This is a genomic window from Mycobacterium sp. VKM Ac-1816D (assembly GCF_000416385.1).
GTDB lineage: Bacteria > Actinomycetota > Actinomycetes > Mycobacteriales > Mycobacteriaceae > Mycobacterium > Mycobacterium neoaurum_A.
This window is the reverse complement of the sequence record NZ_AOHQ01000144.1, coordinates 229837-286998: the sequence shown is the minus strand read 5'-3', so window position 1 is coordinate 286998 and position 57162 is coordinate 229837. Positions and strand designations below refer to the sequence as shown.

The following is a 57162-nucleotide window of genomic DNA, read 5'->3' as shown; positions in this document are numbered from 1 at the left end:
AAGATCGGCATCCGGAACATGGTCATACCGGGGGCACGCATGCAGACCACGGTGGTGATCATGTTGACGGCACCGAGGATGGTGCCCAGACCACCGACGGCCAAGCCCATGATCCACAGGTCGCCACCGGCGCCCGGGGAGTGGATGGCGTCGGTCAGCGGGGAGTACGCGGTCCAGCCGAAGTCGGCGGCACCGCCGGGGGTGATGAAACCACCCATGGCGATCAGCGCGCCGAACAGGAACAACCAGAACGAGAAGGCGTTCAGCCGCGGGAAGGCGACGTCCGGCGCGCCGATCTGCAGCGGCAGCACCAGGTTCGCGAAACCGAACACAATCGGGGTTGCGTAGAACAGCAGCATCACCGTGCCGTGCATGGTGAACAGCTGGTTGAACTGCTCATTCGAGAGGAACTGCAGGCCCGGCATGGCGAGCTCGGTACGCATCAGCAGGGCCATCAGGCCGCCGACGAAGAAGAACATGAAGCAGACGACGCAGTACATCATGCCGATCAACTTGTGATCGGTCGTCGTGATCAGCTTGTAGATCAGGTTGCCCTTGGGCCCCATGCGCTCCGGGAACGGACGCCGTGCCTCGAGTTCTCCGATTGGGGGCGCTTCGGCTACCAACAGATCCTCCATAAAAAGTCGACGGGTCAGATCCCGGCACTGTTCTGTGGGTGATCTTATCCTCATCCCGGTCGGCTGCGACATGGGTGTCCTACAAAGTGTCGTATTCGCTTGTCGGAACCCTCCGAGCGCGGGATCCGCCGGACCCGTCGCCGACATTGATACCGTCGGCGGCGTGCTGTTCCCCTCTGCGCGCACAGGCCTGCTCGCCGCGGGTGCCGCCGCCACATTGGTCCTGCTGACCGGCTGCGGAGGCACCGAGCCCGCCCGCACCCCCGGCCCGGACGCCCCCATCACGAGCACGACGCGGATCGCCAGTGCCGGCGTACTCGGTAACCAACGCAAGCCGGACGAATCCTGCGCCGCCGAACCGGCCGGCACCGGACCCGGCGCCGTCGATGCCGCCCGCCCGGTGCGCAACGCCCCGCCGCAAGACGCCACGGCCCCGGCCGTACCGGCGGTCACCGAAGTGCGCGGGGATCCGCAACGGCTCCTCGCGCTCGCTCCGGGTCAGCTCGACGCGTTGTGCGCGCTCGGGCTGCAGGGCCGTGTGGTCGGCACCGCCGCGCCCCAGCCGTCCTATCTGGGTACCGTCCTGCACAACGCACCTGTCATCACCGACATGCAGGCCGCCCGCGCCGCCAACCCCGATCTGATCCTCGCCTCGGCCGGCCACAGCCTCGAAGGGTTCGACGCGCTCGGCGCGATCGCGCCGACGGTGTTCACCGGCACCGCGGCGGACTGGCAGGAGACCCTGCGGACGGTCGCCGCGGCATCAGGACGTTCCGGGGCCGCCGATGCGATCCTCGGCGAGTTCCGACGCACGGCCGAGGAGGCGGGCCGACGCATCGACGCCGGCCACTTCCAGGCCTCGATCGTGCAGTTCACCGAGAACACCGTGCGCGTCTATGGGGCCGCCAACTTCCCCGCCTCGGTGCTGGCCGCCGTGGGCGTCGACCGCCCTGCCGCACAACGATTCACCGACCGCCCGTACGTCGAGATCGATATCAGCGACCTCTCCGACGACACCGATCTGTCGGCCGCCGACGGCGATATCGTCTACCTGTCCTTCGACTCCGCGGCCGCTAAGGACGCGGCTCCGCGGGTACTCGACAGCGCCGCGTGGCGCAAGCTGTCGGCCAACCGGGACGACCGGGTGTTCGCGGTCAACAACGAGGTGTGGCAGACCGGGCAGGGTGTCGTCGCCGCGCGCGGCATCATCGACGACCTGCGCTGGCTCAATGCCCCCATCAACTAGTCTTGGCGACGTGTTCCACGTCCTCAACATCACCTATCTGAAACCGCTCGACGTCATCGACCAGAGCCGTCCGGCCCACCTGGAATGGTTGAAGGGCGAGGTCGAGGCAGGCCGGATTCTGCTGGCCGGCCGGCTGGAATCGCAGGACGGCGCGGTGCTCGTCGCCGCGGACATGTCGGCCGAGGAGGCCGACGCCATCGCCGCCGCCGACCCCTACACCCTGGCCGGCGTGGCCCGCTACGAGCGGGTCAGTTTCAACGCCGGATTCCGGGCACCCGGACTCTGACCGGATTCTTTTACCGAATTCACAGCCGGCGGCGGGACTAGACACGGCACCTGAGTCGTTGTGATTTTGCGAGGGCACTTCTCGGTGCCCGCTTGTGCTGAGTTCACTACTGTCGGGTGAAGATGCACGAATTCGCACGTGACCATACGAAAAGACGCATGTGAAGAGGATTATTCGATGACCACAACCGTTTCCGCCTACGCCGCCACCTCCGCGACAGATCCGCTGGCCAAGACCACCATCGAGCGCCGTGACGTCGGCCCGCACGATGTGGCCTTCGACATCAAGTTCGCCGGCATCTGTCACAGCGACATCCACACCGCCAAGGCCGAGTGGGGCACCCCCAGCTACCCGCTCGTCGTCGGTCACGAGATCGCCGGCGTCGTCACCGAGGTCGGCTCGGAGGTCACCAAGTACAAGGTCGGCGACCACGTCGGCGTCGGCTGCATGGTGAACTCCTGCCAGAACTGCGAGAACTGCGCGGCGGGCCTGGAGCAGTACTGCCTGGGCACCGGCATGATCGGCACCTACGGCGCCACCGACCGGGACGGCACCATCACCCAGGGTGGGTACAGCCAGGCCATCGTCGTCGACGAAAAGTTCGTCCTGCGCATCCCGGACAGCATTCCGCTGGACAAGGCCGCTCCCCTGCTGTGCGCGGGCATCACGCTGTTCTCCCCGCTGAAGCACTGGAACGCCGGCCCCGGCAAGGAGGTCGCAATCGTCGGACTCGGCGGCCTCGGCCACATGGGCGTCAAGCTGGCCCACGCGATGGGCGCCAAGGTGACCGTTCTCAGCCAGTCGCTCAAGAAGATGGAAGACGGCCTGCGACTCGGCGCCGACGAGTACTACGCGACCAGCGATCCCGACACCTTCAGCAAGCTGGCCGGCAAGTTCGATCTGATCCTGAACACCGTATCGGCCAATCTCGATCTCGGTCAGTACCTCTCGCTGCTCAAGATCGATGGCACGCTGGTCGAGCTGGGAGCGCCCGAGCATCCGCTCGAGGTGCCCTTCTTCCCGCTGGCAGGTGGCCGACGCAGCATCTCCGGCTCGATGATCGGCGGTATCCCGGAGACCCAGGAGATGCTCGATTTCTGCGCCGAACACGGCGTCACCCCGGAGATCGAGGTCATCGAGGCGTCCTACGTCAACGAGGCCTGGGACCGCGTGCTCTCCAGCGATGTGCGGTACCGGTTCGTGATCGACACCGCCACGATCTAGCACTCCCCCGAGCCGCCCCGCCGATGTCGTCATCGGCGGGGCGCTCGCTGTCTCCAGCGCGGTCCGGCCGCGCGAAATCACATGCTCAACATCAGGTTCCGGCCCGCCGGCCAGCGTGTCGCGACGGTCGCCGTCACGGGGACCGGCTGGAACTCCGCCGTTCGCACCGGCACGGCGGAGCCGATCACCGAACCGCGTGTCGGCCCGGCCGAGGTCTCCAGATCCAGGATCTGGCCCGGATCGCCGTAGATGCCGGCACACTCCGCGCCGCTGCATCGGCCGGTCAGCGGGTCGATCCGGCCGTCGAGGATGTCCTTCGCCCAGCCGTCGACGATCACCTGCGCCGCCGCCTGGTTCTGGGCCGTCGGGAAGCCCTGGTAGAGATGCGAGATGAACTGGATCAGCCAGGTGCCGCCATCCATCGAATCCAGGTGCTTGCCGTTCTCCAGCACGATGCCGTTGAACGTTCCGGGCCGGTGCGTGTTCAGGGCCTCGTCCACCCGGCGGGGCTCCTTGGGGGCACCGAGTTCCAAGACGGGGACATAGCTGCCGATGCTGTCCAGTTTGACCAGCGCATCGGAGAGCACACTGCCCTGCGGTGCCGCGTCGAGCAGGATCACCCCGGCCAGGTTACTGGTGTGCCCGCCGGCGGTGACGGCGTCGGCGTAGTAACCCGCGGCGCCCGCCACCAGATTGCCGCCGAGCGAGTGCCCCACCAAGGCGAACCGGTCCGGCAGGGCTGTCCCGGCACCATATCGCTCGGCAAACCCGGCGGCAATTGCACTGGCGGTCAAGGCTTCCCGGTCACCGAGAAACAGTGCGGCCGTGGCCCGCAGCGCCACGTCGCTGCCCAACCAGAATCCGTCCTCGACGTAGCGGTTCGAGGTCAATGTCGGCACCACGACGATGCTGTTGGTGCTCTCGGCCAAGTTCGCCGCCGTGTAGCTGTACATCGCACCGACACCGAGAAAGCCATGCTGCAGGTAGATGATCCGTTCCGGCGGCACATCACCCGCGGGGTAGTACCAGTGGGCGGGCACGGTGTGCTGGCCGTCGATCGCCAACGTCGAGGTCTTCACCGTGACCGTGCTGCCGCGCGGTGCGACCGGCGGTCCGGCGATGAATGTCACGGCCGCCCCGACGAAGTCGAAGACGAACGACGCGATGATGTCCAGTAGGGACCGCTGCGGTACCGCCGCTGCCGAACTCACCGTCGCGGAGGTGATGGCCGCCGCCGTCGATGCCGCCGCCGGCACCACGTTCGGGGTCCACACCTTCGCTGCGGGATCGGTGCCGTCACCATCGGATCGCACGACCGCGGATTCCACCACGACCGATTCGCCGGTGCCGGACCCTTCGGTGACCGCGGACGGGCCGTGCCCGACCTCGGAAGCGGCCGGGCTTTCCACGTCGACGTCGACGTCCGCGGGCTCCCCGGAGTCGATGACTCTGCCGCCCGCCCCCGATGGCTCGTACCCGCTCACGTTGTCGTCCACCAGGGCGTCGTCCACCAGGGCGTGGTCGTCCACCAGGGCGTCGTCGTCCACCAGGGCGTCGTCGTCCACCAGGGGATCGTCCTCGGCGTCGACGGCCGCGTCGTTGTCCAGCTCGCCATCGAGGTCGGCATCGCTATCGGTGCCGTCACCGGAATCGGTGTCGGTGTCCGATGCCTTCTCGGACGCGTCGCTGCCGGATACCGCTCGCGTACCACCCGCAGGTGTCCGGTCACCATCGGAGGAACTCGCAGACGAGTCCGACGAGGCGTCGCTTCCGGTGTCTGCGCTGGCCACGTCTGCTCCGGCGATCATTGCGGCGGACACCCCCGCTGCGACCACACCAGCACCCATCCACGCCGAAATGTGCGACATACTGCCTCCAAGAATGACTAGCTGGACACCCGTCAAGCTAGCCCTTTTTGACACCTGTGTAGACACTTCGCCGAAACTGTTCGCCCACGGTCGACGGTTCCCTCTCCGCCTCGATAGCCAGTCCCACCGAGCCGCCGTTTCGTCGCGCGCGTGCGACGATTTTCGGCGTGAACCGCGTCGTGCACCTGGTGTCCATGCTCGGGGTGATCGCGGTGCCCGTGTTCGGGTGGTTCACCCAGGACTGGTCCGGTGCGACGACGCTGGCGGTGTACTGGTTCGAGACGGTAGCCGCCACACTGTTCATCCTCGGCCGGATCGCACTGCACCAACGCTGGTCACCCAAGCGCGGTCACTTCGACTACAACGCACCCGGCAACGAGGACGGTCGTTACCGCTACACCGTCAACGGGCGGCGACGCAGGGGCCAACCGTTGTCGACCTACATGTCCAGCTTCGCGGTCATCAGCCTGAGCTTCTCCGCGGTGCACGGTGTCTTCCTGGGCGCGGTGCTGTTGCTGCTGAACCACAACGGTGTCGGGCACCTGGTACAGGTCGATTGGCGCAGCGTCGGTCTCGGCTGCCTGTCCGTGTTCGCCTTCATGGCGGTCGATTTCCTGGTGGATCTGACCCAGCTGCGCACCTGGCCGTTCCGACAGCTTGAGCAGATCGGCAGCCAAGTTCTCGGTCGCGTCATGGTCGTGCACATGACCCTGTTGATCGGGTTCGTCGCCATCGCCGTCACCGATGCACCGACCGCCTTCTTCGGGGTGTTCGTCGTCCTGAAGACCATGGCACAGTTGAGTGACGCACTGCCGCAGTGGAAACCCGCACGGCCACCCGCATGGCTCGGCAACATCCTCAATCGTCTCCCGAATGTGCACCCCGGCAAGAAGTTCGAGGACTTCTGGGCCGAGGAACAGACCGAGGAACGGCAGCGGGTCGCGGGTAACGAACGCCCGTGGCACCCGCACTCGTGACACGCCTGTTGCGAAGGTGCAGTGGAGCTTTGACTACGGCGAGAACAGCCGGCCACGCACGGCGGTCCGGAGAACGTCAGGGCGTCGAAGGACTCTGGCTGAAATCCGCCAGTGGCCAGCCCGCTGCTGCCAGTCGCGCCGCCACCCGCGCGACGTTCTCGGGCCCGGGGTCGTGATGGGTCTTCTGGGCGATGAACGCCTCGATCTCCTCGCGGGTGATCGGGTCGTCGTTATCGGCGGGCGCGGCAACCTCGGCGATGTTGCATACCACCTCTTTGATCTCGTCATCGGTCAGTGGTGTGCTGCGCAGCAATGCGAGTAGCGGCACGCGATCGGGGCCGGGAACGCCGTCGGGATAACCGGCGCGCAACCAGTTCAGCACTGACGCCATCAGCGATGAGACGCTCATTCGTCGAGTGTATCGGTGGCCCGTCGCAATGCCCGCACGACGCTGTTGCGGGCCAGTCCGATCTTGAACCCGTTCTGCGCCAGCGGCTCAGCACCGGCAATGAGCGCATCGGCCGCCGCACCGAAAGCGGTATCCGACGGCGATGTGCCGATCAGCTGTTGCTCGGCACCGGCCACGCGCCACGGTGCGGCGGCGACCCCGCCGAGCACCACGGCGGCCGCGGTGATCTTCCCTTCGACAAGATGCACTCCGGCGGCCACCGACACCAGGGCAAACGCGTAGCTGTGCCGGTCGCGCACCTTCAGGTACCAACTGTGCCGGGCATATGGCGACGGCGGGAGCTCCACACCGATGATCAATTCGCCTGCGCACACGACGTTGTCGCGTTCGGGGTGTTCCCCTGGCAGCAGGAAGAAGTCGGCGATCGCGATGGCCCGCCGGCCGTCGGTTCCCTGCACGTGCACCCGCGCATCGAGTGCCGCGAGCGCGACCGCCATATCGGAGGGGTGCACGGCCACGCACGCTGCGCTGGCCCCGAAGAGTGCATGCTCTCGGTTGAAACCCGTCCGCGCCGCGCACCCGCTGCCGGCAATCCGCTTGTTGCACTGGGTGAATGTCGCGTCCATGAAGTAAGGGCAGCGGGTACGTTGCATCAGATTGCCACCGACGGTGGCCATATTGCGGATCTGGGTGGTGGCGCCGGAGAGGATGGCCTGGGCGAGCATCGGATACGAACGCCGGATGAGCTGATGGTTGGCCACCGCACTGTTGGTCGCCCCGGCACCGATCAGCACGCCACCGGCCGCCGTGGAGGTGATCGAACGCAGATCCAGCCGGCCGATGTCGATCAGCAGCGGCGGTGACTCCACACCGAGTTTCATCAGATCGAGCAGGTTGGTGCCACCGGCGTAGTACCGGCCACCGTCGGCGCCCCGGCGCACCGCGTCGTCGACGGCGGTGGCGTGGGCAAAGTCGAAGGTCTTCACCGGGCAGCCTCCTTGATGGCGGCGAGAATGTTGGCGTAGGCACCACAGCGACAGATGTTGCCTGCCATCCGCTCCCGAATCTCGTCGTCGGACAGTTCTTTCGGCCCCTCGGCGAGGTTGCATCGGGCACCGGTGAAACTGGCCGCGGACAGATCCCCGCGCGCATGCTCACGCAGCAATGCACGCGCCGAGGTGATCTGGCCGGGCGTGCAGTAGCCGCATTGAAAGCCGTCATGGGTGATGAATGCCTGCTGCACACAATCCAATTCGTCGCCGGATTCGATGGTCTCGACGGTTGATCCGTCGATGGACACCGCAAGGGTAAGGCAGCTCAACACCCGCTCACCGTCGACGGTCACCGTGCAGGCACCGCACAGTCCGTGATCGCATCCCTTCTTGGTCCCGGTCAGACCCAAGTTCTCCCGCAACAGATCGAGCAGAGTGGTGCGGATATCGACGCACAGCTGCCGTGGCGTTCCATTGATCGTCAGGTCGAGCTCGGTCATGGCTGTGCCTCCAGGAGCGATTCCACCGTGATCGGCAGGTCGTGTATCCGTTTACCGGTGGCGTGATAGATGGCGTTGGCAATCGCGGCGGGTACCCCGCAGGTCCCGATCTCGCCGATTCCGCGCACCCCGACCGGATCGAGGCCGTAGTCCGGGGTGTCGATGAAGGTGATGTCGAAGTCCGGGATATCGGCGTGGGTCGGCACGTAGTACTCACCGAGCGGAACGCCCGAATTCTCGTCGAAGGGCACCTGCTCCAGCAGTGCCATGCCCAGGCCGAAGATGATGCCGCCCATCACCTGATTGGTCGCCAGCTTCGGATTGAGCACCCGCCCACAGTCCATCACGGCGGTCCATCGGGTGACGCTCGCTCGCCCGATCTCCTCGTCGACCTCGACCTCGCAGAAGTGCGCACCGAACGACTGGGACAGCGGACCCGTGTCGGCCGGTCCATCGCTGACGGCCGTGAAGCTCAGTCGGTCGGCCAGTCCCGGCGTGGCCGCGAGAACATCACGCAACTCGGCGGCGGACGTGACCGGACACCCGAGTCGCTGCCGCCACTGCCGCCCGGCGAGATCGACCGCGGAGCCGACGGTCGCGGTCGTCTGCGATGCTCCGCTGTAGGGGGCATCGGCGAAGGCCGAATCCCCTGACTCGAAACTCAGCGCATCCAGCGGCAACCCAGTCGCATCGGCAGCAATCTGCGTCATCACCGTACGCACCCCGGTACCGATCTCGTGAGTGGCGACCGCGAACCGGACCCGACCATCGTCGGTGGTCGTGACCCGGCAACCGGCAGGCATCCGCCGTCCCGGATAGCTTGCCGTAGCCATTCCCCAGCCGACCTGAACACCGTTGCGCCGCATCGCCCTTGGGACCGATGGCCTGTCCGCCCAGCCGAAGCGTTCCGCGCCCTGCAGATAGCAGTCGCGGAGATGTTTGCCCGACCACGGGCGACCGGTCGGCTGATCGGTGTCCGGGTCGTTGGACATCCGCAACGCCACCGGATCGACGCCGAGCTCGTCCGCCAGTTCGTCCATTGCGACTTCCAGCGCGAACAGGCCGGGCGCCTCCCCCGGTCCGCGCATGAAACACGGTGTCGGAGCGTTGATCCTGGCCACGGTATGCGAGACCGCCATGCGCGGTGAATGGTAGAGGAAACGCGCCGACAGACCGACGGGCTCGCAGAAGTGGGCCACCGTGGATGTCTCGGTGACCGTGTGCTGTTCGGTGCTCAGCAGCGTGCCGTCATCATCGGCCACCAGCGCCACGTGCTGTTCGGTGCGCGGGCGATGACCGGTGGAGGTGAACATCTGTCCGCGGGTCAGGACCAGCTTCACCGGGCGACCCACCTCCTTGGCGGCCACGGCACACAACACGACATGCATCCACAGAAAGCTCTTCGAACCGAACGCTCCGCCGACCAGCGGTGAGAGGATGCGGACCCGGTCTTCGTCGATGCCCAGATAGGCCGCCAGCGCCCGCCGCTCACCGGTGATCCACCGAGTGGCGTCGTACACGGTCAGGTCCTCGCCGTCCCACGACGCGATGGTGGCGGCGAGCTCTATCGGATAGTGGGTGTTGACCGGCGTGGTGAACCTTCCCGCCACCCGCACGCCGGAAGGTTCCACGGCCGACCCGCGGTGATCCTGCAGCTTCTCCTCGTCGAGTTTGACGAAGTGGTCGGGACGATATGTGCCGTGCCGGATCTGGCCGTCCTTCTGGTCGGGGGGCACCGGCTGCGCCATCACCGCGGCGGCGCTGAGCTGGGCCGGGGCGTCGCGATAGGTGAACTCCATCAGATCCGCGGCCGCGACGGCGTCTTGCATGGTTTCGGCCACCACGACCGCAAGATGCTGACCCACGTGTTGGACGGTGAGATCCGACAGCGGCGGACGCCGTTCCAGCGGCAGGTCCCAGGTGAGGTCCTCGGGCAGCACGTGCAGTGGCGGACAGTTCAGCGGTGTCAGGACGTACAGCACGCCGGGCGCCGCGGCCGCGCGGGCCGTGGCGGCCGCCACCGACTCGGCCGTCACGGTCGCGTGCGCCACCTCCGATTGCACCAGTACGGCGTACGCCAGATCGGAAACCGGGTGATCTGCGGTGTAACGCGCTGCCCCGGTGACCTTTTCGCGCCCCTCGACCCGGTCGATGGGGCGGCCGATCTGCGCGGTCACCGGTCCAGCGGATTGCTGCGCGGCACGATCAGCGGGTCGGCGGTCGTTCGGGGAAAGTCCGGCAGGTCGTCGATGTGGGTGTCGAACGCGGCGGCCAGCACCGAACGCGAATACGCGCTCACCGACGCCTTGTACCCGATATCTGCGGGGAACGGCTGATCGAAGAAGATCAGGAAGTGCCACTCATCGGCACCGATGTTCTCGATGTGGTGCGGGTACGCGCGCGGGATGAAGTAAACGTCACCGGCCGCCAGGTTCCAGGTGTCCAGTGTCCCATCGGGATTCATGATGGTCATCCGGGCCTCGCCACTCTGCACATAGCCCATCTCGGCGGTCACGGGATGCCAGTGCGGCTCGCGCATGCCATCCTCGCCGACGCGGAGCGAATACATCGAGATGTCCTTGAGCGCGGGCCAGAACTGGTCTCTGGCGAACCGGGCGTTGCCGTAGGCGTAGGTCAGCCCGGGTGGCTGAGCCTCGATGTCGAATCGGTGCGGATCCTTGAAGTAGGCACTCGGCGGAACATCGGGCTCCCCTGCCACTGCGGCGAGGGTGCGGTCCCGGGTGTCGCGATGGATCTTGGCGATATCTGCGGTCGGCAGATCGTAGGTGTTGCCCAGCACGGCATCGCTGAAGGCGCCCATGGTGGCCCCGAACCCGAAGTCCTCCGGTCGCTCGTTGCGGAAGGCGATGATGAACTCGCACGGCTCGGTGCCGATGTTTTCGATGTGATGCAGTGCGCCGGAATCGATGTGGAACATCTGTCCGGCCGTGACCACGAAACTGGCGAATCGGCTGCCGTTGTCCAGCACGGACACCAGCGCGGTACCGGCAACACAGTAGGTCAGTTCGTTGGCGTTGGCGTGCCAGTGCGGAGTGCGCATGACACCCGGGTTGAGCACCAGCCTCTTGATGGAGAGATTCTTCAGGATCGGAAAACTGTCGGCGGTCACGCGCTGGATCGATCCGAGTTCACTGCGTTCGACATCATCGCTGCCGAGCAGCGAGATGCGGTGGGTGTTGCGGCACGGTGCGGTGGTCATGAATGTCAGCATGCTCCTCGCCGGCGGCCCGGTCGACGAAGTTGACCTGCATTGGCGGCAACGGATTTCCCGACACGGACGTACCGGCTAGCCCCCATGTTCGGTCGTCCGACCGGTGCGGCGGGCCGCCGGGTGCGACAATATCGCCGCGCCGAACGGGCGAGGCTGAGAGGACGGCATGAGCACATTGCGAGTAGTCATCGCCGATGACGATGTACTACTGCGGGAGGGGCTTGCCAGCCTGCTGCAACGCGAAGGTTTCGAGATCGCCGGGCAGGCCGGGGACGCCACCGAGCTGTTGGCACTGGTCGACAAGGAGCAACCGGATCTCGTCCTGGTGGACATCCGCATGCCGCCCAACCATGACGCCGAGGGCCTGGACGCAGCCCGCACCATCCGGGAACGCTCACCGGAGACCGCGATCCTGGTGTTGTCGGCTCATGTCGACGTCGACCATGCGATGGAACTGCTCGCCGGTGGGCGCAGCATCGGATACCTGTTGAAGAGCCGGGTGACCGACGTGTCCGATTTCGTGGACACCGTGCGCCGCATCGCCAATGGCGCATCCGTGGTCGACCCGGCGCTGGTCGCCGAATTGGTGTCGGCGCGCCGCCGCAATGATCCGTTGGCTGCGCTGAGTGCCCGCGAGCGCGAGGTGCTGACGCTGATGGCCGAAGGGTTGTCCAATGCGGGTATCGGCCGGCGGCTGTGGGTCACCGAGGGAACCGTCGAGAAGCACGTCCGCAGCATCCTCACCAAGCTCGATCTGCCCGAGACCGGTGACGATCATCGCCGCGTGCGCGCCGTGATCATGTTCCTGGAATCACGTTAGCGACCGATCAGTTCCCGGATGCGGTCCGGTGACAGGGTCAACTTGGGCAAGAATCCGAGCGCGGGACTGGCCACAATCAGGTCCGCGAAGTCCTGTTCGTCGTGGGTCGAGGTGAGGATCACCCGCACCCCGTCGAGTTGCCTGGCGACGTCGAACCCGCTGTCGGTTCCCAGGTCGACATCCACCAACGCGATATCGGGACGCAACTGAGCGGTCATGCGTACTGCCTCGTCCGCGTCGCCGGCGGTCCCCACGACCTCGAATCCCCCGCGTTCCAACATGCTGCGCGCGGCAGCACAGAATGCGGCACTATCGTCGACGATCAAACAGCGTGCGGCATCCATGACTCCAGGGTGGCAGGCCGTTGCCGCGCCGGCATTCCTGTTAACGGGAATCTTCTGGTTCCGCCACCTCCAGTACGGTTGCCAACTCCTACGATCATCGGCGTGAACTGGCGAACCCTTTCGAGCCGGGCGTTGGCACAGGTCGTGCGCCCGACCGCGCGACCGTTGTGGGTCGGCATCCTCGTCGCGCTGGGATTCCTGGCGGCCGAGGTCGGCCTGGTTGCGGCACTTCGCATCGTCGCCCCGGAGAACGCCTTCGGGGCACTGTTGTTGCTGGGTGTGCTCGTGGTCTCGGCCGGCTGGGATTTCCCGCTGGCCATCGCGACATCTCTGGCCAGCGCAGCGGTGTATGCATACCTGCATCTGGAGGGGCGCGATTCGCTGGCTCCGGCGTTGGCGGTGTTCCTGACATTGGCGCTGCTGACCAACGTGTTGGTGGGACAGGCCCGGCTGCGTGCGGCCGAGGCCGAACAGCGTCGGAAGGAGGCCCTGGGTCTGGCTCGCCAGCAGGCCGCGTTGCGTCGGCTGGCGACCTTGGTGGCCCGGGCGGCAGACCTGTCCGAGATCTACCAGGTCGCGGTGCGCGAACTGGCGCACAGTCTCGCCGTCGATCATGTCACCCTGGTGCGTTTCCGCCCGGACGGCAGCTGCTTGGTGATGGCCGCGCACGATCTTCCCGAGGTGCCAGGTTTCGGTGTGGGTGAAGAGTTTTCGTTGTCAGGCGACAATATGAGTGGTCAGATCTACGCATCGGGAGCGCCGGCACGCATCGACGACTATGCCGGTGCCGCCGGGCCCATCGCCCAGCGATTGCACCAGTTGGGAGTCCGGTGCGGTGCCGGTGCGCCGCTGATGGTCGGGGGCGCGGTGCGCGGCGCGCTGCTGGTCGGGGCTCGTCGACCCGCATCGATCTCCCGCAGTTGCGAGGACCATCTCGGAGATTTCGCCGACCTGGTGTCCACCGCGATCGCCAACACCGAGACGCGCGCCGCCTTGACGGCCTCCCGGGCCCGGTTGGTCGCGGCCGCCGACGAGGCCCGGCGCGGTTTCGAACGCGATCTGCACGACGGTGCCCAGCAGCGGATCGTCTCGTTGAGTCTGGAACTGCGCGCCGTCGAAGCGGCCGCCACGGATGCGTCCCTGCGCGCCGAGCTGGGGCGGGTCGTCGATGGGCTGGCCGAACTGCACACCGATCTGCAGGAGCTTTCTCGCGGCATGCATCCGGCAGTCTTGTCGCGCGGGGGTTTGCGCCCGGCGCTGCGGGCCCTGGCGCGCCGGTGCACCATTCCCGTCGAGCTGGATATCGACGTCGACACCCGGTTGCCGGAATCCGTCGAGGTCGCGGCGTATTACGTGGTCGCCGAGTCGCTGACCAATGCCGCCAAGTACGCCGAGGCCGAGGTCGTGATCGTTCGTGTTGCCGCCGCCGACGGGGTGCTGACGCTGTCGGTCAGTGACGACGGTGTCGGGGGTGCTGTCGCCGGCGCCGGTTCGGGGCTCGGCGGGTTGCGCGACCGCGTGGAGGCGCTGTCGGGTCAGTTGGACATCGACAGCCCACCCGGCGGCGGCACCACCGTGACTGCGGTGGTCCCCGCGCCGGTCAGCGGCTGAACGGCAGTACCCGACAGGGCGGCGTGGCCGTCCGCTCCCGGGCGAGTTGTCCCAGGTAGGACGGGTGACGACGTTGGGCTTCGCGCAATGCCCGCAGGTTGCGCTGGGCGCGCCGGGGGGAAAGCTCGACGACGTTGCTATCGCTGATGCTGGACGCAGCCATGATGTTCTCCTTGCGCCGGTGTCCGACCGTCACCGTCCACACTCCGCTGCGAACCGATGAGGGACCTCAACGAAAGCCGTGAACTTCGTGAGAATGCCCACGTGAGACGACGCACAAACGCTCACTTCTTGCGCTGGCTCTCCGCGTACTCGACGGGACGGTTCTTCTTCATCCACGCCCGCACCGGCCAGAACACCACCCACAGGACGGGATACACGGTGACGTAGAACAATCCGTAGACCGCCAAGCACAGCAGGATCCCGGCCACCCACCCTGGATAGACGATGATCAGGCAGAACTGGACGAACTGCTTGAGCACCACCGGTTGACCGTCGGCCATCTGCCACACGGTTCTCGGGCTCAGAGCCTTCACCAGGTTGCGCCAGCCCGAGGACGGGGTCTGGGTCTCCTCGGCGGGCGACGCGCCGTCGACATCGGTCATCGCCGATCCCCCGATCCTCGACTCCGTTAGCGGACTGCCGATACTTCTTGCGTGTCTAGCACACAGAAGTCCACTTCATCGGGCGAAAGACTGCGATGCCCAGGCTTGCCACAGTCTTTGCTGTGGCAACAAGATCAGAAGTCCCAGTCCTCGTCCTCGGTGACGACGGCCTTTCCGATCACATAGGAGGACCCGGAGCCGGAGAAGAAGTCGTGGTTCTCGTCGGCATTGGGGCTCAAGGCCGACAGGATGGCCGGGTTGACGTCGGTCTCGTCCTTGGGGAACAGCGCCTCGTAGCCGAGGTTCATCAGCGCCTTGTTGGCGTTGTAGCGCAGGAACTTCTTCACGTCCTCCGTGAGCCCGACACCGTCGTAGAGATCCTGGGTGTATTCGGTCTCGTTGTCGTAGAGCTCGAAGAGCAACTCGTAGGTGTAATCCTTGAGTTCCTGCTTACGCGTCTCGGTCTCGGCGGCCAGACCCTTCTGGTACTTGTAGCCGATGTAGTAGCCGTGCACGGCCTCGTCGCGGATGATCAGCCGGATCATGTCGGCGGTGTTGGTCAGCTTGGCCCGGCTGGACCAGTACATCGGCAGGTAGAAGCCGGAGTAGAACAGGAAGCTCTCCAGCAGGGTGGAGGCGACCTTGCGCTTGAGCGGGTCGTCACCCTTGTAGAAGTCCATCACGATCTGCGCCTTGCGCTGCAGGTTCGGATTCTCCTCCGACCAGCGGAACGCCTCGTCGATCTCGGCCGTCGAGCACAGTGTCGAGAAGATGTTGCTGTAGCTCTTCGCGTGCACCGACTCCATGAACGCGATGTTGGTGTAGACGGCCTCTTCGTGCGGCGTGAGCGCATCGGGAATCAGGCTGACCGCGCCGACGGTGCCCTGGATGGTGTCCAGCAGCGTCAGCCCGGTGAACACCCGCATGGTGAGCTGCTTCTCGTGGTCGTTGAGCGTGCCCCAGGACGGGATGTCGTTGGACACCGGCACCTTCTCGGGAAGCCAGAAATTGCCGGTGAGTCGCTCCCAGACCTCGGCGTCCTTGTCGTCTTGCAGGCGGTTCCAGTTGATGGCCGAGACACGGTCGATCAGCTTGATTCCATCGGACACCTTGGACCCCAATTCGCTACGTGATGAGTGGCTGCCACGACACTACAACTGGGGGCCGACAACGCGCGCCAACACCAGAACTTGTGTCTGGCGTGTCGTTGATCGGACTCAACCGACGGCGTGCTCGGAGCTGTCCTGGCGCCGCACCGCGTCGTGGATCGGCTGGTCAGGGTCGATCTCGACGCCCATCAGCTCGGCGGTGCCGTTGACCGCACCCATCATGATCGTCGTCATGTGCGCCACGAAGTCCTCGGCGGGCATCCGGCGGCTGTTGTCATCGTTGCCACCCAGCCACCAATCGGTGGCCGAGGCCGCGGTGCCGAACAGCGCGAACGCCGCAAGTTCGAACACCTCGGGCTTGAGGTTCATGTCCTTGAGTTCGCCGCTGACCATCTCGGCGATCGCCAGCGTGATGTCCCGACCGCGGTTGACCGTGGACATGGCGGCCGCCGAATGGTCGGCGAACCGGCCCTGCAGCAGGAAACGGACCACGTTGGGATGTTGGTCGACCAGCTCGACGTAGTGCTCGACGGCACGACCGATCACCTGACGTGCCGAGTCTGATTCGATATCGATCGAGGGGATGACGGCCGCGTACAGCATGTCACGCATACGCTCGCCGATCTGGGCGAACATGTCGGACTTGTCGGTGAAGTGCCGGTAGATCTTCGGCTTCGCCGTCCCCGCCTCTTCGGCGATCTCGCGCACGCTGACGTTGGGTCCGAGCCGGTCGATGGCGCGGAACGCCGCCTCGACGATCTCCGCGCGGACCTTCTTGCGGTGCTCGCGCCATCGCTCGCTGCGCGCGTCAACCTTCACCCCGGGCTGCCCGGTGAGCGGAATGGATGGTCTACGCACCCGTCTACTGTACCGGGAGGGTTCGCTGACCTGCTCGGACAGCCCCGCATCGCCCGGCAGTCGGTACCTACCGAGACTTTGCTCGCGCGACACTCGGCGAACCTTACGAGTAGCATCGCCATGTCATGCCCACACTCACCGAGACGAGCGAATGACACCCCGATATGACGTAGTGATCGCAGGTGGCGGCCCCTCCGGCTCAGCCGCTGCGTGGCAGGCCGCCCAGACCGGTGCCCGCGTGGTGGTGCTGGACAAGGCCGAGTTCCCGCGATCCAAACCCTGCGGTGACGGGTTGACCGCCCGCGCCGTGAGTTATCTGCAGAAGATGGGCCTGGCCGACGAGGTCGCGACTTATCACCGGGTCAACAAGGTCACGGTCTACAGCCCAAGCGCCTGGGAACTGTCGTTCCCGCGCCGACCGGGGATGCCCGACCACGGACACACCGTGGCTCGCGAGCACCTGGACACCGTGCTGCTCAAGCATGCCGAGTCCGCCGGTGCCGAGATCCGCCAGGGCGCCGAGGTGGCCGGACCCGAGATCGACGCCAGCGGCCGCGTGGTCGGCGTCGTACTCAAGAGCGGCGAGAAGGTGCTCGGCGACGCGGTGATCGCCGCCGACGGTGCCTACTCCCCCATCAAGCGTGCGCTGAAGATCGATTCGGACTACAACGGCTACTCCGCGATCGCGATCCGGTCCGAGATGCACCTCAACCGGCCCGACAACGACAGCCTCGACATCTATCTCAAGCTGTTGTTCCAGGGCGACCAGCTGCCTGGGTATGGGTGGGTGTTCCCGATGGGCAACAACGTCTTCAACATCGGTCTGGGATATGTGAACAGCTACAAGAACTGGCAGGCCATCAACGCCACCCAGTTCCTCGGCGAGTTCCTGCGCAGCCTGCCTGCCGAATGGGAAGCACCGCCCATCGAAGAGCTCAAGAAGAACAAGAGCGTGCGCGCGTGGCGCCTGCCGATGGGCTTCACCGCCTGGCCGCCGTGGCGGCCCGGTGTGCTGTTCACCGGCGATTCACTGGGCGCGGGCAAGCCCGCTTCGGGTGCGGGCATCTCCAAGGCCCTGGAATCGGGGCTGGCCGCCGGAGAGTGTGCGCTCGCCGCGCTGAACAATGGCGGGCCCGACGATTTCACCAACTACGCCCAGCGCATGGAAGCGGCGTGGGGCAAGGAGTATCGCCGGGGCCGGTACATGCACAAGCTGATCGGCTACCCGAAGCTCGCCGATGCCGGCATCAAGCTCATCGACAATGCCGCGTTCCGGGATCGGATGCTCAAGGCGCTGTACAAGAAGGCCCAGGGTCCGCAGCACTCGACCAAATAGATGTCGGTGGCCTCGGGTGGACCGAGGCCATGGGCGACCGGACGAACGGTGACACCGGATGTGTCGGTGTACGTGCGTAGCCTTCGGCATATGGAACAGCGCATCAGCCTGATCACCCTCGGGGTGGACGATCTGGACAGGGCCCGCGGGTTCTACGAGCAGGGGCTTGGCTGGAAGCCCGCCGCCGCGCCCGGCGGGGTGGTCTTCTACCAGCTTCCCGGCATCGCGCTGGGGCTGTTCGGGCGCGCGGAACTGGCCGCGGACGCCCAGCATCAGGTCGACGGCCGGTTCTCCGGCATCACCATCGCCATCAATCAGCGCTCCGAGGCCGATGTCGATGCCGTGCTGGAGCAGGCAGCCGCCGCCGGCGGCACCATCCTCAAACCTGCCGAAAAGGTGTTCTGGGGCGGTTACTCCGGCTACTTCGCCGATCTGGACGGCCACGTCTGGGAGGTCGCCCTCAACCCGGACTGGACCATCAATGACGATGGCACGCTGACGATTTGAGCTGCCACTACCCCAAGGTCGCGAGATTCGCCGGGCACGTGTTGCGACAGTGCCGCCACGTAAACTCATCGACGCAGTAAATCAGCTGGTCTCAGGACCGTTTCCGCGGTGAATGGAGAAATGCAATGGTGCGTGCCAACCCGACGATGCAGAAGGCTCGGCTTGCCGACATCCCGAGCGATGTCCACGGCTTGATCTCCAAGCGCACCGCCGAGCTGGATGGCGTCTCGGTCACCGAAGTGACCTTCGCGCGGGGCGCGCGGTGGTCGAACGACCTGAAGGATTATGCGGGCACCGAATTGTGCGGACTACCGCACGTCGCCTTGGTACTGGCCGGCAAGCTCGCGGTCCGCATGACCGACGGCACGGAGGACATCTTCTCCGCCGGCGATGTGATGCTGTTGCCGCCCGGCCACGACGCGTGGACCGTCGGAGAGCACGATTGTGTCTTCGTCGAATTCTCCCGAGGCAACGACTACTACTCGGCCTGACCCGCGGCCAGCGGTTCGGCGCTCACCGGCGCCCACGCTTGACGGGTTTACCCGCGGTTTTGCCTGCCGCCGCGCGCGCGGCTTGCTTGGCCAGTGTTTTCTCACGCGCGGTGCGCTTGGGCGCCGGTTCGGCGCGACCTCTCGACGAGCTCGATGTACGCCCACGCACGATGCCGACGAATTCCTCGACCAGCGGAGTCTGCTCACGGTCGGGAAAAGCGAGCGCCACCGGACAGGCGGGAGCGTCCGATATCGGCCGATAGCTGAGGTCCTTGCGGTGGTGCAGCCGCGCCAGCGATTGCGGCACAACCAACAACCCCATCCCGGCGGCGACGAGTTCCGTTGCGTCCTTGGTGGTTTCCGGCCGGTGCTCCACCGGAACGCCGGCCGACCAGCCGACGACATCGTCGAGCGGTATGACGACGGGTTCATCGGCCAGATCGGCGGCGGAGACCTCGTCGAGGGCTGTCATCAGATGGTCGACGGGTAGCACCACCACCGTGGTCTCGGCATAGAGCGGGATGACGGCCAACCCACTGGGGTCGACGGGCGGTCGCAACAATGCGACGTCGACGGCTCCTGTTCGCACGGCGTCGACCGCATCCGCCGCCTCCACGGCGCTCAGCCGCAATGCGATATCGGGATGCCGCTCGGCCCACACCCGTGCCCACTTCGCCGGGGTCGCGCCGGGGATGTACCCGACGGCAAGGCTGGGCTGGGTCACCTGGTCAGGCTACCGATACGCTGGATTCATGAGTAGGCAGAACACGCAGTCCATGAAGTCCGCCACCGCGGCCAAGAAGTTGGATGTCTACCTGCCTGCCACCCCGGCGGAGTTCCAGGAGAACACCATCACCCGTGCCGAGCTCACCGCTCTGCAAGAGGACCCGCCGCAGTGGCTGAAGGACCTTCGCAAGAATGGGCCGCACCCGAAGAATCTGGTCGCCGCCAAGTTGGGTGTATCCATCGCGGGCTTGGCACGCGGCGGTATCACCGAAGCCTTGACCACCGAGCAGATCAACGCACTGCTGGAGGACAAGCCGGACTGGTTGATCGCCGAGCGCGAGAGTTTCCAGAATGTGTTGACCGAGGAGCGTCGCATCAAAGCGCAGCGCGCCACCCGACGCTAGCGGGCCGACGGCCTACCTGATCGGTGTGACGACAGCCCGCTTGCGTCCCTTCACAAAGTACGCCAGCGGCAGAACGCCCGAGGATGTCACCAACCCGAGCGCGGCGCGCCACAGCCAGCGCGGCCCGTTGACCTGTTGAGCGTCGCGGCCAGAGAGATCGCGCAGCGCCATGGCCCGCAGCCCCGCATCGAGCACCGTCAGAACAACTATCAGTGCCTTGCCCGCCGGATGCAGGTCCTTCCACAACTTGCCCGCCACGCTGGCTCCACCTTTCCTTCACCGACTCGACTACCAACCTACCAATGGTGGATGTGGCGGCCCGCAGAGCGCATCGATCCAGTGGTGACCGGGATGTACCTGAGTCAGCCAGCCGCGCAACCGGTCTCGTCGCGGCGAACTCAATTCCGGAAGCACCCGCGCGAAGTCGGCTTCGTCCTTGTCGCGTACATGCTTGGCCTTGAACAGCAGGGCGACCTCGGGAATGAGATAGGGCACCCCGGCGGGGGTTCGCAGAATCAGCTCCGCGTAGTCGAGGGTGATGCTCGGATCGCGTCGGCACACCCATCGACCCTCGGTATGCGGCTCGCGAAAGACATCGAGCCGGAAGCAGTCTTGCTCGACGTCCCACAGCCACGTCTGGAAGTGCCGGTCGAGATATCGCGGGTACGGCCAGATCCGCCCGTCCCCGGCCACCTTCCACTGGAATCCCGGAAGGGCAGCCACGATCTCGGCGAAGCGGGCTGCCGGAACGACGATCTCGAGGTCTTCATGCGTGCGGGTGACCTCACCGACAAAAAGGTCCAGCGCCCAGCCTGCTGCCACGGCCCATGGCGCATCGACGAATGCGAGCCGTTGAGCCACCTCGGCAGGAGTCCAGGGTTCCCAGTCACCCTGCGCCACCGCCCCGTCTTCCTCCACACCCACCGGTCTCTCCCCACCGACACGAATTGCGTGGCGGCAGTCGCCGCTGCCCCACGAGGCTATGGGCGGCGCACCGCCCGGCGCGAGGCTGAAAAGCCTGCGGACGCACTGATCAAGTGCGGGTAGCATTGCGCCAACGGTTGCCGACCACACGGAGAACGTACGGCAACGGGACTTCGGGGCAACAGTGCATCGTTGGGGGGAATTGCGCAGATGGTGGTTGTTGTGCACGTAGAGCCAAAGAGGACCGGGACGCGCCGTCCGAAGAACGCAATGGCCAGCAAGTTCAGCAACTATCTCTGCATCTCTGCCGGGTCGACGAGGTCGTTAACTGAGATTCCCCAGTTGCACGGTGCACCCGAGTGAAGGGCTCCCCGAAGAGCGCGTCCCGGGTGAGCCGCACAACACAGTTGGGCAAGGTCGCCGCCCGTCAGGCGGCCCGCCATGCCGTCGACGCGGCGCGTCGACCATTTCAATCCGAGGAGGAGCAGGCTCGCGCGCGCGACGAGCAGATGCTGCGTCTTGCCGACGATTTGGTGGAGACCTTGGGCACTATGCGCGGGGCGGCGATGAAGCTGGGCCAGATCATTTCGGTACTCAACTTCGGACTCAGTTCCCAAGAATCGCGCGCCGAGTTCAGCCGCCGCCTGGAACCGCTGTTCAACGCCGCACCTCCGGTCCCCAACGCCACCATGTTCAAGCTCATCGACAAGGAGATCAGCCCGTCCAGCCGGCGGTTGCTCGCGCACATCGACGAGGTGCCGGTGGCCACCGCATCGCTCGGACAGGTCTACCGAGGCACCCTGAGCGACGGACGCGCTGTAGCGGTCAAGATTCAGTACCCGTTCGCGCGGGACGCGGTGCGGGCCGATCTGAAGAACATGGCCATGCTTGTTCGGTTGCGCCGACCCTTCTATCCGGTACCCGGTCTCGACGAGGTGATGCAGGAGGTACGCCAACAGATCGAATCCGAGCTCGACTACCGGTTGGAATTGGACAATCATCGCTCGGTCTACGAGAGCAACCGCGAGCACCCGGTCTTCGCCATACCGGAGCCGATAGACGAGCTGTGTTCGGCGCGCATTCTGGTGACCGAATATGTCGAAGGACGGGCGCTGCACACATTCTCACCGACCGACCAGACCGATCGCGATCGTCTCGGTGAGGCGATCTATCGCTTCTACGCAGGCAACATCTACACCACCGGTCGGTTCTGCGCCGACCCGCATCCGGGCAACATCTTGGTCCTCGAGGACGGCCGTCTGGCCTTTCTCGACTTCGGCCTCTACGTTCGCATGTCCCCCGATGATCTGGACTGCCAGCGTTCGATCCTGGCCGCCGCGATGAAGGGTGACGCCGCCACCGTGCACGAGCTGACGCGCCGGGCGGGGTTCCTCACCGATGCCGAGGCGATGCCGCCCGAGATGACGATGGATTACATGCATGCGGTCGCCGGGTGGTATCTGTTGCCCGGCGTAGCCCAGATCACCGAGAAGGTGGCGTACAAGGCTTTGTCGCAAGCAATGCTGCCACGGTCCGATTTCCGGGACGGCATCTTCTCCCAACGGATGCTCGGACCGCACGCGTTCGCCCGGCGCACCGAAATGAGTGTCTGCGCGCTGTTGGGAACACTTCAATCGGCCAACAACTGGCATGACATCGCCTCCGAGTGGGCATTCGGCCATCCGCCGGCTACCGAGATGGGCCGGGCGATAGCCGAGTACGAGGACGCAGCGCGTCGAGGCCGGCCTTAGCCGGCAGGCAAGACTGCGGGGAGTCCGCCCAGCAGATAGTTCGCGACGAAAGTGCTGATCTCGTCGACATCGAACGGCTCGCCGGAACCCAGCAGAACCGGCGAAGCGGCCTGGGTGAGTGTCGATACCACGAGCTGACCGGCCCACACCATGTTGATCGGTACATCCGACCGTAGCCACTCCCGCTCGGCAGCGATCGAGAGGATATCGGTCACCTGAGCACTGAGCTGACGATAGCCGCCGAGCATGGCCTTGAGCGCGTCGGCATCGACGCCGGGTGCGGCAAGAATGACGAAGGACAACAACTCGGCATGGTCGACGGCATGCTGTAACGCTCTGCGTACCAGCGCGTGAAATTCGTCGACGAAGGCGTCCCGATCGGCCACCGCCGACCAGTCGCGATCGACGAAGACAGCGGCCCCAAGGTCATCCAGGGAACGAATCATGATCGCGTCCAGCAGGTCACGCTTGTTTCGGAAGGACCCGTAGAACGTGCCTCGGCTCACCCCGCACTCGGCGACGATATCGTCGACGTCGACGTCGCGGTAACCACGCTCCAAGAACAGGGCCACCGCCGCCTCATACAGTTGCCTCGCGCGATCAGGCATTGTCGTCTCCCTCATCGACCTGCCCGAGAAGCCCTTCCGTCGCAACCGATTTCATCATCGAAAGGAACTCGGTCCGCATGGTCGCGGTGCCGTCACCGGCCAGCGACATCGCCAGACCCGGCCCGGCCATTCCCACGATCATCCGACTCAACATCTTCCACACGTCGCGGTCTGCGCTGCTCTCCGGCGCGAACCGCTCGAACAATTGCGCTACGCCGGCATCGATCACACCGAGTAGACCGATTACCCGCCAACGCAATTCAGCGTCGATGGCGCTGCTTTCGACGGTCAGCACACGAATGATGGCCGGATCTTCATCCACCAGCGCGAACAACCGCGAGCCAAAAGCGGTGATCAGCTCCAACGGCTCACGGTCCGTGGCTTCAATCTCGTCGACAACGGAGTCGACGTTGAGCGCTGCGATCGCCTTGGTCACCGCGTAGTCGAAGATGCGGTCGACCAGTTCACGCTTGCTCTCGAAGTACCGATACAGCGTCCCGTTCGACACGTGCGCATGGCGGGCCACGTCGGACATCAATGTGCGTTCGTAGCCCTTTTGTGTCAGCACCGCGTAAGCGGACTCGATGATGGCGTTTCGTCGCTCCTCTTGGAGCTGCGGATTCGGTGGGCGGCCGCGAACGCGCCGCCCCTCTCCCGCGGATCCGCTTGACCGACGCACCGGCAAAGAGTACACGCTCGGGTATCTCGACTGAGGGCGACCGCACATACTAGGACAGGTCGCTACCCCGCTTCGGCCCGGTCGGCAGCACCCTCGGTAACAGAGGCTGCGCCCCGGGCCTCGGCCGCAGCCAGAAGCTCGTCACTCAACTCCGCAGGGAGTTCGAGCAGCCCGGATACGATGCGACGCACGAGGGGGTCGCGTGCCACGCCGAGCCAGTAGAGATCCTCGTCCACCTGGCGTTGATACCCGCCGCCGGGCGCCAGAAAGTAGTCAGCACGTACGCCGAAGAAATCGGCGATGGCATCGATGGTCGCGCGCGACGGATTGATCCGGCGCCCCAACCGAAGCTGCGACAGGTACGGCGCCGAGAGTACGTGGCCGCGTAATGACAACTCCTGCAGCATTTCTCGGCTGGTGTACGGTCCACGCCAAAGCGGGTGCACCACCTGAAAAAGGCGGTTCAATCGGTCGGCGAAGTCATCGCGCACGTCGGCCGCCCCCTCTGGTGTCTGCCTTTTCCATTTGGACGAACGAATGACGTTCCCGTTGCGCACGCTCACCAGATTCCCGTTCCCTTGACGGTCGACCATGACTGCTGACGTCGGCGTCGTTCGATCGCGCCGGCCTGCCGTTCGCCATCGGACGAAAGAGGCAGCGGGACAACCGAGCACACCGGATTGCGCCGCGCGCGGAGCGGCTGGGCGGGCAGACAGGTCCCCCGCGCGCAGTGTTCGAGCGCTTGGACCACCGCCACCGAAGGCAACATCACCGGCCGCCCGCTCCATCCGCAGGTGCACGAGGAGAACCAGTGAAAGGAGTCGAGTCGCGCGACCGAGGCGCGATGCCGCTCCTCGGCCGGTGCCGCAGCGGGGGCGGCAACCCGTCGCACCGGCAACGAGATCACCGGGCATGGCGCACGATCTTCTTTCCGACCCGGCGTTACCATGATTCACCTAACGGCATTGCAGGACAGACAATGTCGCGATTCGTGAGTGTCGATGAAGGCACGTGGCCGTCCTTTCCAGGCGAAGCGAACAAAGAGATCCCTGGCGGCGATCCCCCCAGTCGCACACGGGACCGGTTCGCCGCCACCGTCGAATGACTCAGAGCGCGTGGCGGTTCAGGCAGTGTTCCGGGCGTTGTTCACGGCACGGGCAGTCGCGAGAGACCACAGATGTACGTGTGCGTGACGGCCGTGCCACACCCCCCAAGGTGCCGACCACAACGACGACGCAGGCGCACAGCACAACAACGCCCACGGTCATCATGTGGCCACACCGCAGCACGGCCGCCACCGCGATGACCCGCCTGCACACATCTCGACCATCGCGCCCCCCTGACACGAACCCCGACCCCGGCGCATACGGCCTTCGGCCATCGGCACCGCCTACAAGATCAGACTGACATATAGGTGACTGACCTGTCAATCGTTTAACGTCACGGCCACACCCGGAGTCGGAGCTGACGCGCTGTGACCTGCGACTCGACCTGCTGAGCCGATACCTAGCGCGGCGATCCCGGACCGGCCGGCGGATACGGCGGCTGGGCCGGCGGATACGACGGACTGGCTTGCGGCCACTGCGGACCGGGCTGCGGCGGGTACTGCTCCTGCGGGTTCCGCCAGGCCGTTCCATCCCAGTACGGTTGCGGCTGCTGGCCCTGCTGGGGATGACGCCATGCGCTCCCATCCCAGTACGGCTGCGGCGATCGAGCGAGCTGCCCGCGGCGGCGACGCTTGCGGATCAGATGCACGATGCCCCAGATGATCAGGCCCAGGATCAGTAACCGTCCGATGACCAGGCCGATCACACGTTCTGGATCGGAATCATCTGCCAGCACCATCACCAACTCGGTAGTCACGGTGTCCCCCTCACCGGCGCAGCTGATGTGGCGCCGCACTGGTGTCAGCCTAACCGCCGCACCAGGGCACCGATGTCGGCAATTTTCCTCCTGCCCGCCGACGAGCCCGCCGAAAACGAAAGGCGGGTCGGGGGATATCTCCCCCGACCCGCCGATCAGTCGACTCAATTCACAGCATGCAGGACACGCAGCCCTCCACCTCGGTGCCCTCCAGGGCCATCTGGCGGAGTCGGATGTAGTACAGCGTCTTGATCCCCTTACGCCACGCGTAGATCTGCGCCTTGTTGACATCGCGGGTGGTCGCGGTGTCCTTGAAGAACAGCGTCAGCGAAAGCCCTTGATCCACATGCTGGGTCGCCGCCGCGTAGGTGTCGATGATCTTCTCGTACCCGATCTCATAGGCATCCTGGTAGTACTCCAGGTTGTCATTGGTCAGGTACGGCGCCGGGTAATAGACGCGACCGATCTTGCCTTCCTTGCGGATCTCGATCTTCGACGCGACCGGGTGGATCGACGATGTCGAATGGTTGATGTAGCTGATCGAGCCCGTCGGCGGGACCGCCTGCAGGTTCTGGTTGTAGATGCCGTGGGTCTGCACCGACTCCTTCAGCCGCTTCCAGTCATCCTGGGTCGGGATGCGGATACCGGCATCGGCGAAGAGCGTGCGCACCTTGTCGGTGGCGGGCTCCCAGACCTGATCGGTGTACTTGTCGAAGAACTCCCCCGACTTGTACTTGGATCTCTCGAATCCACCGAAGGCCCGGCCGCGTTCGATCGCGAGCCGGTTGGAGGCACGAATCGCGTGGTAGAGCACGGTGTAGAAGTAGATGTTGGTGAAGTCCACACCTTCTTCGGAGCCGTACATGATCCGCTCGCGCGCCAGGTATCCGTGCAGGTTCATCTGACCGAGGCCGATGGCATGCGACTCGTTGTTGCCCTGCTCGATCGAGGGCACCGACCAGATGTGGGTCTGGTCGCTGACCGCGGTCAGCGCGCGGATGGACACCTCGATGGTCTGGGCGAAATCCGGTGAGTCCATCGCCTTGGCGATGTTGAGCGAACCGAGGTTGCACGAGATGTCCTTGCCCACCTTGGCGTAGGACAGGTCCTCGTTGAACAGCGACGGCGTCGAAACCTGCAGGATCTCCGAGCACAGGTTGGAGTGGGTGATCTTGCCTTCCACCGGGTTGGCACGATTGACCGTGTCCTCGTACATGATGTACGGGTAGCCGGATTCGAATTGCAGTTCGGCCAGTGTCTGGAAGAACTCGCGCGCCTTGATCTTGGTCTTGCGGATCCGACCGTCATTGACCATTTCGTGGTACTTCTCGGTCACCGAGATGTCCGCGAAGGCAACGCCATACACCTTCTCGACGTCGTACGGCGAGAACAGGTACATGTCCTCGTTCTTCTTCGCCAACTCGAAGGTGATGTCCGGGATCACCACGCCCAGCGAGAGCGTCTTGATCCGGATCTTCTCGTCGGCGTTCTCTCGTTTCGTGTCGAGGAACCGGTAGATGTCGGGGTGGTGCGCGTGCAGGTACACCGCGCCGGCGCCCTGCCGTGCGCCGAGCTGATTGGCATAGGAAAACGAGTCCTCCAGCAGCTTCATGATCGGGATGACGCCCGAGGACTGGTTCTCGATGTTCTTGATCGGCGCACCGTGCTCGCGAATGTTGCTCAGCAGCAGCGCGACTCCGCCGCCACGCTTGGACAACTGCAACGCCGAGTTGATGGAGCGCCCGATGGACTCCATGTTGTCCTCGATGCGCAGCAGGAAGCAGGAGACGGGCTCGCCGCGTTGCTTCTTGCCCGAGTTCAGGAATGTCGGGGTGGCCGGCTGGAAGCGGCCGTCGATGATCTCGTCGACCAGCTTTTCGGCCAGCGTGGTGTCACCGGCGGCCAGCGTCAGCGCGACCATCACCACGCGGTCCTCGAAGCGCTCCAGGTAACGCTTACCGTCGAATGTCTTCAGGGTGTAGGAGGTGTAGTACTTGAAGGCACCCAGGAACGTCGGGAAGCGGAACTTCTTGGCGTATGCCCGATCCAGCAGACTCTTGACGAAATTGCGGCTGTACTGGTCGAGCACCTCGCGCTCGTAGTACTCCTTCTCGATCAGGTAATCGAGTTTCTCGTCCTGGCTGTGGAAGAACACCGTGTTCTGGTTGACGTGCTGCAGGAAATACTCCCGCGCGGCCTGGACATCCTTGTCGAACTGAATCTTGCCGTCGGCGTCATACAGATTCAGCATCGCGTTGAGCGCGTGGTAGTCCGTCTCCCCCGGGAGCGCGTGAGCGCCGGTGGTTACAGGTTCTGCAGCTGTGACGGTTGGTGGCACGTCTGGTCCTTCCAGAAGTCTTGTAATCCTGCGCGGACGGCGAAGACGTCGTCCGTCGTTCCCATGAGTTCGAAGCGATAGAGAAATGGAACGCCGCACTTACGAGACACGACGACCCCCGCGTAGCCGAATTCGGCGCCGAAGTTGGTGTTGCCCGCGGCGATGACGCCGCGGATCAACGACCGGTTGTGTTCATTGTTGAGGAAGGCGATCACCTGCTTGGGGACATAGCCCCCGCGGTCAGGATCCGGGCCGTTGGCGTGTCCGCCGCCGTAGGTGGGCAGGACCAGTACGTAGGGCTCGTCGACCTGGATCCGTTCCTTGAGTGGAATCCGGATGGCAGGCAGTTCGAGCTTCTGCACGAAACGATGGGTGTTCTCCGAGACGCTGGAGAAGTAGACGAGGTTGCTCACGTCTGCACTCCTCTCGGTCGGCTGGATGGTCTAGGCAGTGACGGCGGATGCTCCGACCAACGCCTTGATGCGGTCGGGACGGAATCCGGACCAGTGCTCGTTGCCCGCGACGACCACGGGTGCCTGCAGGTAGCCCAGCGCCATCACGTAGTCGCGGGCCTCGTTGTCGAGGGTGATGTCGACGACGTCGTACGCGACACCCGCCTTGTCCAACGCCTTGTAGGTGGCATTGCACTGCACGCAAGCGGGCTTGGTGTACACGGTGACGTTCATCTAGCGGCTCCTACGCTCGTGCATGACTGGGACGGGCAACTGCTCTGGTTATGCAATTCACTTCAATTCAGCGGTCCGGAGGGCCCGGAAATTCCGGTCCCCCGGAGCTGGATCCGTGGTGTCCGGCGTGGCCGGTACCGGGTGGATCTCGCTCCGCCGGGCCCCTGTGGCGTTGGGGCCTCGCGGTCCGTCAGACACTACACCTAGTGTCCGACAAACCGAAGAGATACAAGATGTTCTGAACAACATTCGTGAAATTCCCAGGTCGTAAGCCCCTGGGCGTGTCATCGGACGGCGTGTCGCAGATCACATCCGGGGGTGCGTCGCACTCTATCGGCGGGGTCCGACAACCATGCCCCTGCCACGCGGTCGCCGGAACGACAGAACCGCCCGGGAGCAACGCTCCCGGGCGGTTCTTGTCAAATCGGTTCAGCCGACCTCGGCGACCAGTTTGCCGACCACCTCGCGTACCTGACCGGCGACCTCGGCATGCTCGCGCGGATGCTTACCGTCGAGGGTTGCCGACGGGATCGACAGCTTGAGGTCTTCGACCGCCCGCGGCCCGGCGATCGCCAACGACTTGCGGGTCTCGTCGTGTGCCCAGACGCCGCCATACTGACCCAGTGCGGTGCCGATCACGGCGAACGGCTTGCCCTGCAGAGCGCCACTGCCATACGGACGCGACAACCAGTCGATGGCGTTCTTGAGCACACCGGGGATCGACCCGTTGTATTCCGGGGTGACCACCAGCGCGGCGTCCGCGGCAGCGGCGGCCTCGCGAAGCGCCCGCACCGGCTCGGCCACGTCGTCGTTGTCGATGTCTTCGTCGTAGAACGGCAGCTCACCCAGTCGGTCGAACAGCTGCAGTGTCACGCCCTCGGGCGCGGATTCGACGGCGAGCTCGGCGAGCTGCCGATTGATCGATGCCTTCCGCAGGCTTCCGATGAGTACCAGCACGTTGGTCATGTTCGAGGTTCCTTCCGTCGTCGGGTGATCCTTGCACAGGATAACCGGACCACGGTCCGAATAATTCCGGCTGAGTTAAAGTGCAGGTGTGGGCGCACCCGAACCTCTCACCGTGCTGCCGCTCTCGTCCGCCGTCCCGGCCGAGCGCGGCGATGCGGCGCGCAACCGCGCCCTGCTCCTCGATGCCGCGCGCCGCCTGATCGCCGAGCGCGGAGCCGACGCCGTCTCGATGGACGATGTCGCCGCGGCCGCCGGGGTCGGCAAGGGCACCCTGTTCCGTCGCTTCGGCAGTAGGTCCGGTCTGATGATCGTGCTGCTCGACGAGGATGAGATCGCCGAGCAACAGGCATTCATGTTCGGCCCTCCCCCGCTGGGACCCGGCGCCCCGCCACTGGAGAGACTGCTCGCCTACGGATACAGCCGACTGCACTTCGTCCACACCCACCGAGCATTGCTTTCCGATGCCGCACGCGATCCGCATACCCGCTACAACTCCCCGGCAACCCTGCACCGCCGCCATGTCCGAATGCTGCTCGAATCCGCAGGGACGACAGGCGATCTCGACGCCCAGACCGATGCACTGTTCGCTCTGCTCGATGCCGACCGTGTGGCCCACGAGATGACAGACCGCGGCAAGACGCTCGAGGAACTCGCCGCCGGCTGGGACGATGTCGCCCGCAAACTCTGTGGCACGTGACGACGGACCTGAGCTGGATCCTTCATATAGACCTCGACCAGTTCCTGGCCTCGGTGGAACTGCGTCGCCACCCCGAACTCGTCGGGACGCCGGTGATCGTCGGTGGAAGCGGTGATCCGCATGAACCCCGAAAGGTGGTGACCTGCGCCTCCTACGAGGCGCGGGAGTTCGGCGTACACGCCGGCATGCCGTTGCGGGCGGCGGCCCGCAAGTGCCCCGACGCGACGTTCCTACCCGCGGATCCGCAGGCCTACGATGCCGCCTCCGAGCAGGTGATGGGCCTGCTGCGCGATCTCGGCCATCCATTGGAGGTCTGGGGTTGGGACGAGGCCTACCTCGGCGCCGATGTGGCCGATCCGTTCGAGCTCGCCGAACGCATCCGGACCGTCATCGCCGCCGAGACCGGGCTGAGGTGTTCGGTGGGGATCAGCGACAACAAGCAGCGGGCGAAAGTCGCCACCGGTTTCGCCAAACCCGATGGCGTATATGCACTCACCGCGTCGAATTGGATGGCGCAGATGGGTGACCGACCCGTCGACGCACTGTGGGGCGTCGGACCCAAGACCACCAAAAAGCTTGCCGCCATGGGCATATCGACCGTCGCAGAGCTGTCCGAAACCGACGCCACGACGCTCACCTCGACGTTCGGTCCCAGCACCGGCCTGCAACTTCTCCTGCTGGCCAAGGGCGGTGGTGACACCGACATCAACGCGCAGGCATGGGTGCCACGATCCCGCAGCCACGCCGTCACGTTCGCGCACGATCTGACCGATCGAGCCGATATGGACTCGGCCGTCGTCGATCTGGCGTCCACGACGCTGACGGAGGTCAGCGCGGACGGCCGCACCGTCACCCGGGTCGCTGTCACCGTGCGCACCGCCACCTTTTTCACCCGCACCAAGATCCGCAAGCTCGCCGCACCGGGCAACGACCCTGCGGAGATCCAGCGTGTGGCATTGGCGCTGCTCGACGAATTCGATCTGGACCGTCCCATCCGATTGCTCGGTGTCCGATTGGAACTGGAGATGCCATGCTGAACACGATCGCGGTCCGCGGCTACCGATCACTGCGCGAAGTCCTGTTGCCGCTGGAGCAGCTGACCGTGATCACCGGCGCCAACGGCACCGGCAAGTCCTCGCTGTACCGCGCCCTCATGCTGCTCGCGGATTGCGGCCGCGGGGAGGTCATCGCCTCGTTGGCCCGCGAAGGAGGCCTGCAATCAGCGCTGTGGGCCGGACCCGAGCAGACCTCGGGAGCCCGTCGGACCGGAAGCACCCAGGGCACCGTGCGCACCCGCCCGGTATCACTGGAACTCGGCTTCGCCTCAGACGAATTCGGCTATCTGGTCGATCTCGGGATGCCCCAGCACGCCGGGCCGGCCTCGCTTTTCGGCCGCGATCCGGAGATCAAACGCGAGGCCATCTTCGCCGGGCCGCGACTGCGGCCGTCCTCGGCGCTGGTCCGCCGCAACGGCCCGCACGCCGACGTTGCCGACGAGACCGGGCGCGGGTTCACCGATCTGTCCCGCGCATTGCCGTTGTACCGCAGCGTCCTCGCGGAGTACGCCGGGGCGCTCCCCGAGATCAACGCCGTCCGCAACCGCCTGCGCGACTGGCGCTTCTATGACGGATTCCGCTCCGACGCCGGTGCACCGGCCCGCCAGCCCAGGGTGGGCACCCGCACGCCGGTGCTCGCCGACGACGGCGCCGACCTGGCCGCCGCGCTACAGACCATCATCGAGCTCGGCGACGGCGAGCTGCAGGGCGCCATATCCGATGCCTTCGACGGCGCAGGCGTATCGGTGGTCGCCAACGACGGACTTTTCGAGTTGCAGCTGCGCCAGCGCGGAATGCTGCGCCCACTACGGGCCGCGGAGCTCTCCGACGGCACATTGCGTTTCCTGTTGTGGGCCGCGGCGCTGCTCAGTCCCCGACCGCCGTCGCTGATGGTGCTCAACGAGCCCGAAACCTCGCTGCACCCGGACCTGATCCCCGCTCTGGCCGGCATGATCGGCAACGCCGCTGCGGCAACCCAGGTCATCGTCGTCACCCATTCGACCGTCATGCGGGAACGGCTCGATGCGGCCGGCGCGCTGACCGTGGAACTGGTCAAGGAGTGGGGTGAAACCCTCATCGAGGGCCAGACCATGCTGACCGCTCCGCCGTGGGACTGGGGTAAGCGCTGACCGGCCGTCGGCCGCCACCGCCTGCCATCGACCACCTAGCATCGGACTCATGAACGAGCGCCCGGGCGATCCGAACGAGTACCCGCACGACGACCCCACCCTCTACGCCGACTACAGCGAACTGGCCGAACCGTACCCGGCGGCCGAACCGGCACAGCCCTGGTACCAGAAGCCGGCGGCGCTTGTCGGCCTCGGTGCGGTCACCGCCGCGGTCCTGGCACTGGCCGGGTACGGGATCTTCAGCGCCGTATCCTCCGACGACTCAGATTCCGGCCCGGCGACCACCAGCACCAGCACGACGACGACCGCACCCGGCGCCCCGGTCGTGCCCGGCACGATCACCGAGACGGTGCCGCCCACGACGGCCACCACCACGTCGACGACCGACCCGACGACGACCACCACAACCACGACGACGACCACAACCACGACGACCACGCCGAGCACGACCACCACCACGACGACGGTCCCGCCGAGCACGGTCACCGAAACCCGGACCGAAACACAGACCGTGACCGATTTCGCGCCGCCGCCCGGCGGCGAACTGTCCCCGCCCTGACCTGTCGCCAGGCCCGCGGGGCCCGCGGTCATCCGCTCAGTACACGTCGCGGACGTACCGCTTTTCGCGCTTGAGGGAATTCACGTAATCGGTGGCGGCGTCGGCGCTCATCGCACCATGGGTGGCGACGATGTCGTGCAGCGCCTTGTCGACATCCTTGGCCATCCGGGTGGCGTCTCCACAGACATAGAAGTGGCCGCCCTCTTCGAGCCAGGCGTACACGTCGGCCCCGTGCTCGACCATCCGGTTCTGCACGTAGATCTTCTCGGATTGATCTCGCGAGAAGGCCAGATCCAGGCGGGTCAGCAGGCCGCTGGACTGCCAGCCGAGCAGTTCGGTCTCGTAGGCGAAATCGTGGGCGCGGTGCTGATCGCCGAAAAACAGCCAGTTTCGGCCGGCCGCGCCGCTGTGTTCGCGCTCCTGCAGGAAGGCCCGGAACGGCGCCACCCCGGTACCGGGCCCGACCATGATCATCGGCACGTCACCATCGACGGGCACCCGGAACGACTTGTTGGGCTGCAGGAAGATCTTCGCCGTGCCGGCCCGGTCGGCAAGATACGTCGAGCACACGCCGCCGCGGGCACGTCCGTTGCCCTGATAGCGCACCGCGGCGACGGTCAGATGAATCCGGTCGGGATGTGCCAGCGCGCTCGACGATATCGAATAGGCCCGGTGTGCAAGGGGTTTGAGTAACCCGATGAACTCCTCCAGACTCAGGTCGTCACCGGCGATCCGCAGTACGTCCAAGATGTCCTTGCCGTACAGCCAGCGCTCGAGAGTCTCCTTGACCCCACCGCGCAGCACATGGGACAGCTCCTCGTTGTCGGCGCGCTTCTCGACCTCACCGAGCAGATCCTTCGACGGTGCACTGATCTCGTAACGACGCCCGAGCAATTCACCGAGCGGGCGGTCGTCGACCAAGGTGTCCGGCGACACGCGGAAGTGCTCGGCGATCGCCTCCACCAGCGCGGGATCGTTCTCCGGGATGACCGCCAACGCATCACCGGCCTCGTACTCGATACCGCTGTCGGCAAGCGCGAACTCGATGTGCCGGATCTCCTTGTCCGACCCCGGTCCGGACAACAATCGGTTGACCGCGAGATCGGCCACGAACGGGTTCTTGCGCGTCCACCCGGAACGGGCCACCGCGCTCGGCGGCGGGGTGCTCGGCGTTCCGCTGGCCCCTGATGTCGGCACCAGCGCGGTGAGTGCGCCCTGGATCCATTCGGCGGCGTGCGCCTCGTACTCGACATCGCAATCGGTGCGGGTGACCACGCGAGTGGCGCCGAGCTGTTCCAACCGGATGTCGAAGAGCTTGCCCGCCTGGCAGAACTCGTCATAGCTGGTGTCGCCGAGCGCGAGCACGCCGTAGGACACCCCCTCAAGGCGGGGGGCGGTCGTGGCCGACAGCGCGTCCCAGAAGAGTTCGGCGTTGTCGGGCATCTCGCCCTCGCCGTAGGTCGACGTCACGATCAGCACGTACTTCAGCCCGGCGAACTCGTCGAGTTCGATCTCGTCGAGACCACTGACCTTGACGTCGAAACCCTGCAGCTTGGCTGCGGCGGCAGCATCATTGGCCACGCCCTCGGCGTTACCGGTCTGGGTACCGTAGAGGATCCGCAGCGCCGGACGCGCGGCAGGCGCATCGGCCACCGCGGCCGGCGGCGGGACCATGTTCATGGCCAACCGCGAGTGCAGGCCTGCCAGGAATCCCGACAGCCAGGCACGCTGGTCCTCGTTGAACGGGGCATCCTGGGGAATGTAGGCAATCTTCACGAAGCGCTCTCCAAGGTGGTCAGTGAGGCCACCACGTCCGGAACAGATTGGGCGGCAAACAATTCCTCGAAGGAGGGCAGCCGCCCGATGCGCTCGACGTTCTTGGCGCTCTGGAACAGGATCCAGCCGTATGTGCCGGGGCTGTCCATCGACAGCACGTTGCGCTGCGACAGCGCGTCCTTGTAGTCGGTGATCCGCTTGTTGGCGATCAACACGGCCAGGTCCTCGTCACTGAAACCGTCGATGGCCTCACGCGCATACCGCTGCAACTTCTGGATCAGGAAGAAGTCCTCGGTCAGCACCAGGTTGCGGACGGTACCTCCCACCGCAGGGTCGGCAACGTCGGTCACCCCTGGCAGCCGGGTCAGCGCCAGCTGCTGAGCGAGATTGAGCACGGTGTAGGTGTTCAACAGCGCATACATCTCTTCGGTGTCGGTGTCCCCGTAGCCGGGTACCGCACCGCCGAGCACCATCTCACCGTCCCGATAGGACCGCTTGAACTTGGCGACCTGATGACCGGCGAGCGCCGAGGCCAGTTCGTCGAGCAGTTCTTTGCGCGTCTTGGCCGCAAGTATCGCGTCGGCATCCTGGTACTGCAGCAGCGCCCGCGGCATCGCATACTTCACGTGTTCCCGGGTGGTGTCCCAATCGTCGAGAAGCGCAGCGGCCTTTGTCGATCCCGTCGCCTCGACGTGCCACTGCAGCATCGTCTTGGCGGCGACCTCGTGGAAGGGCGCCTCGGCCAGCGGAGCGATCAGGACCGAGTCGGCACTCACCTTGGCCGCCAGCACATCGCTCGGATCGTATTGATAGAGGAATCCGCCGCTCATGCCGTTGGCGACGCCTTTGCCGAAGCCCCCGATGTTGAACACCGCGCCATTGGTCATGTACTCACACAGGAACTCACCGACACCCTCGACGACAGCGGTGGCGCCGGAGTTGCGGACGGCGAATCGGTCACCGGCCTCACCGGCGACGAAAAGCCGTCCACCGGAGGCGCCGAACAGTGCGAAGTTGCCGATCAACACATTGCCGCCCGGCAGTTCCGATCCGCCACCGGGCGAATGGACGGTGATCGTGCCACCGCACTGGCTCTTGCCGACCCCGTCATTGCAGGTTCCGGTGTGCGACATCGTCATACCGTCATTGCAGAAGGCACCGTAACTCTGCCCCGCCGAACCGTCAGTGGTGATCAGCACGCTGTCGGGGGTGAGGAACCGGCGTCCGCGCGCGTCGACCGCCACCGCCCGGCCGTCCAGCGGCCCGGATGGTCCTGGGTGATTCAGCATCCGCTCGATGTCGATGGCGAGCTGGCCCCCCACACTCTTGTTGCCGTTGGTCAGCGTCACCGGTGCCATCGCCACACCATCGAGGTCGAGCTGCGCCAGGAACGCGTCGTCGACGGCGTAGTCCTTCTCCATGTAGATCGGGTCGTCGGGTACGAATCCCTCGGCGACGGACAGCATGGCCCGCAGATCCAGCTTGCCGATGCTGGAGGGATGATCCAGCAGGTGCAGAAGGTCGCTTCGCCCCCGCGCGTGGCGCAGCGACTGCAGGCCGAGCATGGCCAGTATCTCGCGAACCTCGTGGGAGATGTTGAGCAGATACTGCGCCAAGGCCCGTGGATCACCCTCGAACGCTTCGGAATTCGTGGTCAGACCGGCCGGACACTTGATGTTGCAGTTCTTGGCCATCACGCACTTGAGCATCATCAGGGCGGTGGTGCCGAACTCGTAGCTGTCGGCGCCGAGCAGTGCCGACTTGACCACGTCGCTGGCGGTCTGGTGAGCGCCGGACGCACGCAACACGACCTTCTGCCGAATACCGTTGGCCACCAGGGCCTGATGCACTTCGGCGACGCCGATCTCGGCCGACCGCCCGGCATACTTCAGGCTGGTGACGGCCGCGGCACCGGTGCCACCGGTGTTACCCGCGACGTTGATGACATCGGCACCGGCCTTGGCGACGCCGGCGGCGATGATGCCGATTCCCTCCGAGCTGACCAGCTTCACGATCACCCGGACGCGCGCGGCCTTGCAATCGTGGATCAGCTGCGCGAGATCCTCGATGGAGTAGGTGTCGTGGTGCGGCGGCGGGGAGACCAGCTCGACCCCCGGTGTTCCACCACGTGCCGCGGCAATCTGGACGGTCACCTTCGGCGCGGGCAGCTGGCCGCCCTCACCGGGTTTGGCCCCTTGACCGATCTTGATTTCCAACTCACGCAGCATCGGGTCGGCGAGGTAGCCGGCCCACACGCCGAACCGGCCGGAGGCGAACTGCTTGATCCGCGATCCGCGAATGGTGCCGTAGCGGGTGATGTGCTCACCACCCTCACCGCAGTTGGACAGACCACCGACCATGTTGGTGCCGTGCGCGACCGCTTCGTGCGCGGCGGCCACCAGCGCGCCATGGCTCATCGCCCCGGAGGCCAGCGTGGCCGCGATCTCATCGGCGGGCTGCACCGCGGACAGCGGGATCGAGTCCGGTGCGGTGCGCACGTGGGACAGGTAGTGCAAGGCATCACCGGATGCCCGTAGCCACAACCGGTCGCCGACGATGTCGTAGTCGACGATCTGCGTGCCGAACCGTTGTCGCAACGAGTGCGCCAGCTCGGCGAGCCGGCCCGCGGAATGGGCCAGTTTCAGGGTGAACTCGTCGCCGGTTCCCGAGATGATCAGCCCACGCACCAGATAACCGTTGTTACCCCACAGCGCGAATTGTCCCATTTCGGATCGGAATTCGTCGGCGGTGTGCAAGAAGTTGACGTCGGCGGGGAAGGCCAGCACATCGCGCAGTGCCGCGGGGCGCCGGGCTCGCTCGGTGTTCATCGCCATCACGAAGTTGCGGTAACCCGGCGTGATGTCGAAGTTGTTGATCGCCCGAGGCGACATCTCCTCGAAGCTGTTGTTGCGGTAGGCCTCGTCGTCCAGGCCGAAGGCACCCTCGAGCTGGTGCAGTGGCAGGCGGCGCAGGTACAGCGGATCGGCCATGTCCGGATTCTCGGGGCGGGCATCGTCGCCGAAGGAGATCTCCTCCTCGGTCATGTCCACGAACCCGCGCACCGCAGTCGTCCCGTAGGAGTGTCCCGCACCCTCGGCACGTTCCTTGAACAATCCGAGCAGCGGAACGTCCTTCTCCCCGGTGACGGCCAGCGCGCGGGCATGCCATTCGGCGGAGGTCTCGGCCAGCGTGGAGAACCCGACACCGCCGACCGGGGACACCACATTGGGGAAGTACTTGCGCAGCACCGGCTCGCCGGTATCCAGGTAGCTGGGCTCGAAGAACTCGCCGCCGATATAGCTTTCGGCGGTACACAGGCCGACCCGGCCCATGGTCTTCATCAGCGACTTCTCGGCGGCCTTGGCGAACCGCTTGAACGCCGCGGCAACCTGGGACTCGTCAGGCCCGAACTTCTCCTCGGCGCGCATCTGCACACCCAGGGGATACACCGCGGAGGCACCGAAGCCCAGCGCGGTGGCGACGTGATGCGACGAGCAGATCTGCCCGCTCTCGGCGATCACCGAAACCCGCAGTCGCACACCTTCCTCGATGAGCCGCTGGTTGATCGCCGACACCGCGATGATCAACGGTATTGCCGCCATACCGCTTTCGACGTGCCGGTCGGAGATGACGGCGATACCGCCGGTCTCCCGTGCGAACTCCTCGACCTCGTCACACAGCTTGTCGATGCCGCGGACCAGAGCCTGGGCGTTGGCTTCCGAATCCTCCAGGTCGATCCGGTAGAACATGCCGAACCGCTCGACGGGGGTGTGCTTCTGGTCCCGGATCTTGAGCATCTCCAGATGCGTCAGGATCGGTGTCGGCACCACGATCTGCGGCGCGGCCTTCCCGCCGCTGTTGGGCTTGGCGCCGAGCGCCACCCGCAACGTCATGCCGTCGGCTTCGCGGATGCTGTCCAGCGGCGGGTTGGTCACCTGGGCGAACCGCTGGGTGAAGTAGCGGGCGATACCACCTTCGTGATTGGACAGCGCGTTGATGGCTGCGCCGTACCCCATTGCCGAGATCTTCTCCTGGCCGGTGGCCAGCATCGGATCCATCAGGAATTTGAAGCTCTCCTGATTCAACGAGTACGCCACATAGCGCTGATGTCTGGACAGATCGCCGTTGTACCGGGCCGGGGAGAGTTGACCCTCCGGCGCAACTGCAGGCAGGTCGGCAAGATTCACCCGCGCCTCGTCCAGCATGCTTTGGTAATCATGCTGCTGGGCAAGCTTTTCCAGCGCTTCGACGGTGTCGTAGGACCGTTGTTCACGGTGGTCGTAGTACAGCATGCCGCCGGCCTCGATGCGCCCGCGCTTGGTCACCTCCTCGGGCGGGAAGTAGACCTGACCGGCCTCTGACATGACCCCCAGGTACTCGGCGGTCTCCACCGAGCGCAACGGGCGCAGGCCCAGCCGGTCCAGGCGCGCACCGATGTAGGTGCCATCGCCGAAGATGAGGGCGGCCGGCCCGTCGTTCTTCTCTTCGTAGAGGCTGAAGAACTCCAGCATCGCCCGCACCTGCGGGGACAGCGTCTCATCGTTTTCCCAGGCCGGCGGCATCATCGCCACCACCGCGGTGATCAAGTCCAGGTCGTCTTCGAGAACGCGGTTCTGCAGGGTCTGGTCCAGCCGGCAGCTGTCGGACTGCCCGACCGGCCGCACGATCGCGCGGTTGCGGGCGCGTGCGACGGCGTTGTCGGAGAGCCGGTTCTTCTTGTCGGTGTTGAGCTCGCCGTTGTGGGCCATCAGCCGGAACGGTTGGGCCATCGTGGCATTGGGGACCGTATTGGTGGAGAAACGGGTGTGGAAGAACATCGAATGCACTTCCATCCGCGGGTCCGACAGGTCGCTGAAGTACGGGACGACCTCATTGGAGTTCAATCGGCCCTTGAGCACCTGGGTGCGGGCACTGATCGAGAGCGGGTACAGACCGAGCAGCGCGGGTTCGGTGTAGGCGACGGCCTCGATATCCATCAGGGCGTCGTGGATTCTGCGGTCGAATCGCGCACTCGTGTCGGCGGTGAACACCCACTGCCGAATCGGCAGCTGATAGGTGACCGCTGCCGGCCGAATGGCCGTGTTATCCACCGGCACATCCCGTTTCGCGATGATGTCGAACCCGTGTTCGCGCAGCGTGCGCTCGATCACCGCTTCGGCCTCGCCGTGGGATGCCGTGTCGTTGGGCAGGAAGAAGTTACCGACCCCGAACTGACCCAGTTCCAGGTCCGGCCGGCCGGTGACCTCACGGAAGAACCGCAGGGAGAGGTCCAGATTGACCCCCGCGCCGTCGCCCACGCCTTCTGAGGACATGCCACCGCGGTGCGGGACCGCGCACAACGCCTCGTGCAGCTTCTGGATGACCTCATGGGTCTGACGGCCATCCTTGCGCGTCAGGAATCCGACGCCACAACTGCTCTTTTCCTGATTCGGATCAAAAAGTCCCGACAACCGGCGATCTCCTCTGGCGACGCAAACGACCCAGCGCACCGCGTGGGCCTCTCGACGTTGAGCCGTCCCGCACGAGGCCTTCGATTACCGCAGGCACCGGCGCGCGCAAATGACTTAGCCTAACCTAAAACCCCTGGTAGCGCCGTTCCAAGGGGTGTGATATTTCCAACGGCAGAAACCGTCATTCACGCGGTTTGGGCCGCAGCGCTCGGGTGAACAGAACGTTGACCTGTCGCATCGCCACGCTGTAGGGCCACCACGCCACCCGCTTGAAGGCGTACAGGGCGCGGATATCGGCGGAGGTGTAGATCAGGAAGCGATTGCGCCGCACTCCGGCCAGGATCTTGTCGGCCGCATGCTCGGGGGACACGGCGTGCCCGGCGAATCGGTCGACCCACTTGGCCACCCGCGGATCCTCGCGATCGACGCCGGCGATCTGCACCGTCTGGACCAGTCCGGTCTTCACCGCGCCGGGCACGACGACCGACACCCCGATGCGGTGCCGGGCCAGGTCGAAGCGCAACACCTCACTGAGTCCGCGCAGGCCGTACTTGCTGGCGCTGTACGCGGCATGCCACGGCAACGCGACGATGCCTGCCGCCGAGGACACGTTCACCAGATGACCGCCCCGGCCCGCGGCCACCATCGGCGGCACGAACGTCTCGATCACGTGGATCGGGCCCATCAGGTTGACGTCGATCATCGACTTCCAGTGCTGATGGGAAAGCGTCGACACCGTGCCCCAGGCGGAGATGCCTGCGATGTTCATGACGATGTCGAGCGCACCGTGGGCGGCATGCACATCGTCGGCGAAGGCGCTGACCGCCTCGAAATCGGAGATGTCCAGTGCCCGGTGCGCCGCCACGGCGGCGCCGAGGGATTCGGCGTCGGCGACCAGCGTGGCCAGCCCGTCGGCATCGCGGTCGGTCAGGTACAGCTCGGCGCCGAGTTCGGCGAGCTTGAGCGCGGTCGCGCGGCCGATACCGCTGGCCGCGCCGGTCAACAGAATCCGTTTCCCGGCAAAACCCTCAGGCTGACCCATCTGTCCGACACTACCCAGCGCGGGTGGCTCACTCGTCCCAGGACGCCGCGGTTCCCCATAGTGCGTTGAGCCAGAGGCGTTCCAGCACGTCGACCGCCCGGGCGGGATCGGTGCCGCGGCCGACGAAGGCGGCGTCATTGGACAGCGTCATCGCGGTGGTGGCGGTGAGCATCCGGACCAGCGCCGGGATGTCGTCGGAGATCGGCCGGGTGCCCTTGCGGACCTCGTCCTCGACGACCCCGACGATCTTGTCGATCACCATGTCCTCGAAGTCGTTCATGATGGCGGCGATCTGCTTGTCGGTGGTTTGGGCCGACGTGCAGGCCGCCATGATCGGATCGTTGGTCGCGAACACCGCCGCGGCACTGCCGACCATCCGCTTGGCGAATGCCGCGGGCGACTCGCCGGGGTCGCGCGGGGCGAAGTTGTGGGTCAGCACATCGAGCTCGGCGAGGGCCTCCCGGACGATCAGTGCCAGCACGTCGTACTTGGAGTCGAAGTAGAAATAGAACCCCGATCGCGCCACACCCGCGCGTTCGCTGATCATGCTCACCGACAGATCGGCGAAGGGTTTGACGCCCAGCAACTCGCGCACCGCGGCGACGATCGCGTCGCGTTGGCGGTCTCCGCGGCTGCGCCGGGTCTCGGGTTGCGCTTCAGGGGTGGCGCTCATGGCCTTAAACCTTTGCACCGCGCCACGCCAGAACAAAACTTGACATCCGTCAAGTTTGACACAGCCCCCGGACCTGCGGCGTGGTATCCGCCATGCCGAAGTGCGGCGGCGGACCGGCCGAGTCGGCCGCCGACCGCGCCGGACACAAACTTGACAGCCGTCAAGTCGAACATGAAGATGGTCGACGAAGTGACGTCGACCACAGGTCTGCCCGCACGAAGGAGTTCCGTCCATGGCGACAACCATCAGCACGCCGACCTATCTGCTGGACCAGGCCAAGCGCCGGTTCACCCCCACGCTGAACAACATGCCCGGTCTCGGCACGGTGGAGCAGCGACTGCGCAGGCACGATTTCAAGCAGTTCGTGCTCGCCGAGCCACCGGCCGGTAGCGGGCTCAAGCCGGTCCTCGGCGACTCGGGCGTGCCGATCCTCGGCCACATGATCGAGACGTTCCGCTCCGGCCCCGAGTACCTGCTCGAGGTCTACAAGAAGTACGGGCCGGTCCACTACGCCTACTCCCCCGCACTCTCCAGCGTCGCGGCACTGGGTCCGGACGCGACCCAGGCGGTGTTCTCCAACCGCAACAAGGACTTCTCGCAGAAGGGCTGGGATCCGGTCATCGGCCCGTTCTTCAACCGCGGGCTCATGATGCTCGATTTCGAGGAGCACATGTTCCACCGCCGCATCATGCAGGAGGCCTTCACCCGGTCCCGGCTGACCGGTTATGTGGAGCACATCGACCGGGTCGCCTCGACCGTCATCGCCAACGACTGGGTCGAGAACGATCCGCGCTTCCTGTTCTATCCCGCGGTCAAGGAACTGACCCTGGACATCGCCTCGGTGGTGTTCATGGGTCACGAGCCCGGCTCGGACAAGGAACTCGTCACCAAGGTCAACGACGCGTTCACCATGACCACGCGTGCGGGTGGCGCCATCATCCGCACCGGTGTGCCGCCGTTCAAGTGGTGGCGCGGACTGCAGGCCCGCAAGGTGCTCGACGACTACTTCGAGGCCCGGGTCAAGGAGAAGCGCGACTCGCAGGGCACCGACATGCTGACCGTGTTGTGCCATACCGCCGACGAAGACGGCAATACCTTCACCGACCAGGACATCGTCAATCACATGATCTTCCTGATGATGGCCGCCCACGACACCTCGACATCGACGCTGACGACGATGGCCTACTACCTGGCCGCCAACCCCGAGTGGCAGGAACGCTGCCGCGAGGAGTCGGAGCGGATCGGCGACGGTCCGCTGGACATCGAGGCGCTGGACAAGCTCGAGACCTACGACCTGGTGATCAACGAATCACTGCGGCTGGTGACGCCGCTGCCGTTCAACGTGCGCTCCACGGTGCGCGACACCGATCTGCTCGGCCACTTCATCCCGGCCGGCACCAGCGTCATCACCTGGCCGTCGATCAATCATCACCTGCCCGAACTGTGGACCGACCCGGAGAAGTTCGACCCGAGCCGGTTTGCCGAGCCGCGCAACGAGCACAAGCGGCACCGTTACGCGTTCGCCCCGTTCGGCGGCGGTGCGCACAAGTGCATCGGCATGGTCTTCGGACAGCTTGAGATCAAGACCGTCATGCACCGACTGCTGCGCAAGTACCGGCTGGAGCCGCCCTACCAGGGGTACAAGTCCAAGCTGGATTACGGCGGCATGCCCGTGCCGATGGACGGTATGCCCGTCATCCTGCGCCCACTCTGATCGAGTAGTCGTCCCAGCGGCCACTTGTCGCACGCAACAAGCCAATTCGCGTGCGACAGGTGGCCGTTCGCGTCAGGCGGCCAGTCGGTTCGCCGACGCGACAACGGCCCGCAGCGCCGACTGGTGCGGACATTCCGACCAGGCGATCGCCCACTGCGCATCCACCCCGGCGGTGCTGCGGATGAAGGTGGCGGTCTGACCGCCGGCCTGCAGCTGGTGGAAATTCAGCATCTCGATCCTGATCCCGCAGTCGTGCAGCATCGCGGTCAGCGCGCCGAGAGGGCCCGCGGCCGTGGCCGTGCACGCGGTGATCCGGTCGCCGACGGCGATGGTGGCCGTATAGGTGTGGGTGTGCCTGCCGTATGCCCGGTCAGCCCGGTCCCAGGTCAACAACCGGACCGGTCCGGCGCTGGATCCGAAGGTTGCCGCCACGTCATCCCAGCTCATCTCCGCGGCCAGGTCACGAAGTCCGCGCGGCAACGGGGAGTCGAAGAAATCGGCGAAGCGGGGGGTCGCGATGAGGGTGGTGGAGTTCATGTGTGTCGGCCTTCGCACTCGTTAGGAGCGACCGACGGGTAGTAGCGTCCGACCCACAGCGGGGGGTCGGTCTGGATCAGACCCCGCTGCGGGTACTGGCTACTACGAGAATGCGATGCACGACAGCGAGGTTAGACCCGCCGACCGGGTGGGCGCAACCCGGTTTGGGCAACGCGCCCGCTCTGGTCGACGATGGCCCGATGACGTGGTGGGAGATGGTGCTGCTGTTCGTCGCCGGCATCGGCGGCGGATTGATCGGCAGTATCGCCGGGTTGGCGTCCCTGTCGACCTATCCCGCCCTGTTGCTGATCGGCCTGCCGCCGGTCTCGGCCAATGTCACCAACACCGTGAGCCTGGTCTTCAACGGGGTCGGTTCGGTGGCGGGCTCGTTGCCCGAACTCGCCGGGCAGCGCGGCCGCCTGCTGCGGCTCATGCCGATGGCGGTGCTCGGCGGGGCGGCCGGTGCATGGCTGCTGCTCTCGATACCCGCGGAGGGTTTCGAGAATGCCGTTCCGCTGCTGCTGATGGTCGCGTCGGTCGCGATCGCGCTGCCCCGCGGCAAGGGGCCGGTGGCCGAACCGACCCGAGCACGCGGCGCGGCCCAGGCGGTGGCCGTCGCCTTGATCTGCGTCTACGGCGGGTTCTTCGGCGCCGCGGCGGGGGTGCTGCTGCTGGCACTGTTCCTGCGGACCGGCGCCGAGAGCCTTGCCGAGGCCAACGCCATCAAGAACGTCGTGCTGGGGGTCGCCAATGCCGTTGCCGCCGTGGGGTTCGTGATCTTCGCACCGGTGTACTGGCCCGCAGTGGGCGCCATGGGCGTCGGCTGCCTGATCGGCGCACGGCTGGGACCCGTGGTGGTGCGGCGGGCACCGGCGACCCCACTGCGACTGGGCATCGCGATCGCCGGTATCGCATTGGCCGTCAAACTGGGCTACGACACCTACCTGTGAAACTCGGAGCCGTGACTGTATTCGCCGGAGCCTCGTAGTACGCCGGCTCGGCTAGCGTGGTCTGGTGGCATCCATCCCAGTCGGAACGCGTGTCCTGTGTGGTGTCGCCGCGGCCGCGGTGACCCTGGGCGTCAGCGCCCTCGTCGCGGTACCGCTCGGGGCGTCCGCCGATCCCCGCTCCGCGGTCGGATCGACGATCATCGACCGCACCCCGGGCGCGGTGAAGGAATGGGCGATCCAGACATTCGGGACCGCGGACAAGCTGTTCCTGACGGTCGCGGTGCTCGTGGCGATCGCCGTATTGGCGGCACTGGCCGGTGTGCTGGAGCGCCGGCGAATACCGATCGGCAGCATCATGTTCACCGCGGCCACGGTTGCCGGCTGTGTCGCCATCCTGTCGCGGGCCGGCGCCCGCCCGCTGGACATGGTGCCGACGGTGGTCGGCGGGCTCGCCGGCATCATCGCGCTGCGGTTTCTGACCTCCGGCAGATTGGAGGACGGGTCGGCACACGAATCGGCCGCCGCCGATCCCGGACGCCGACTCTCGCTGGCCGCTCTCGGGCTGCTGGGCCTCGGCGTGCTGGGCAGTGCCGTCGGATCGGCGTGGGCTCGGCGGGTGCATTCGGCTGCCGGCGACCGACAGGCCTACACACCGCCGCCGGTGGCCAAGCCGGCACCACCCATCCCGCCTGAGGTGCAGCCGGCCGGCGTCGACATCACCGAATTCGTCACCGACAACGACGAGTTCTACCGGATCGACACGGCGCTGTCGGTCCCCCAGCTCAACCGCGACGCCTGGGCGTTACGCATCCACGGCATGGTCGACCGCGAGGTGACCTACACCTTCGCCGACCTGGAGAAGTTCGAGCTCATCGAGAAGGTCGTCACCCTGGCATGTGTGTCGAACCCGGTGGGCGGTGACCTGATCGGCAACGCGGTCTGGACCGGTTACCGGGTGCGTGACCTGCTGGCGGCGGCGGGAGTGCATGCCGACGCCGATATGGTGCTGTCCACCTCGAGCGACGGTTTCACCGCGGGCACGCCCACCGAGGCGATGACCGATGATCGCGATTCGCTGTTGGCGATAACGATGAACGGCCAACCCTTGCCCATCGAACACGGCTATCCGGCCCGCCTCGTCGTCCCCGGCCTCTACGGGTATGTCTCGGCCACCAAATGGGTCGTAGATCTGGAGTTGACCAGATTCGATCGGGCACAGGGCTATTGGACACCGCTCGGATGGTCCGAACGAGGTCCGATCAAGACACAATCGCGGATCGACGTACCCCGCATCGGCCAGGATGTCGCACCGGGGCCGGTCCGCTTCGGCGGCGTGGCGTGGGCCCAGCACCGTGGTGTGCGCGGCGTCGAGGTCCGGGTCGACGACGGGCCCTGGCAGCAGGCAACCCTGGGTGCGGCGTACTCGAACGACACCTGGCGGTTGTGGAGCTTCGACTGGAAGGCCGAAAAGCCCGGCCTGCACCGCATCACCGTACGCGCCACCGACAACACCGGGGCGGTGCAGACCGAGGATATCGCCGGCGTCGTACCCGACGGCGCGACCGGTTGGCCCAGCGTCGAATTCGCGGTGACCTGACGACCGGGCGATGAGGACTTTCGGCACTACTACCTGCCGCTTCACCCGCGCAGTCTTGGTTCATGGACCCGAACACCCCGGATCGCCGAACCGTCGAAACGGTGTTGTCCCTGGCGACGAGGGCCCCGTCGATCCACAATTCGCAGCCGTGGCGCTGGCAGGTCCGACCGGACCGGTTGTTGCTGTTCGCCGATGCCGATCGCGCGCTACCCCATGCTGATCCGGATTCCCGCGACCTCTTGCTCAGCTGCGGAGCGGCGCTGCACCACGCGGTCGTCGCGTTGGCCTCACTGGGGTGGCGGGCCGAGGTGCACCGCTTTCCTGACCCCGATCGGCCCGATCTGCTGGCAGCCGTGACGATGCGGCCCGGCCTCGCCGCCGGATCGGATGTGCCACTGGCTGCGGCCATCCCGTGCCGACGCACCGACCGGCGCATGTTCAGCGCCTGGACCGTGCCGGACGCCGATATCGCCATGATGGGCGCCAGGGCCGCGCGGGCCGGGGTGATGCTCCGTCAGGTGCAGCGCCTGCCCGAACTTCAGGAGATCGTCGCGCGCGCCGTCCGACAGCACGCCACCGATCATGCATACCTGACCGAATTGTCCACCTGGAGCGGACGTTACGCATCACTGGCAGGCGTGCCCGCCCGCAACACCCCACGCTCGGATCCACGGGCGACACTTCCCGGACGGGTGTTCGCCGGCCCGATGCTCGCGCAGTCCGGTACCGGGCCGGCCGAGGACGGCGCCGCCGTCCTGGCCCTGGGCACCAAGGAAGACAACCCGCTGTCGCGGTTGCGGGCCGGGGAGGCCACCAGCCTCGTCCTGTTGACCGCGACCACGCTCGGGCTGGCCAGCTGCCCGGTGACCGAGCCGCTGGAGATCGACGCCACCAGGAGTGCGGTGCGCGATGACGTCTTCGGCGACCACGGCCATCCGCAGATGCTGTTGCGCATCGGCTGGGCGCCGGTCAACGCCGACCCCTTGCCCGCCACTCCGCGTATGCCGACGTCAACGGTCGTCGAGTGGCAGTGCTGAACGGCCGCGCCCGCTCTCTCCCCATTCCAGCTTGGACGCGAAAACCGCTGCCTGCGTGCGGCGTTCCATCCCGAGCTTGGCAAGCAACCTGGACACGTAGTTCTTCACCGTCTTCTCGGCGAGGAACATCCTGGCCGCGATCTGGCGGTTGGTGAGGCCCTCGGACAACAGGTGCAGCAGGGTGCGCTCCTGCTCGGTCAGCCCGGTCAGCGGGTCAGCACGCTCGGCGGCACCGCGCAGATTGGCCATCAGCGCCGCGGCGGCCCGATTGTCGAGCAACGAGCGACCTGCCCCGACCTCCTTGATGGCGTTGGCCAGTTCCAGGCCCTTGATGTCCTTGACGACGTATCCACTGGCGCCGGCCAGGATGGCATCGAGCATGGCTTCGTCGGAGGTGAACGAGGTGAGCATCAGACAGCGCAGATCGGGAAGCTCGGAGAGCAGATCGCGGCACAGCTCGATGCCGTTGCCATCGGGTAACCGGACATCGAGCACGGCGACCTCGGGCCGCACGGCAGGAATTCTGGCGAGCGCCTCGGCGACCGTGCCCGCCTCCCCCACAACCTCGAGGTCGGGATCGGAGCCGAGCAGGTCGATCAGTCCACGCCGGACGACCTCATGGTCGTCGACCAGAAATACCTTCACCACGGGCATGGCCCCATCATGGCCGGTACTGCGGGCCGGTGTCGTCGAGGATCTGTCTGCCGGTGATCCGCTCGGTCCTGATCCGGATGAAATGATCGCGCCGGCCCTGCACCCACGGTTCGACGAATGTGCCCGCGACCTCGACCAGGTCGTCGATCGCGGTGATCGGCTCCGCGGTGCCGACCACGGTGACGCTCCACCCGCTGCGCAGATCCGGATCGAGTTCATCGGCCTCGAACGCCACCGCCTGATGGGTGGCGGCGGCCGCCAGCTTCGCCCCGCCGGCGACCCGGAAGACCACATCCTCCTGCCAAAGCCGGAAGTTGACCGGGTGGATCGCCGGAAGGCCGTCTTCGGTGAACACCAACCGGCCGACGCGGACCTGTTGTAACCGGTCCAGGCACTGCCTGCGGTTGAGAACGTCGAGTTGCTGGGCGTGGGACTGACTGTGCGACATCGTGGCCACCTCCTCGTGGCAGCCGCCCGGCTGCCACGAGCATTGTCGCTCGGCGACACTGCCCGCGAACAGGGCCTTATGTCATCGGTCCGACCACCGCTGCCGATCGGCTCGCTGACCTGTCGGTACCGGATGGCAGCCTGGGACCGTGCAACTCGCAGAGATCGCCGCCGCGTCGGACGATATCGGTGCGACATCGTCGCGGACGGCCAAGGTCGGCTTGGTCGCCGCAGCACTGCGACGCGTAGACCCGGATGAGATCTCCGTCGTGGTGACCTGGTTGTCCGGCGAACTGCCCCAGCGCCAGATCGGCGTCGGGTGGGCGGGTCTGCGCGATCTGCCCCCACCGGCCGGCGATGCCACGCTGACCGTCGCCGCGGTGCACGCCATGCTGACCGAGATCAAAGACATCGCAGGAAAGGGGTCCAAGGGGCGGCGGGCCCAGCGGGTGCTGGACCTGTTCGCCGCCGCCACCGAGACCGAACAGCAATTCCTGCGTAGGTTGTTGTCCGGGGAGCTGCGCCAGGGCGCGCTCGCCGGAGTGATGGCCGATGCGGTCGCCAAGGCCGCCGGCTTACCCGCCGCGGCGGTCCGCCGCGCCGCCATGCTGGCCGGGGATCTTTCCGCGGTCGCGGTCTCGGCGATCACCGATGGCGATATCGGCCGCTTCACCCTGCGCGTCGGACGGCCGGTCTCCCCCATGCTGGCCCAAACGGCGACAGGTGTCGCCGAGGCTCTGGACAAACTTGACGGCGAGGCCGCCTTCGAGACGAAGCTGGACGGCGCGCGGGTGCAGATCCACCGCGCCGGAGACCGGGTCACGATCTACACCCGGACGCTCGACGATGTCACCGAGCGGTTGCCCGAGGTGGTCGACGCCGCGCTCGCGCTGCCGGTCACCGACCTCATCGCCGATGCCGAAGCCATCGCGCTGCGGCCCGACGGGCGTCCGCATCGCTTCCAGGTGACCGCTTCCCGCTTCGGCAGCCGCTCGGCGGCCGCGCGTGCGGAGCCGCTGTCGGTGTTCTTCTTCGATCTGCTGCACCGCGATGGTGTCGATCTGTTGGATCTGCCGCTGACCGACCGGATGGCCGCGCTGGATGAGGTGGTGCCGGCGGCGCAACGGATGCAGCGACTGGTCACCACCGACCCGGCCGCCGCGCACGCGTTCCTGGAGACGACGCTGGCCGCGGGCCATGAGGGTGTGATGGCCAAGGCGCCGCGCGCACCGTATGAGGCGGGCCGCCGCGGGTCCGGCTGGTTGAAGGTCAAGCCGGTGCACACCCTGGATCTGGTGGTGCTGGCGGTCGAATGGGGCTCCGGGCGGCGCACCGGCACGTTGTCCAACATTCATCTCGGTGCCCGCGACCCGGACACCGGCGAATTCGTGATGTTGGGCAAGACATTCAAGGGAATGACCGACGAGATGCTGGCCTGGCAGACGAGGCGCTTCACCGAGCTGGCGGTCGAGGGCACCGACGGCGGCGTGGTGCGGGTGCGGCCCGAGCAGGTCGTCGAGATCGCGATCGACGGTGTCCAGGCGTCCTCGCGCTACCCGGCTGGGATGGCCCTGCGGTTCGCGCGCGTCGTGCGCTACCGGGACGACAAGCCCGCCGCGCAGGCCGACACGGTGCACACCGTGCGTGAACTGTTCGAACGCAGCGGTTGAGGGAAAGTCCCCAACGTCGTCCTGACGCGGTGCAAGGATCGACCCCATGGGATCACCGACTGCCCCCGATCTGACCGAGGACACCCGCGGCGACATCACCTACGTCCGAACCGACACGAACCTGCCGCCGGTGGCGATCGTCGATCGCTCCCCGATCACCACCAAGCACAAGATCATCTTCGCGGCGGTGGCGGTGCTGGGCGCGCTCGCGTGGGCGATCATCGCCTTCTTCCGTGGCGAAACAGTGAACGCGGTCTGGTTCGTCATCGCAGCGGTGTGCACCTATGTCATCGGTTACCGCTTCTACGCCCGTCTCATCGAGATGAAGATCGTCATACCGCGCGACGATCACGCCACCCCCGCCGAGGTGTTCGAGAACGGCACCGACTACATGCCCACCGACCGGCGGGTGCTGTTCGGCCACCACTTCGCCGCCATCGCCGGCGCCGGTCCGCTGGTCGGTCCGGTGCTGGCCATGCAGATGGGTTATCTGCCGGGCACCATCTGGATCATCATCGGCGCGTTGGTCGCCGGGTGCGTGCAGGACTACCTGGTGCTGTCGATCTCGGTGCGCAGGCGGGGCAGGTCACTGGGACAGATGGCCAAGGACGAACTCGGCGTGGTGGGCGGCGCCGCGGCGATCGTCGGCGTGCTGGTCATCATGGTGATACTGCTGGCGGTCCTGGCGCTGGTCGTGGTGAATGCGCTGGCCGAGAGCCCGTGGGGCGTCTTCTCCATCGCCATGACCATCCCGATCGCCATCTTCATGGGCCTGTACCTGCGGTTCCTGCGGCCCGGCCGGGTATCTGAGGTATCGCTGATCGGTGTGGCACTGCTGCTGCTCGCGGTCGTGTCCGGCGGGTGGGTGGCCGAAACACAATGGGGCACCGACTGGTTCACCCTGTCCAAGGTGACGCTGTCGTGGTGCATCATCATCTACGGCCTGGCCGCCTCGGTGCTCCCGGTGTGGTTGCTGCTGGCCCCGCGCGACTACCTCTCGACATTCATGAAGGTCGGCACCATTGCCCTGCTCGCAGTGGGCATCCTGGTCGCCCGCCCGATCATGGAGGCACCGGCGATATCGTCATTCGCCACCAGCGGTACCGGACCCGTGTTCGCCGGTTCCCTGTTCCCGTTCCTGTTCATCACCATCGCCTGCGGCGCACTATCGGGCTTCCACGCGCTGATCTCCTCCGGCACCACGCCGAAGCTGCTGGAGAAGGAAAGCCAGATGCGCCTGATCGGCTACGGCGGCATGCTCACCGAGTCGTTCGTCGCGATCATGGCGCTCATCACCGCCGCAATCCTCAACCAGCACCTGTACTTCGTCATGAACGCGCCGGCCGCGTCTACCGGTGCCACCGCCCAAACCGCGGCCGATTACGTCAACGGACTCGGCTTGTCCGGGGCCGATATCACCGCCGAGGAGATCACCGGTGCCGCCCAGAGCGTCGGCGAAGAGTCGATCGTGTCGCGCACCGGCGGCGCCCCGACGCTGGCTTTCGGCATGTCCGAGGTGCTGCACCAGGTCTTCGGCGGACAGAGCCTCAAGGCGTTCTGGTACCACTTCGCGATCATGTTCGAGGCCCTGTTCATCCTCACCACCGTCGACGCCGGGACCCGGGTGGCCCGCTTCATGCTGTCGGATGCGCTGGGCAACCTCGGCGGGCCGCTCAAGAAGCTGCAGAACCCCAGTTGGCGGGTCGGCGCCTGGATCTGCAGTCTGGTCGTGGTGCTCGCCTGGGGCAGCATCCTGCTGATGGGTGTCACCGACCCACTCGGCGGCATCAACACGCTCTTCCCACTGTTCGGCATCGCCAACCAGTTGTTGGCGGCCATCGCGCTGACCGTCGTCACGGTGGTGATCATCAAGCGCGGACTGCTCAAATGGGCGTGGATACCCGGCATTCCGCTGGCCTGGGATCTCGTGGTGACCATGACGGCGTCCTGGCAGAAGATCTTCTCCGGCGACCCGAAGGTCGGCTACTGGACGCAGCATTTCCAGTACCGCGACGCCAAGGACGCCGGCAAGACGGCGTTCGGTGCCGCGAAGGACGCCGGTCAGATCGATGCCGTCATCCGCAACACGTTCATCCAGGGCACGCTCTCGATCGTCTTCGCGGTCCTGGTGATCATCGTGGTCGCCGCAGGCGTCGTCATGGCGCTCAGGTCGATCCGCGGCGCGGGTCGTCCGCTCACCGAGGACGACGCGGTGCCCTCCCGCATCTTCGCGCCGTCCGGACTCCTCGCCACCGATGCCGAGAAGGAGGTGCAGAAAGAATGGGACGAGCTCGCACCGTCGCACGCCAGATCGGTTGGTACTGGTCATCATTGATGGGCGATAATCACTACCGCCGCTACGTCGAGCATCTCGCGCTTCGGCATCCCGGGGCGCCGGTGCCGACCGAGCGGCAGTACTGGCGGATGCGGCATGCGGCCACCGAGTCCAATCCGCAGTCGCGCTGCTGCTGAGCACTGCGATCTGAGGAGTCCCGGCCGCGATGAGTGCGGCGCAGACTCCTCACATCACGACGACGCGGCTCGGTAGGCCTGCACGATCGGGGCCAGCTCATCCGGCGTCGCGCCGTGCATGATCACCGCATCGGCACCGTAGTCGAACTCCTTGCGGACCCGGTCGACGCACTGTTGGGCCGTTCCGGTCGCCGACGGCTCCAGCCACTCGTCCGGAATCAAGGTGGCGATGTGTTCGATCTGCTCGGCCGTCGCCTTGTGATCGATGCCGCCACCGATGGATTGCACCACGGTGTCCTCGCGAAAGCGCTGCAGCACAGCGGGATCCCAGCCGTTGGTGCTCACCAGCAGGTCTCCGTAGCCCTGCAGATAGGTAGCCAAACGCGCCACGGTCTTCTTGAGCCGCAGCTCTTCGGGCAGGTGATCGCCGACGGTCGCGAAACACGACCACACCCGTACGCTCGCCGGGTCTCGGCCGGCCCGCTCGGCGGCATCCTTGACCGTCTTGACTGCGCGCTGCAGCGTCTCCGGCGTGAAATACGTGTGCAGGATGACGTCGTCGAAGGCGCGCCCGCCCAACGCAAGGGTCTGCGGCCCGAAGGCGACGATGGCCAGCCTGATGTCCTCGCGGAAGTCCGCATCGAGGAACAGCAGTGGATACCGTCCGATCGGCCCGTCATGGTCGAAGATCAGCTCGCCGTGCCAGAGTCGGCGCATCACCGCGGCGAAGTCTTCCATCTGCGCGGTGGTCACCGCCGGCACCCCGAAGGCGCCGTACAGCGCGGCGATTCCCCTGCCCAGGCCCAAGGTGAACCGGCCGCCGGACAACCGGTGCATGGTCGTGGCCCACGATCCGGTGATCAGCGGATGCCTGGTGTTGTGATTGGTGGCGGCAGTGGCGATCTGCATCCGGCTCGTCACCGCCAACGCCGCGCCGGTCAACGACGACGCTTCCTTGACGTTCCAGCGCTCGGAGATGAAGCCGGTACCGAACCCCAGTTCCTCACCGCGCCGGGCCTCGTCGACCAGGGTGGCGGGACCTTCGCCACCGGCACCGGCCAGCAGGTAGTAGCCAAGTTCGTCCAATGACCTAGGCATATTCAGCCACACCCAACCACGTCACTTCCAACCGCGTCACACCCAACCTCCTTGTTGGTAAGCACAATCCCACACCTCGGTGATCGGTCGGCCGACAACGCCGAAGACACTCAGCCGCCCTCTGACTCCTTGGCGATGACGCCGCGTGCGATCAGGTGCTCGGTCAAGGGCGCCACACCGACGGTGAAATGTTCCGCGATCGCCCGCCGGGCAGCATCCGGATCACGGCGCTCCAGCGCGTCGATCAGCCGACGGTGGTCCCTGATGGACTGCGCCGGCCACCCCTCCAAGGTCGGGAACACCGATTCGGGCTGATACCGGGTGATACCGGACATGAACTGGGTGAGCTTCGGCGAGTCGGCGGCGACGTTGATCAGCCGGTGGTACTCGTGGTTGAGCCGCACGGCGCGGTCCGGGTCGGCGTCCCGGTAGGCACGTTCCAGGTTGTCCTGAATGGCCTTCAGTTCCGAAAGTTGTTCGGCACTGATGTTTTCGGCTGCCCGCGCCGCAAGTTCACCGCCGACGTAGGCCTGCACGTCGGCGACATCGGCGAGATCGCGGGCGGTGAACCTTACGACCATGAATCCGCGCCGTGGATGCTGGACAAGCAGCCCCTCGGCGCGCAGGTTCAACAGCGCTTCCCGCACCGGGGTGACGCTGATGCCGAGGTCGACGGCCAGCTGGTCCAGGCGCAGGTATTCACCGGCCGGGTAGGTGCCCTCGAAGATCCGTCTCCGTACCACCCGCGCGACATCGTCGGACAGCTGAGGCCGGGCGACGAACCCAGGTTCGTCAGAGCCGATACTCATCGAGCAGATTCTTGCTGATGATGGTCTTCTGGATTTCGCTGGTGCCCTCACCGATCAGCAGGAACGGAGCGTCGCGCATCAGCCGTTCGATCTCATACTCCTTGGAATAGCCGTAGCCGCCGTGGATCCGGAAGCTCTGCTGGGTCACTTCGGCGCAGAACTCGCTGGCCAGATACTTGGCCATGCCGGCGGCCACGTCGTTTCGCTCGCCCGAGTCCTTGAGCCGGGCGGCATTGACCATCATCAGATGCGCCGCCTCGACCTTGGTCGCCATCTCGGCGAGCTGGAAGGCGATGGCTTGGTGCCCCGCGATCGGTGTACCGAACGTCTCTCGTTGCTGGGCATAGCGTATCGCCAGCTCGAAGGCCCGGATCCCGACACCGCAGGCCCGCGCCGACACGTTCACTCGGCCGACTTCGATACCGTCCATCATCTGGACGAAACCGCGGCCCGGCGCCGCACCCAGCACATCATCGGCCGAAGCCCGGTAGCCGTCGAAGATCAGTTCGGTGGTGTCGATGCCCTTGTAGCCGAGTTTGTCGATCTTGCCAGGGATGGTCAGTCCGGGGATCACCTCTCCGAAGCCGGCCGGCTTCTCGATGAGGAAGGCCGTCAGGTTGCGGTGCGGCTTATCGGCTCCCTCGTCGGTTTTCACCAATGCGGCCACCAGCGTCGAGCTGCCGCCGTTGGTCAGCCACATCTTCTGCCCGGTGATCACGTAGTCGTCCCCGTCGCGCACACCCCTGGTGCGGATGGCGGCCACATCCGAACCGAGCTCGGGCTCGGACATGGAGAATGCCCCACGGACCTCTCCGGTCGCCATCCGCGGGAGATACCGCTGTTTCTGGGCTTCGGTACCGTGCTGGCGGATCATATAGGCGACGATGAAGTGTGTGTTGATGACGCCGGACACACTCATCCAGCCGCGGGCCAGTTCTTCCACGCACAGCGCGTAGGTCAGCAGCGACTCCCCCAGCCCGCCGTACTCCTCGGGGATCATCAGGCCGAACAGACCCATCTCCCGCATCTGGTCGACGATGTGCTGCGGATAGGTGTCCGCGTGCTCGAGTTCCTGCGCGTTCGGGATGATCTCCCTGTCCACGAATTGGCGCACGGTGGCGATGATCTCGGCCTGGACGTCGGTCAGTCCGGCGGTCTGAGCGAGCTTAGTCATGGGCGATCTCACTTCGCTTCTCACTGGTCATCAGGCGGTCCGTTCGAATACGGCGGCCAGGCCCTGACCGCCACCGATACACATGGTCTCCAGCCCGTAGCGGGCATCCCGTCGCTCGAGTTCGCGAGCCAGCGTTGCCAGCATCCGGCCGCCGGTAGCCCCCACCGGATGTCCCAGCGAGATCCCGGACCCGCGCACGTTGATGCGCTCGAAGTCGGCATGGCCGAACTCCCACTCGCGGGTGCAGGCCAGGGCCTGCGCAGCGAATGCCTCGTTGAGTTCGATCACGTCCATCTGTGCGAGCGACAGGCCGGCGCCGGCAAGGGCGCGGGCCGTCGCCGGCACGGGCCCTATCCCCATGATGTCCGGACCGACGCCTGCCACAGCCCAGGACACCATTCGCACAAGGGGTTTGAGTCCGAGGTCGGCGGCGCGTTCGGGTGTGGTGACGATGCACATGGACGCGGCGTCGTTCTGTCCGCTGGAGTTGCCCGCGGTGACGGTGGCATCCGGATCATTCTTGCCGAGCACGGGGCGTAGCGTGCTCAGCTTCTCCAGCGAGGTATCGGCGCGCGGGTGTTCGTCGACGGAGATCACTTTTTCGCCGGAGCGATCGGCAACCG

At 65.9% G+C, this 57162-nt stretch carries 56 protein-coding genes (2 of these 56 cut by a window edge); 21 read left to right on the top strand and 35 right to left on the bottom strand.

Annotation, left to right across the window (positions count from 1 at the left end; all coding sequences use genetic code 11):
* On the bottom strand, positions 1–626 hold the beginning of the coding sequence (gene ctaD / locus G154_RS23195; RefSeq protein WP_036480509.1) for a cytochrome c oxidase subunit I. Its footprint begins 1120 nt before the window's first position; 626 of the gene's 1746 nt are visible here — the first part of the coding sequence; it begins with the start codon at positions 624–626; the stop codon falls past the left edge of the window.
* Between the two features lie 175 nt (positions 627–801).
* On the opposite strand from ctaD, the gene G154_RS23190 reads away from it, so the two are divergent.
* The 3 genes from G154_RS23190 (at position 802) to G154_RS23180 (ending at position 3394) form a co-directional block, all read left to right on the top strand.
* Complete coding sequence (locus G154_RS23190; RefSeq protein WP_019513619.1) at positions 802–1884, top strand: ABC transporter substrate-binding protein; 1083 nt, start codon at positions 802–804, stop codon at positions 1882–1884.
* A gap of 10 nt (positions 1885–1894) precedes the next feature.
* The gene (locus G154_RS23185; protein WP_019513620.1) at positions 1895–2170 is read left to right on the top strand and encodes a YciI family protein; all 276 of its coding nucleotides are present in this window, start codon (positions 1895–1897) and stop codon (positions 2168–2170) included.
* A gap of 177 nt (positions 2171–2347) precedes the next feature.
* Entirely contained in the window at positions 2348–3394 is a 1047-nt protein-coding gene (locus G154_RS23180) for an NAD(P)-dependent alcohol dehydrogenase (protein WP_019513621.1), read from the top strand.
* Between the two features lie 77 nt (positions 3395–3471).
* Here the strand turns inward: G154_RS23180 and G154_RS23175 are convergent, their stop codons facing one another.
* A complete protein-coding gene (locus tag G154_RS23175) occupies positions 3472–5262 on the bottom strand; it encodes a hypothetical protein (protein WP_023985546.1) in 1791 nt (596 codons plus the stop codon).
* Positions 5263–5429: 167 nt separating this feature from the next.
* On the opposite strand from G154_RS23175, the gene G154_RS23170 reads away from it, so the two are divergent.
* Positions 5430–6239 carry a DUF6498-containing protein gene (locus tag G154_RS23170; RefSeq protein ID WP_019514580.1) on the top strand — a complete coding sequence of 270 codons (810 nt, stop codon included), beginning with the start codon at positions 5430–5432 and terminating at the stop codon, positions 6237–6239.
* 76 nt (positions 6240–6315) lie between these two features.
* Here the strand turns inward: G154_RS23170 and G154_RS23165 are convergent, their stop codons facing one another.
* Genes G154_RS23165 through G154_RS23145 form a run of 5 tightly spaced genes read right to left on the bottom strand, consistent with a single transcriptional unit; the run spans position 6316 to position 11360 of the window.
* Entirely contained in the window at positions 6316–6648 is a 333-nt protein-coding gene (locus tag G154_RS23165) for a DUF3349 domain-containing protein (RefSeq protein ID WP_019514579.1), read from the bottom strand.
* A complete protein-coding gene (locus G154_RS23160; RefSeq protein ID WP_019514578.1) occupies positions 6645–7634 on the bottom strand; it encodes a xanthine dehydrogenase family protein subunit M in 990 nt (329 codons plus the stop codon). Before G154_RS23160 ends, G154_RS23165 begins: the two co-directional genes overlap by 4 nt.
* Positions 7631–8140: a (2Fe-2S)-binding protein gene (locus tag G154_RS23155; protein ID WP_019514577.1), complete on the bottom strand. Its 510-nt coding sequence runs from the start codon at positions 8138–8140 to the stop codon at positions 7631–7633. The genes G154_RS23160 and G154_RS23155 overlap by 4 nt, the downstream gene beginning before the upstream one ends.
* Entirely contained in the window at positions 8137–10317 is a 2181-nt protein-coding gene (locus tag G154_RS23150; protein ID WP_019514576.1) for a xanthine dehydrogenase family protein molybdopterin-binding subunit, read from the bottom strand. Before G154_RS23150 ends, G154_RS23155 begins: the two co-directional genes overlap by 4 nt.
* Positions 10314–11360, bottom strand: coding sequence for a cupin domain-containing protein (locus tag G154_RS23145; protein WP_023985544.1), 1047 nt, complete (start codon positions 11358–11360; stop codon positions 10314–10316). The genes G154_RS23150 and G154_RS23145 overlap by 4 nt, the downstream gene beginning before the upstream one ends.
* Positions 11361–11538: 178 nt before the next feature.
* Here G154_RS23145 and G154_RS23140 point away from each other — a divergent pair, with 178 nt between their 5' ends.
* On the top strand, positions 11539–12192 hold the full coding sequence (locus G154_RS23140; protein ID WP_019514574.1) for a response regulator transcription factor: 654 nt from the start codon (positions 11539–11541) through the stop codon (positions 12190–12192).
* Here the strand turns inward: G154_RS23140 and G154_RS23135 are convergent.
* A complete protein-coding gene (locus tag G154_RS23135) occupies positions 12189–12536 on the bottom strand; it encodes a response regulator transcription factor (RefSeq protein ID WP_019514573.1) in 348 nt (115 codons plus the stop codon). The genes G154_RS23140 and G154_RS23135 overlap by 4 nt on opposite strands.
* Before the next feature lie 102 nt (positions 12537–12638).
* On the opposite strand from G154_RS23135, the gene G154_RS23130 reads away from it, so the two are divergent.
* Entirely contained in the window at positions 12639–14147 is a 1509-nt protein-coding gene (locus G154_RS23130) for a GAF domain-containing sensor histidine kinase (protein WP_031601420.1), read from the top strand.
* Here the strand turns inward: G154_RS23130 and G154_RS26600 are convergent.
* The 4 genes from G154_RS26600 to G154_RS23115 form a co-directional block, all read right to left on the bottom strand.
* Positions 14137–14310, bottom strand: coding sequence for a hypothetical protein (locus G154_RS26600; RefSeq protein WP_155944853.1), 174 nt, complete (start codon positions 14308–14310; stop codon positions 14137–14139). The two genes, G154_RS23130 and G154_RS26600, sit on opposite strands and share 11 nt — an antisense overlap.
* A 121-nt stretch (positions 14311–14431) precedes the next feature.
* Positions 14432–14752, bottom strand: a complete 321-nt coding sequence (locus G154_RS23125; protein WP_019514571.1) for a hypothetical protein — start codon at positions 14750–14752, stop codon at positions 14432–14434.
* A 134-nt stretch (positions 14753–14886) separates the two neighbouring features.
* On the bottom strand, positions 14887–15861 hold the full coding sequence (gene nrdF / locus G154_RS23120; RefSeq protein WP_023985543.1) for a class 1b ribonucleoside-diphosphate reductase subunit beta: 975 nt from the start codon (positions 15859–15861) through the stop codon (positions 14887–14889).
* 108 nt (positions 15862–15969) lie between these two features.
* On the bottom strand, positions 15970–16719 hold the full coding sequence (locus tag G154_RS23115) for a TetR/AcrR family transcriptional regulator (RefSeq protein ID WP_023985542.1): 750 nt from the start codon (positions 16717–16719) through the stop codon (positions 15970–15972).
* Positions 16720–16870: 151 nt separating this feature from the next.
* On the opposite strand from G154_RS23115, the gene G154_RS23110 reads away from it, so the two are divergent.
* From G154_RS23110 to G154_RS23100, 3 genes are all read left to right on the top strand, one after another.
* The gene (locus G154_RS23110; protein WP_023985541.1) at positions 16871–18055 is read left to right on the top strand and encodes an NAD(P)/FAD-dependent oxidoreductase; all 1185 of its coding nucleotides are present in this window, start codon (positions 16871–16873) and stop codon (positions 18053–18055) included.
* A gap of 90 nt (positions 18056–18145) precedes the next feature.
* Positions 18146–18562: a VOC family protein gene (locus tag G154_RS23105; protein ID WP_019514567.1), complete on the top strand. Its 417-nt coding sequence runs from the start codon at positions 18146–18148 to the stop codon at positions 18560–18562.
* 125 nt (positions 18563–18687) lie between these two features.
* Positions 18688–19053 carry a hypothetical protein gene (locus G154_RS23100; RefSeq protein ID WP_019514566.1) on the top strand — a complete coding sequence of 122 codons (366 nt, stop codon included), beginning with the start codon at positions 18688–18690 and terminating at the stop codon, positions 19051–19053.
* 22 nt (positions 19054–19075) lie between these two features.
* Here G154_RS23100 and G154_RS23095 read toward each other — a convergent pair whose 3' ends face one another.
* Positions 19076–19777 (bottom strand): LysR family substrate-binding domain-containing protein, encoded by a 702-nt coding sequence (locus tag G154_RS23095; protein ID WP_019514565.1) that lies wholly within the window; start codon positions 19775–19777, stop codon positions 19076–19078.
* 28 nt (positions 19778–19805) lie between these two features.
* Between G154_RS23095 and G154_RS23090 the strand changes: the two genes are divergently transcribed.
* On the top strand, positions 19806–20183 hold the full coding sequence (locus G154_RS23090; protein WP_023985540.1) for a DUF5997 family protein: 378 nt from the start codon (positions 19806–19808) through the stop codon (positions 20181–20183).
* A gap of 12 nt (positions 20184–20195) precedes the next feature.
* On the opposite strand, the gene G154_RS23085 is transcribed toward G154_RS23090, so the two are convergent.
* Positions 20196–20441: a hypothetical protein gene (locus G154_RS23085; RefSeq protein WP_019514563.1), complete on the bottom strand. Its 246-nt coding sequence runs from the start codon at positions 20439–20441 to the stop codon at positions 20196–20198.
* A gap of 30 nt (positions 20442–20471) precedes the next feature.
* Positions 20472–21107: a nucleotidyltransferase domain-containing protein gene (locus tag G154_RS23080; protein WP_019514562.1), complete on the bottom strand. Its 636-nt coding sequence runs from the start codon at positions 21105–21107 to the stop codon at positions 20472–20474.
* A gap of 389 nt (positions 21108–21496) precedes the next feature.
* Here G154_RS23080 and G154_RS23075 point away from each other — a divergent pair, with 389 nt between their 5' ends.
* Positions 21497–22858 carry an AarF/ABC1/UbiB kinase family protein gene (locus tag G154_RS23075; RefSeq protein ID WP_031601418.1) on the top strand — a complete coding sequence of 454 codons (1362 nt, stop codon included), beginning with the start codon at positions 21497–21499 and terminating at the stop codon, positions 22856–22858.
* Here the strand turns inward: G154_RS23075 and G154_RS23070 are convergent.
* From G154_RS23070 to G154_RS23035, 8 genes are all read right to left on the bottom strand, one after another.
* Positions 22855–23466 carry a TetR/AcrR family transcriptional regulator gene (locus G154_RS23070; RefSeq protein ID WP_019514560.1) on the bottom strand — a complete coding sequence of 204 codons (612 nt, stop codon included), beginning with the start codon at positions 23464–23466 and terminating at the stop codon, positions 22855–22857. The genes G154_RS23075 and G154_RS23070 overlap by 4 nt on opposite strands.
* Positions 23459–24160, bottom strand: coding sequence for a TetR/AcrR family transcriptional regulator (locus tag G154_RS23065; RefSeq protein WP_234713075.1), 702 nt, complete (start codon positions 24158–24160; stop codon positions 23459–23461). Before G154_RS23065 ends, G154_RS23070 begins: the two co-directional genes overlap by 8 nt.
* A 47-nt stretch (positions 24161–24207) precedes the next feature.
* Complete coding sequence (locus G154_RS23060; RefSeq protein WP_131701308.1) at positions 24208–24708, bottom strand: helix-turn-helix domain-containing protein; 501 nt, start codon at positions 24706–24708, stop codon at positions 24208–24210.
* A gap of 943 nt (positions 24709–25651) precedes the next feature.
* Positions 25652–26008: a hypothetical protein gene (locus tag G154_RS23055; protein ID WP_131701309.1), complete on the bottom strand. Its 357-nt coding sequence runs from the start codon at positions 26006–26008 to the stop codon at positions 25652–25654.
* A gap of 169 nt (positions 26009–26177) precedes the next feature.
* Entirely contained in the window at positions 26178–28346 is a 2169-nt protein-coding gene (gene nrdE, locus G154_RS23050; RefSeq protein WP_031601417.1) for a class 1b ribonucleoside-diphosphate reductase subunit alpha, read from the bottom strand.
* The gene (nrdI, locus tag G154_RS23045; RefSeq protein ID WP_019514555.1) at positions 28313–28759 is read right to left on the bottom strand and encodes a class Ib ribonucleoside-diphosphate reductase assembly flavoprotein NrdI; all 447 of its coding nucleotides are present in this window, start codon (positions 28757–28759) and stop codon (positions 28313–28315) included. Before nrdI ends, nrdE begins: the two co-directional genes overlap by 34 nt.
* Positions 28760–28789: 30 nt before the next feature.
* Positions 28790–29032 (bottom strand): glutaredoxin-like protein NrdH, encoded by a 243-nt coding sequence (nrdH, locus tag G154_RS23040; RefSeq protein WP_019514554.1) that lies wholly within the window; start codon positions 29030–29032, stop codon positions 28790–28792.
* A gap of 429 nt (positions 29033–29461) precedes the next feature.
* Positions 29462–29998, bottom strand: a complete 537-nt coding sequence (locus tag G154_RS23035; protein WP_019514553.1) for an NADPH-dependent FMN reductase — start codon at positions 29996–29998, stop codon at positions 29462–29464.
* 88 nt (positions 29999–30086) lie between these two features.
* Between G154_RS23035 and G154_RS23030 the strand changes: the two genes are divergently transcribed.
* The 3 genes from G154_RS23030 to G154_RS23020 are packed head-to-tail and all read left to right on the top strand — an operon-like array spanning position 30087 to position 32880.
* Positions 30087–30695, top strand: a complete 609-nt coding sequence (locus G154_RS23030; RefSeq protein ID WP_019514552.1) for a TetR/AcrR family transcriptional regulator — start codon at positions 30087–30089, stop codon at positions 30693–30695.
* Positions 30692–31732 carry a DNA polymerase IV gene (locus G154_RS23025; protein WP_019514551.1) on the top strand — a complete coding sequence of 347 codons (1041 nt, stop codon included), beginning with the start codon at positions 30692–30694 and terminating at the stop codon, positions 31730–31732. The genes G154_RS23030 and G154_RS23025 overlap by 4 nt, the downstream gene beginning before the upstream one ends.
* The gene (locus tag G154_RS23020; protein WP_019514550.1) at positions 31726–32880 is read left to right on the top strand and encodes an AAA family ATPase; all 1155 of its coding nucleotides are present in this window, start codon (positions 31726–31728) and stop codon (positions 32878–32880) included. The genes G154_RS23025 and G154_RS23020 overlap by 7 nt, the downstream gene beginning before the upstream one ends.
* A gap of 111 nt (positions 32881–32991) precedes the next feature.
* On the opposite strand, the gene G154_RS26870 is transcribed toward G154_RS23020, so the two are convergent.
* From G154_RS26870 to G154_RS22995, 5 genes are all read right to left on the bottom strand, one after another.
* Positions 32992–33471 carry a hypothetical protein gene (locus tag G154_RS26870; protein ID WP_187697578.1) on the bottom strand — a complete coding sequence of 160 codons (480 nt, stop codon included), beginning with the start codon at positions 33469–33471 and terminating at the stop codon, positions 32992–32994.
* Positions 33472–33475: 4 nt separating this feature from the next.
* Positions 33476–35215: a sulfite reductase subunit alpha gene (locus G154_RS23010; protein ID WP_019514548.1), complete on the bottom strand. Its 1740-nt coding sequence runs from the start codon at positions 35213–35215 to the stop codon at positions 33476–33478.
* Positions 35212–40665: a glutamate synthase-related protein gene (locus G154_RS23005; RefSeq protein WP_019514547.1), complete on the bottom strand. Its 5454-nt coding sequence runs from the start codon at positions 40663–40665 to the stop codon at positions 35212–35214. Before G154_RS23005 ends, G154_RS23010 begins: the two co-directional genes overlap by 4 nt.
* A gap of 181 nt (positions 40666–40846) precedes the next feature.
* Positions 40847–41707 carry an SDR family oxidoreductase gene (locus tag G154_RS23000; RefSeq protein ID WP_019514546.1) on the bottom strand — a complete coding sequence of 287 codons (861 nt, stop codon included), beginning with the start codon at positions 41705–41707 and terminating at the stop codon, positions 40847–40849.
* A gap of 28 nt (positions 41708–41735) precedes the next feature.
* A complete protein-coding gene (locus tag G154_RS22995) occupies positions 41736–42380 on the bottom strand; it encodes a TetR/AcrR family transcriptional regulator (protein WP_019514545.1) in 645 nt (214 codons plus the stop codon).
* Positions 42381–42612: 232 nt separating this feature from the next.
* Here G154_RS22995 and G154_RS22990 point away from each other — a divergent pair, with 232 nt between their 5' ends.
* Positions 42613–44094 carry a cytochrome P450 gene (locus tag G154_RS22990; protein ID WP_019514544.1) on the top strand — a complete coding sequence of 494 codons (1482 nt, stop codon included), beginning with the start codon at positions 42613–42615 and terminating at the stop codon, positions 44092–44094.
* 72 nt (positions 44095–44166) lie between these two features.
* On the opposite strand, the gene G154_RS22985 is transcribed toward G154_RS22990, so the two are convergent.
* Entirely contained in the window at positions 44167–44631 is a 465-nt protein-coding gene (locus tag G154_RS22985) for a hypothetical protein (RefSeq protein WP_019514543.1), read from the bottom strand.
* A gap of 200 nt (positions 44632–44831) precedes the next feature.
* Between G154_RS22985 and G154_RS22980 the strand changes: the two genes are divergently transcribed.
* The 3 genes from G154_RS22980 to G154_RS22970 all read left to right on the top strand — a co-directional run bounded on the left by G154_RS22980 (position 44832) and on the right by G154_RS22970 (position 48215).
* Positions 44832–45581: a sulfite exporter TauE/SafE family protein gene (locus G154_RS22980; protein ID WP_023985533.1), complete on the top strand. Its 750-nt coding sequence runs from the start codon at positions 44832–44834 to the stop codon at positions 45579–45581.
* Between the two features lie 64 nt (positions 45582–45645).
* Positions 45646–47178 carry a molybdopterin-dependent oxidoreductase gene (locus G154_RS22975; protein WP_019514541.1) on the top strand — a complete coding sequence of 511 codons (1533 nt, stop codon included), beginning with the start codon at positions 45646–45648 and terminating at the stop codon, positions 47176–47178.
* 62 nt (positions 47179–47240) lie between these two features.
* On the top strand, positions 47241–48215 hold the full coding sequence (locus G154_RS22970) for a hypothetical protein (RefSeq protein WP_019514540.1): 975 nt from the start codon (positions 47241–47243) through the stop codon (positions 48213–48215).
* Here the strand turns inward: G154_RS22970 and G154_RS22965 are convergent.
* Together G154_RS22965 and G154_RS22960 are read right to left on the bottom strand one after the other, a co-directional pair.
* Positions 48189–48863, bottom strand: a complete 675-nt coding sequence (locus tag G154_RS22965; RefSeq protein ID WP_023985531.1) for a response regulator transcription factor — start codon at positions 48861–48863, stop codon at positions 48189–48191. The two genes, G154_RS22970 and G154_RS22965, sit on opposite strands and share 27 nt — an antisense overlap.
* A 13-nt stretch (positions 48864–48876) precedes the next feature.
* Positions 48877–49317 (bottom strand): pyridoxamine 5'-phosphate oxidase family protein, encoded by a 441-nt coding sequence (locus G154_RS22960; RefSeq protein WP_031601415.1) that lies wholly within the window; start codon positions 49315–49317, stop codon positions 48877–48879.
* A gap of 148 nt (positions 49318–49465) precedes the next feature.
* Here G154_RS22960 and G154_RS22955 point away from each other — a divergent pair, with 148 nt between their 5' ends.
* Genes G154_RS22955 through G154_RS26140 form a run of 3 tightly spaced genes read left to right on the top strand, consistent with a single transcriptional unit; the run spans position 49466 to position 53458 of the window.
* Positions 49466–50986 carry an ATP-dependent DNA ligase gene (locus G154_RS22955; RefSeq protein WP_019514537.1) on the top strand — a complete coding sequence of 507 codons (1521 nt, stop codon included), beginning with the start codon at positions 49466–49468 and terminating at the stop codon, positions 50984–50986.
* A 46-nt stretch (positions 50987–51032) separates the two neighbouring features.
* Positions 51033–53321 carry a carbon starvation CstA family protein gene (locus G154_RS22950; RefSeq protein WP_019514536.1) on the top strand — a complete coding sequence of 763 codons (2289 nt, stop codon included), beginning with the start codon at positions 51033–51035 and terminating at the stop codon, positions 53319–53321.
* Complete coding sequence (locus G154_RS26140) at positions 53321–53458, top strand: CstA-like transporter-associated (seleno)protein (protein WP_019514535.1); 138 nt, start codon at positions 53321–53323, stop codon at positions 53456–53458. The genes G154_RS22950 and G154_RS26140 overlap by 1 nt, the downstream gene beginning before the upstream one ends.
* Positions 53459–53512: 54 nt before the next feature.
* Here G154_RS26140 and G154_RS22945 read toward each other — a convergent pair whose 3' ends face one another.
* From G154_RS22945 to G154_RS22930, 4 genes are all read right to left on the bottom strand, one after another.
* Positions 53513–54556 carry a TIGR03857 family LLM class F420-dependent oxidoreductase gene (locus tag G154_RS22945; RefSeq protein ID WP_023985530.1) on the bottom strand — a complete coding sequence of 348 codons (1044 nt, stop codon included), beginning with the start codon at positions 54554–54556 and terminating at the stop codon, positions 53513–53515.
* A 110-nt stretch (positions 54557–54666) separates the two neighbouring features.
* Positions 54667–55365 carry a GntR family transcriptional regulator gene (locus tag G154_RS22940; RefSeq protein WP_019514533.1) on the bottom strand — a complete coding sequence of 233 codons (699 nt, stop codon included), beginning with the start codon at positions 55363–55365 and terminating at the stop codon, positions 54667–54669.
* Positions 55349–56539 (bottom strand): acyl-CoA dehydrogenase family protein, encoded by a 1191-nt coding sequence (locus tag G154_RS22935; protein ID WP_019514532.1) that lies wholly within the window; start codon positions 56537–56539, stop codon positions 55349–55351. Before G154_RS22935 ends, G154_RS22940 begins: the two co-directional genes overlap by 17 nt.
* A 30-nt stretch (positions 56540–56569) precedes the next feature.
* Positions 56570–57162, bottom strand: the end of a protein-coding gene (locus tag G154_RS22930; RefSeq protein WP_019514531.1) for an acetyl-CoA C-acetyltransferase. The gene runs 619 nt beyond the window's last position; only the last 593 of its 1212 coding nucleotides appear in the window; its start codon lies beyond the right edge, outside the window; it ends in the stop codon at positions 56570–56572.

Excerpts from the sequence above, each read along its gene's own strand:
- G154_RS23180 (WP_019513621.1), top strand. The coding sequence starts at position 2,348 with ATGACCACAACCGTTTCCGCCTACGCCGCCACCTCCGCGACAGATCCG.
- G154_RS23175 (WP_023985546.1), bottom strand. The coding sequence starts at position 5,262 with ATGTCGCACATTTCGGCGTGGATGGGTGCTGGTGTGGTCGCAGCGGGG.
- G154_RS23165 (WP_019514579.1), bottom strand. The coding sequence starts at position 6,648 with ATGAGCGTCTCATCGCTGATGGCGTCAGTGCTGAACTGGTTGCGCGCC.
- G154_RS23155 (WP_019514577.1), bottom strand. The coding sequence starts at position 8,140 with ATGACCGAGCTCGACCTGACGATCAATGGAACGCCACGGCAGCTGTGC.
- G154_RS23145 (WP_023985544.1), bottom strand. The coding sequence starts at position 11,360 with ATGACCACCGCACCGTGCCGCAACACCCACCGCATCTCGCTGCTCGGC.
- G154_RS23140 (WP_019514574.1), top strand. The coding sequence starts at position 11,539 with ATGAGCACATTGCGAGTAGTCATCGCCGATGACGATGTACTACTGCGG.
- G154_RS23135 (WP_019514573.1), bottom strand. The coding sequence starts at position 12,536 with ATGGATGCCGCACGCTGTTTGATCGTCGACGATAGTGCCGCATTCTGT.
- G154_RS26600 (WP_155944853.1), bottom strand. The coding sequence starts at position 14,310 with ATGGCTGCGTCCAGCATCAGCGATAGCAACGTCGTCGAGCTTTCCCCC.
- G154_RS23125 (WP_019514571.1), bottom strand. The coding sequence starts at position 14,752 with ATGACCGATGTCGACGGCGCGTCGCCCGCCGAGGAGACCCAGACCCCG.
- G154_RS23110 (WP_023985541.1), top strand. The coding sequence starts at position 16,871 with ATGACACCCCGATATGACGTAGTGATCGCAGGTGGCGGCCCCTCCGGC.
- G154_RS23105 (WP_019514567.1), top strand. The coding sequence starts at position 18,146 with ATGGAACAGCGCATCAGCCTGATCACCCTCGGGGTGGACGATCTGGAC.
- G154_RS23100 (WP_019514566.1), top strand. The coding sequence starts at position 18,688 with ATGGTGCGTGCCAACCCGACGATGCAGAAGGCTCGGCTTGCCGACATC.
- G154_RS23090 (WP_023985540.1), top strand. The coding sequence starts at position 19,806 with ATGAGTAGGCAGAACACGCAGTCCATGAAGTCCGCCACCGCGGCCAAG.
- G154_RS23070 (WP_019514560.1), bottom strand. The coding sequence starts at position 23,466 with ATGCCTGATCGCGCGAGGCAACTGTATGAGGCGGCGGTGGCCCTGTTC.
- nrdH (WP_019514554.1), bottom strand. The coding sequence starts at position 29,032 with ATGAACGTCACCGTGTACACCAAGCCCGCTTGCGTGCAGTGCAATGCC.
- G154_RS23035 (WP_019514553.1), bottom strand. The coding sequence starts at position 29,998 with ATGACCAACGTGCTGGTACTCATCGGAAGCCTGCGGAAGGCATCGATC.
- G154_RS23020 (WP_019514550.1), top strand. The coding sequence starts at position 31,726 with ATGCTGAACACGATCGCGGTCCGCGGCTACCGATCACTGCGCGAAGTC.
- G154_RS26870 (WP_187697578.1), bottom strand. The coding sequence starts at position 33,471 with ATGACCGCGGGCCCCGCGGGCCTGGCGACAGGTCAGGGCGGGGACAGT.
- G154_RS23000 (WP_019514546.1), bottom strand. The coding sequence starts at position 41,707 with ATGGGTCAGCCTGAGGGTTTTGCCGGGAAACGGATTCTGTTGACCGGC.
- G154_RS22995 (WP_019514545.1), bottom strand. The coding sequence starts at position 42,380 with ATGAGCGCCACCCCTGAAGCGCAACCCGAGACCCGGCGCAGCCGCGGA.
- G154_RS22990 (WP_019514544.1), top strand. The coding sequence starts at position 42,613 with ATGGCGACAACCATCAGCACGCCGACCTATCTGCTGGACCAGGCCAAG.
- G154_RS22985 (WP_019514543.1), bottom strand. The coding sequence starts at position 44,631 with ATGAACTCCACCACCCTCATCGCGACCCCCCGCTTCGCCGATTTCTTC.
- G154_RS22980 (WP_023985533.1), top strand. The coding sequence starts at position 44,832 with ATGACGTGGTGGGAGATGGTGCTGCTGTTCGTCGCCGGCATCGGCGGC.
- G154_RS22970 (WP_019514540.1), top strand. The coding sequence starts at position 47,241 with ATGGACCCGAACACCCCGGATCGCCGAACCGTCGAAACGGTGTTGTCC.
- G154_RS22960 (WP_031601415.1), bottom strand. The coding sequence starts at position 49,317 with ATGTCGCACAGTCAGTCCCACGCCCAGCAACTCGACGTTCTCAACCGC.
- G154_RS22950 (WP_019514536.1), top strand. The coding sequence starts at position 51,033 with ATGGGATCACCGACTGCCCCCGATCTGACCGAGGACACCCGCGGCGAC.
- G154_RS26140 (WP_019514535.1), top strand. The coding sequence starts at position 53,321 with ATGGGCGATAATCACTACCGCCGCTACGTCGAGCATCTCGCGCTTCGG.
- G154_RS22945 (WP_023985530.1), bottom strand. The coding sequence starts at position 54,556 with ATGCCTAGGTCATTGGACGAACTTGGCTACTACCTGCTGGCCGGTGCC.
- G154_RS22940 (WP_019514533.1), bottom strand. The coding sequence starts at position 55,365 with ATGAGTATCGGCTCTGACGAACCTGGGTTCGTCGCCCGGCCTCAGCTG.
- G154_RS22935 (WP_019514532.1), bottom strand. The coding sequence starts at position 56,539 with ATGACTAAGCTCGCTCAGACCGCCGGACTGACCGACGTCCAGGCCGAG.